Source organism: Psychrobacter sp. AOP31-B2-9 (assembly GCF_052378005.1).
Taxonomy (GTDB): Bacteria; Pseudomonadota; Gammaproteobacteria; order Pseudomonadales; family Moraxellaceae; genus Psychrobacter.
This window is the reverse complement of record NZ_JBQSXG010000006.1, coordinates 1-56523: the sequence shown is the minus strand read 5'-3', so window position 1 is coordinate 56523 and position 56523 is coordinate 1. Positions and strand designations below refer to the sequence as shown.

At 42.1% G+C, this 56523-nt stretch carries 51 protein-coding genes and 1 tRNA gene; 30 read left to right on the top strand and 22 right to left on the bottom strand.

All coding sequences use genetic code 11. The features are described 5' to 3' along the window. Window positions 1-1352 (top strand): PepSY-associated TM helix domain-containing protein (locus tag ACT3SX_RS01705; RefSeq protein ID WP_444753128.1); only part of this gene is annotated, 1352 nt, incomplete at its 5' end. Between the two features lie 386 nt (window positions 1353-1738). On the opposite strand, the gene ACT3SX_RS01700 is transcribed toward ACT3SX_RS01705, so the two are convergent. The 4 genes from ACT3SX_RS01700 to ACT3SX_RS01685 form a co-directional block, all read right to left on the bottom strand. Next, window positions 1739-2509 carry an iron ABC transporter ATP-binding protein gene (locus ACT3SX_RS01700; protein WP_192991722.1) on the bottom strand — a complete coding sequence of 257 codons (771 nt, stop codon included), beginning with the start codon at window positions 2507-2509 and terminating at the stop codon, window positions 1739-1741. A gap of 68 nt (window positions 2510-2577) precedes the next feature. Continuing rightward, on the bottom strand, window positions 2578-3660 hold the full coding sequence (locus ACT3SX_RS01695) for an iron chelate uptake ABC transporter family permease subunit (protein ID WP_413469388.1): 1083 nt from the start codon (window positions 3658-3660) through the stop codon (window positions 2578-2580). A gap of 61 nt (window positions 3661-3721) precedes the next feature. Beyond that, a complete protein-coding gene (locus ACT3SX_RS01690) occupies window positions 3722-4699 on the bottom strand; it encodes an ABC transporter permease (protein ID WP_192518227.1) in 978 nt (325 codons plus the stop codon). Window positions 4700-4890: 191 nt separating this feature from the next. Further along, complete coding sequence (locus ACT3SX_RS01685; RefSeq protein WP_192518218.1) at window positions 4891-5916, bottom strand: siderophore ABC transporter substrate-binding protein; 1026 nt, start codon at window positions 5914-5916, stop codon at window positions 4891-4893. 404 nt (window positions 5917-6320) lie between these two features. Here ACT3SX_RS01685 and ACT3SX_RS01680 point away from each other — a divergent pair, with 404 nt between their 5' ends. The 3 genes from ACT3SX_RS01680 (at window position 6321) to ACT3SX_RS01670 (ending at window position 8586) form a co-directional block, all read left to right on the top strand. Further along, window positions 6321-7271: an energy transducer TonB gene (locus ACT3SX_RS01680; protein ID WP_192518217.1), complete on the top strand. Its 951-nt coding sequence runs from the start codon at window positions 6321-6323 to the stop codon at window positions 7269-7271. A gap of 123 nt (window positions 7272-7394) precedes the next feature. Then, window positions 7395-8081 carry a MotA/TolQ/ExbB proton channel family protein gene (locus tag ACT3SX_RS01675; RefSeq protein WP_192518216.1) on the top strand — a complete coding sequence of 229 codons (687 nt, stop codon included), beginning with the start codon at window positions 7395-7397 and terminating at the stop codon, window positions 8079-8081. 103 nt (window positions 8082-8184) lie between these two features. Then, window positions 8185-8586, top strand: coding sequence for an ExbD/TolR family protein (locus ACT3SX_RS01670; protein ID WP_192518215.1), 402 nt, complete (start codon window positions 8185-8187; stop codon window positions 8584-8586). Between the two features lie 146 nt (window positions 8587-8732). Here the strand turns inward: ACT3SX_RS01670 and ACT3SX_RS01665 are convergent, their stop codons facing one another. Continuing rightward, complete coding sequence (locus ACT3SX_RS01665) at window positions 8733-9266, bottom strand: DUF2799 domain-containing protein (protein ID WP_192518214.1); 534 nt, start codon at window positions 9264-9266, stop codon at window positions 8733-8735. A gap of 285 nt (window positions 9267-9551) precedes the next feature. On the opposite strand from ACT3SX_RS01665, the gene ACT3SX_RS01660 reads away from it, so the two are divergent. Both ACT3SX_RS01660 and topA read left to right on the top strand, forming a co-directional pair. Beyond that, window positions 9552-10154 (top strand): hypothetical protein, encoded by a 603-nt coding sequence (locus ACT3SX_RS01660; protein WP_192518213.1) that lies wholly within the window; start codon window positions 9552-9554, stop codon window positions 10152-10154. Window positions 10155-10505: 351 nt separating this feature from the next. Next, a complete protein-coding gene (gene topA / locus ACT3SX_RS01655; protein ID WP_192518212.1) occupies window positions 10506-13160 on the top strand; it encodes a type I DNA topoisomerase in 2655 nt (884 codons plus the stop codon). 163 nt (window positions 13161-13323) lie between these two features. On the opposite strand, the gene ACT3SX_RS01650 is transcribed toward topA, so the two are convergent. From ACT3SX_RS01650 to lon, 3 genes are all read right to left on the bottom strand, one after another. Beyond that, window positions 13324-13881, bottom strand: a complete 558-nt coding sequence (locus ACT3SX_RS01650; RefSeq protein WP_192518211.1) for a superoxide dismutase family protein — start codon at window positions 13879-13881, stop codon at window positions 13324-13326. 157 nt (window positions 13882-14038) lie between these two features. Beyond that, the gene (locus tag ACT3SX_RS01645) at window positions 14039-14566 is read right to left on the bottom strand and encodes a superoxide dismutase family protein (RefSeq protein WP_192518210.1); all 528 of its coding nucleotides are present in this window, start codon (window positions 14564-14566) and stop codon (window positions 14039-14041) included. Window positions 14567-14843: 277 nt separating this feature from the next. Beyond that, on the bottom strand, window positions 14844-17405 hold the full coding sequence (lon, locus tag ACT3SX_RS01640) for an endopeptidase La (RefSeq protein WP_225739060.1): 2562 nt from the start codon (window positions 17403-17405) through the stop codon (window positions 14844-14846). 405 nt (window positions 17406-17810) lie between these two features. Between lon and ACT3SX_RS01635 the strand changes: the two genes are divergently transcribed. After that, window positions 17811-19172, top strand: coding sequence for a Na+/H+ antiporter family protein (locus ACT3SX_RS01635; RefSeq protein ID WP_192518209.1), 1362 nt, complete (start codon window positions 17811-17813; stop codon window positions 19170-19172). Between the two features lie 101 nt (window positions 19173-19273). Here the strand turns inward: ACT3SX_RS01635 and ACT3SX_RS01630 are convergent, their stop codons facing one another. The 4 genes from ACT3SX_RS01630 to ACT3SX_RS01615 form a co-directional block, all read right to left on the bottom strand. Beyond that, complete coding sequence (locus ACT3SX_RS01630) at window positions 19274-19717, bottom strand: hypothetical protein (protein ID WP_192518208.1); 444 nt, start codon at window positions 19715-19717, stop codon at window positions 19274-19276. Between the two features lie 193 nt (window positions 19718-19910). Continuing rightward, a complete protein-coding gene (locus ACT3SX_RS01625; protein WP_192518207.1) occupies window positions 19911-20360 on the bottom strand; it encodes a hypothetical protein in 450 nt (149 codons plus the stop codon). Between the two features lie 44 nt (window positions 20361-20404). Further along, window positions 20405-20656 carry a hypothetical protein gene (locus ACT3SX_RS01620; protein ID WP_192518206.1) on the bottom strand — a complete coding sequence of 84 codons (252 nt, stop codon included), beginning with the start codon at window positions 20654-20656 and terminating at the stop codon, window positions 20405-20407. After that, window positions 20656-21306: a 5-formyltetrahydrofolate cyclo-ligase gene (locus ACT3SX_RS01615; protein ID WP_225739059.1), complete on the bottom strand. Its 651-nt coding sequence runs from the start codon at window positions 21304-21306 to the stop codon at window positions 20656-20658. Before ACT3SX_RS01615 ends, ACT3SX_RS01620 begins: the two co-directional genes overlap by 1 nt. A 193-nt stretch (window positions 21307-21499) precedes the next feature. On the opposite strand from ACT3SX_RS01615, the gene fumC reads away from it, so the two are divergent. From fumC to ACT3SX_RS01600, 3 genes are all read left to right on the top strand, one after another. Then, window positions 21500-22903 carry a class II fumarate hydratase gene (fumC, locus tag ACT3SX_RS01610; RefSeq protein WP_192518205.1) on the top strand — a complete coding sequence of 468 codons (1404 nt, stop codon included), beginning with the start codon at window positions 21500-21502 and terminating at the stop codon, window positions 22901-22903. A gap of 322 nt (window positions 22904-23225) precedes the next feature. Next, window positions 23226-23753, top strand: a complete 528-nt coding sequence (locus ACT3SX_RS01605) for a peroxiredoxin (protein ID WP_192518204.1) — start codon at window positions 23226-23228, stop codon at window positions 23751-23753. A gap of 212 nt (window positions 23754-23965) precedes the next feature. Further along, window positions 23966-24400 (top strand): hypothetical protein, encoded by a 435-nt coding sequence (locus tag ACT3SX_RS01600; RefSeq protein WP_192518203.1) that lies wholly within the window; start codon window positions 23966-23968, stop codon window positions 24398-24400. Window positions 24401-24500: 100 nt separating this feature from the next. On the opposite strand, the gene ACT3SX_RS01595 is transcribed toward ACT3SX_RS01600, so the two are convergent. The 4 genes from ACT3SX_RS01595 to ACT3SX_RS01580 all read right to left on the bottom strand — a co-directional run bounded on the left by ACT3SX_RS01595 (window position 24501) and on the right by ACT3SX_RS01580 (window position 28023). Further along, window positions 24501-25313, bottom strand: a complete 813-nt coding sequence (locus ACT3SX_RS01595; RefSeq protein WP_192518202.1) for a MipA/OmpV family protein — start codon at window positions 25311-25313, stop codon at window positions 24501-24503. A 102-nt stretch (window positions 25314-25415) separates the two neighbouring features. After that, window positions 25416-26471, bottom strand: coding sequence for a rhomboid family intramembrane serine protease (locus ACT3SX_RS01590; protein ID WP_192518201.1), 1056 nt, complete (start codon window positions 26469-26471; stop codon window positions 25416-25418). Window positions 26472-26483: 12 nt separating this feature from the next. After that, window positions 26484-27671: an alpha-hydroxy acid oxidase gene (locus tag ACT3SX_RS01585; protein WP_192518200.1), complete on the bottom strand. Its 1188-nt coding sequence runs from the start codon at window positions 27669-27671 to the stop codon at window positions 26484-26486. Between the two features lie 40 nt (window positions 27672-27711). Continuing rightward, window positions 27712-28023: a glutaredoxin family protein gene (locus ACT3SX_RS01580; RefSeq protein ID WP_192518199.1), complete on the bottom strand. Its 312-nt coding sequence runs from the start codon at window positions 28021-28023 to the stop codon at window positions 27712-27714. A gap of 208 nt (window positions 28024-28231) precedes the next feature. On the opposite strand from ACT3SX_RS01580, the gene mtgA reads away from it, so the two are divergent. The 6 genes from mtgA to ACT3SX_RS01550 all read left to right on the top strand — a co-directional run bounded on the left by mtgA (window position 28232) and on the right by ACT3SX_RS01550 (window position 32874). Beyond that, window positions 28232-28918: a monofunctional biosynthetic peptidoglycan transglycosylase gene (gene mtgA / locus ACT3SX_RS01575; RefSeq protein ID WP_192518198.1), complete on the top strand. Its 687-nt coding sequence runs from the start codon at window positions 28232-28234 to the stop codon at window positions 28916-28918. A gap of 212 nt (window positions 28919-29130) precedes the next feature. After that, complete coding sequence (ppk1, locus tag ACT3SX_RS01570; protein WP_192518224.1) at window positions 29131-31284, top strand: polyphosphate kinase 1; 2154 nt, start codon at window positions 29131-29133, stop codon at window positions 31282-31284. A 449-nt stretch (window positions 31285-31733) separates the two neighbouring features. Further along, complete coding sequence (locus ACT3SX_RS01565) at window positions 31734-31904, top strand: hypothetical protein (RefSeq protein ID WP_192518197.1); 171 nt, start codon at window positions 31734-31736, stop codon at window positions 31902-31904. A gap of 56 nt (window positions 31905-31960) precedes the next feature. After that, window positions 31961-32206 carry a hypothetical protein gene (locus ACT3SX_RS01560; protein ID WP_192991720.1) on the top strand — a complete coding sequence of 82 codons (246 nt, stop codon included), beginning with the start codon at window positions 31961-31963 and terminating at the stop codon, window positions 32204-32206. A gap of 67 nt (window positions 32207-32273) precedes the next feature. Continuing rightward, on the top strand, window positions 32274-32573 hold the full coding sequence (locus tag ACT3SX_RS01555; RefSeq protein ID WP_192991719.1) for a hypothetical protein: 300 nt from the start codon (window positions 32274-32276) through the stop codon (window positions 32571-32573). A 100-nt stretch (window positions 32574-32673) separates the two neighbouring features. After that, a complete protein-coding gene (locus ACT3SX_RS01550) occupies window positions 32674-32874 on the top strand; it encodes a hypothetical protein (RefSeq protein WP_192518194.1) in 201 nt (66 codons plus the stop codon). A 166-nt stretch (window positions 32875-33040) separates the two neighbouring features. Here ACT3SX_RS01550 and ACT3SX_RS01545 read toward each other — a convergent pair whose 3' ends face one another. Further along, window positions 33041-33655 carry a tRNA-(ms[2]io[6]A)-hydroxylase gene (locus ACT3SX_RS01545; protein WP_226945044.1) on the bottom strand — a complete coding sequence of 205 codons (615 nt, stop codon included), beginning with the start codon at window positions 33653-33655 and terminating at the stop codon, window positions 33041-33043. A gap of 888 nt (window positions 33656-34543) precedes the next feature. Between ACT3SX_RS01545 and ACT3SX_RS01540 the strand changes: the two genes are divergently transcribed. From ACT3SX_RS01540 to ACT3SX_RS01490, 11 genes are all read left to right on the top strand, one after another. After that, complete coding sequence (locus ACT3SX_RS01540; RefSeq protein ID WP_192518192.1) at window positions 34544-36742, top strand: malate synthase G; 2199 nt, start codon at window positions 34544-34546, stop codon at window positions 36740-36742. 816 nt (window positions 36743-37558) lie between these two features. Next, complete coding sequence (locus ACT3SX_RS01535; protein ID WP_192991718.1) at window positions 37559-38569, top strand: porin; 1011 nt, start codon at window positions 37559-37561, stop codon at window positions 38567-38569. A 263-nt stretch (window positions 38570-38832) separates the two neighbouring features. Beyond that, window positions 38833-40467 carry a CTP synthase gene (locus tag ACT3SX_RS01530; RefSeq protein WP_192991717.1) on the top strand — a complete coding sequence of 545 codons (1635 nt, stop codon included), beginning with the start codon at window positions 38833-38835 and terminating at the stop codon, window positions 40465-40467. Window positions 40468-40688: 221 nt separating this feature from the next. Then, entirely contained in the window at window positions 40689-41564 is an 876-nt protein-coding gene (gene kdsA / locus ACT3SX_RS01525; RefSeq protein ID WP_192518189.1) for a 3-deoxy-8-phosphooctulonate synthase, read from the top strand. 39 nt (window positions 41565-41603) lie between these two features. Then, on the top strand, window positions 41604-41864 hold the full coding sequence (locus ACT3SX_RS01520) for a heavy-metal-associated domain-containing protein (RefSeq protein ID WP_192518188.1): 261 nt from the start codon (window positions 41604-41606) through the stop codon (window positions 41862-41864). Window positions 41865-41918: 54 nt separating this feature from the next. Further along, window positions 41919-42143, top strand: a complete 225-nt coding sequence (locus tag ACT3SX_RS01515) for a heavy-metal-associated domain-containing protein (protein WP_192518187.1) — start codon at window positions 41919-41921, stop codon at window positions 42141-42143. A 251-nt stretch (window positions 42144-42394) separates the two neighbouring features. Then, window positions 42395-44737, top strand: coding sequence for a heavy metal translocating P-type ATPase (locus ACT3SX_RS01510; RefSeq protein ID WP_192518186.1), 2343 nt, complete (start codon window positions 42395-42397; stop codon window positions 44735-44737). 321 nt (window positions 44738-45058) lie between these two features. Further along, a complete protein-coding gene (gene eno, locus ACT3SX_RS01505) occupies window positions 45059-46375 on the top strand; it encodes a phosphopyruvate hydratase (RefSeq protein ID WP_192518185.1) in 1317 nt (438 codons plus the stop codon). A gap of 113 nt (window positions 46376-46488) precedes the next feature. After that, the gene (locus tag ACT3SX_RS01500) at window positions 46489-46797 is read left to right on the top strand and encodes an FtsB family cell division protein (protein WP_192518184.1); all 309 of its coding nucleotides are present in this window, start codon (window positions 46489-46491) and stop codon (window positions 46795-46797) included. A 144-nt stretch (window positions 46798-46941) separates the two neighbouring features. After that, window positions 46942-47685, top strand: coding sequence for a 2-C-methyl-D-erythritol 4-phosphate cytidylyltransferase (gene ispD / locus ACT3SX_RS01495; protein WP_192518183.1), 744 nt, complete (start codon window positions 46942-46944; stop codon window positions 47683-47685). A gap of 414 nt (window positions 47686-48099) precedes the next feature. Then, on the top strand, window positions 48100-48720 hold the full coding sequence (locus ACT3SX_RS01490) for a BLUF domain-containing protein (protein ID WP_192991716.1): 621 nt from the start codon (window positions 48100-48102) through the stop codon (window positions 48718-48720). A gap of 190 nt (window positions 48721-48910) precedes the next feature. On the opposite strand, the gene ACT3SX_RS01485 is transcribed toward ACT3SX_RS01490, so the two are convergent. The 4 genes from ACT3SX_RS01485 to pyrC form a co-directional block, all read right to left on the bottom strand. After that, window positions 48911-48986: transfer RNA gene (locus ACT3SX_RS01485), tRNA-Glu, on the bottom strand. 51 nt (window positions 48987-49037) lie between these two features. Continuing rightward, window positions 49038-49235, bottom strand: a complete 198-nt coding sequence (locus ACT3SX_RS01480; RefSeq protein ID WP_192518181.1) for a hypothetical protein — start codon at window positions 49233-49235, stop codon at window positions 49038-49040. 292 nt (window positions 49236-49527) lie between these two features. Beyond that, on the bottom strand, window positions 49528-50229 hold the full coding sequence (rnt, locus tag ACT3SX_RS01475; protein WP_192518180.1) for a ribonuclease T: 702 nt from the start codon (window positions 50227-50229) through the stop codon (window positions 49528-49530). A 246-nt stretch (window positions 50230-50475) separates the two neighbouring features. Next, the gene (gene pyrC / locus ACT3SX_RS01470) at window positions 50476-51546 is read right to left on the bottom strand and encodes a dihydroorotase (protein ID WP_192991715.1); all 1071 of its coding nucleotides are present in this window, start codon (window positions 51544-51546) and stop codon (window positions 50476-50478) included. A gap of 374 nt (window positions 51547-51920) precedes the next feature. Between pyrC and ACT3SX_RS01465 the strand changes: the two genes are divergently transcribed. Beyond that, complete coding sequence (locus tag ACT3SX_RS01465) at window positions 51921-53159, top strand: argininosuccinate synthase (RefSeq protein WP_192518178.1); 1239 nt, start codon at window positions 51921-51923, stop codon at window positions 53157-53159. A 315-nt stretch (window positions 53160-53474) separates the two neighbouring features. Here ACT3SX_RS01465 and ACT3SX_RS01460 read toward each other — a convergent pair whose 3' ends face one another. Then, a complete protein-coding gene (locus ACT3SX_RS01460) occupies window positions 53475-54734 on the bottom strand; it encodes a hypothetical protein (protein ID WP_192518177.1) in 1260 nt (419 codons plus the stop codon). A gap of 198 nt (window positions 54735-54932) precedes the next feature. Between ACT3SX_RS01460 and ACT3SX_RS01455 the strand changes: the two genes are divergently transcribed. Continuing rightward, window positions 54933-55466 (top strand): L,D-transpeptidase, encoded by a 534-nt coding sequence (locus tag ACT3SX_RS01455; protein ID WP_192518176.1) that lies wholly within the window; start codon window positions 54933-54935, stop codon window positions 55464-55466. A 254-nt stretch (window positions 55467-55720) separates the two neighbouring features. Next, window positions 55721-56344, top strand: coding sequence for a nitroreductase family protein (locus ACT3SX_RS01450; protein WP_192991714.1), 624 nt, complete (start codon window positions 55721-55723; stop codon window positions 56342-56344). Window positions 56345-56523: the final 179 nt, after the last annotated feature.

Genomic DNA, 56523 nt, shown 5'->3' with positions numbered 1-56523 from the left:
ACTATCACAATATAACAGCAGATTCATTTATGTCATTTAATATTCGCTATAGCTGTCTTTGGATTCACCGTTATACTGGGCTTGCTATGGCCGCGTTTTTAATTATCGCTGGTATTACTGGCACGCTATTGGCATTTCATGAGGAGTTGGATGATGTCTTCAATCATGAACTGGCTCAGGTTGATGTCCAAGAGACACCACAACTCCCTATTGCCACGCTTCATGATAAGGTGGAGAGTGCATATCCAGAACATACCTTTTCTAGTATGCCAACATCAATAGAGGCTGATCGGTCTGCGGTGTTTTCGGTAGATAGAGTCCGAGGTCCGGCTGCCAATAACCAGCCACAAGCACTGTTTCAAGAAGTGTATGTCCACCCTTATACGGGCGATATCATCGGTACTCGTGATAGAGATGAGTGGGCATGGCGCAATACCATGTGGAAAGTGTTTTGGCTACATCGTGACTTGTTACTTGATGATATTGGCAAGTTGATACTGGGTATTGTCTCGCTCGTTTGGACGATTAATTGCTTTATTGGCTTTTATTTGACTTTTCCTAGAGCTGCTAAAAAGAAAAAGACGCAGAAAAAACAATCCACTAAAAAACGCGCGTCATTTCTCAAGCGTTGGTTGCCAGCATGGAAAATTCGTACCAAGAGTAACCTGTTTAAACTCAATTATGATTTGCATCATGCTTTCGGGTTATGGCTTTGGGGTATTTTATTTGTCATCGCTTGGTCGAGTGTTGGTTTTAATTTACAGCAAGTCTATCGACCCGTGATGCAGGCAGTCGTTGGATTAGAAGGACGAGGCGAAAAACAAGAAAAGTCAAAAAAACCACCTGAGAAAATGAGAAAGTCACCTAGTGTCGAAGCTAGCACTGAAGCCACTGACATCAGTGCTCTGGGTACTGTTGATGTGGTCAATAAGGCCAATAGCATTGCTTATTTAAGTGAGCAGGCTGCCATCGCGGCTCAACGTCAGGGCATGAGCGTACAGCAGTTATTGGGTATACGTTGGATTGAGGATGACAGTCAATGGCAACTGCGCTTTAAGACGAATAAAGATATTGGCAAAAAAGGCGGTGCATCATCTATCACGGTCAATGCAAAAACCGGTAACGTTGAGCGTGTGAATTTTGGTTATCAAAACTCATCATTCGGTGGTAAAACAAACAATTGGTTAATGAGCTTGCACATGGGGCATATTAGCCACGGTATCGGTCATTTGTTGTATCAGATATTTTTAGCAGTATTAGGTTTGGTTGTGACGGTGTTGTCAGTGACGGGTGTTTATCTGTGGTGGAAAGGGCGTCAAAGTCGATTAAAGGCGCTGCAAAAAGGCAGGTGATATTGCCAAATTGGCTAGGGCATTCTATCAACTTAATTGCACAAATATTGTGTATGCTATCCAGACAGTAAAAATAAAGGAAGCAAACTTCTCACCTAGCATAACCCATTTATGCCATGTATTATTTTTATCATAGTTCTTTGTATAATCTACTGAAGCAATATCTTGAGTAAAGTCCATAGGAATAACGACTAATCTTAGCGCATATAAAGTTATTCCTAACCAAAAAAAGGTATTTGCTATGTCTTTATCTACAGCAGAAGACAGGCACAGACAAAAGCTCACGATTAAAAACAGTATCAATAGATTTTTATAGTTTATCCATCGATGATTTAATAGCATTTTATGCATCAAGAATTCCTTTTTTCGTCTGCAAAGTTCTGTATTTAAACCGCATCAACAATTACTGGACGGCCTTGATGGTTCAGTACGGTCACATCAACGTTATACAGCTCTTTCATCGTCTCTTGTGTGATGACATCGACAGGCTGACCAACAGCCATCACTTGGCCTTCTTTCATAGTGACTACGGTGTCAGCGAATTGTGCTGCTTGATTGATATCATGTAATACAATCACCACGGTCTTTTGCTGACTGTGGCTAAGCTCACGCAGCTCACGCATCAGTCGACCAGCATGGTACATATCTAAATTATTCAATGGCTCATCAAGCAATAAATACGGCGTATCTTGGCAAACAATCATCGCAATCAATACGCGCTGGCGTTGACCACCAGATAGCGTCGATAAAAAGCGATCGGCCAATAGTTCTAGCTCAAATCGCTCGATAATTTCTTGTACTTTTTGCTGATCGTTTGCTGTGGGTTGCCCTTGATGATATGGATAGCGTCCAAACATCAGCAGCTCATGTACGCGTAGTCGTCCTTGCACGTGGTTTTCTTGCCCGAGCATCGCGACGGTCTTGGACAAGGTCCGCGCATGACAGCTGACAATATCACGTTCCTCATTATCTACAGCGAAACTCACTTGTCCTGACTGTAACGGCTGCAAGCGTGCCATAACCGAAAATAAGGTGGATTTGCCAGCACCATTTGGACCTATCAACGCAATGACTTGTGCACTTGGCAAGGACAACGTAATGTCATGCAGGATTTGCTGTTTGCCGATATGGTATGAGATATTATCTAATTTAATCATAGTGCTTCTTGTTTTTAGAGAGTGCTAATTTTGATTAAGAGTGCTAAATGCCCGCTATGTATCACGAGTTATCGACGGCGACGTTGTGTCGTAAAAATTAATAATAAGAATACTAAGCCACCCACCAATTCGATCACAACGGATAATACACCTGCCATACCCAGTACTTGCTCAAAGACAGTTTGACCGAGTACCAAGCAAATCATAGCAACCAAGCTGACCAATATCAGCCGTTCAGTGTGATACATGTGACGAGCGATACGATTGGTCAAGGCACACACCAATAAGCCAAAGAAGGTCACAGGGCCAACCAACGCCGTAGCAGTGGCGACCAATATAGCGATAATGGTCAATAGTCCAAATGCTAGGCGCTGATAATGGATACCAAGGTTAATGGCTTGGGATTTACCAAGCATCAGTACATCGCACTGATAGCGCCAGCGCCATACACATATCGCCGTGATAGCACAGATAAATACACTGATACCGAGTAACTGAGGGTTGACTGTATTAAACTGCGCGTAGCTAGCTGATTGTACGACGACAAAATCATCAGGGTTGATTAGCCGTGCAATCAATGTTGATAAGCTGCGAAATAACACACCAAAGATAACACCGACCAATATTAATCGAGTCAAATCTTGACTGCTCTTTGAAAATAGCAGCTTAAATAATAATAATGACGCCCCAAACATCAGGACAATTTCAAGGCTAAATTTGGCAAGGGGATCAATACTGGTAAAGCTGATTGCCCCCAAAAAGAACACCAGTAGACTTTGTAGTAAGATATATAGTGAGTCAAAACCTAATAAAGAAGGCGTGAGAATTGGATTGTGCGTTAAGGTTTGAAATAGTAGTGTTGAGACCCCAATCGCATAGCCAACGACCATTAACGCCAGCAGTTTTTTGCCACGTAAGGGTAGGGCAAAGTCCCAATGTCCGTTGACGTTCAGTGTCAAAAACAGCAGCATTGAAATTGCTAAAACGGCAGTAGCGATTGACTTTGGGTGATTCACAATCCATGTCCAAGATTGGGCGATACGAGCCTGCCACGTTGTTGCATGAGCACCGTTATTTAAGACCTCTTTTTTTCTGATGCTGTTTTTCGCATGATTGGTTTTTTTGGAGTGGGGCGTAGATGGTGAAAACATGCGTGAGTCCTGTAGTATCAAGCATAAGCATCAAGCATAAGCATCAAGCATAAGCATAAGCTTATCGATCAGCGGGAGCGCGTAACAGCAGCCATAAAAACAGTACCGTACCAACCACCCCAAATACTGTAGCGACCGGTACTTCAAATGGATAGCGGATAGAGCGACCAATGATATCGCAGAGTAGGACAGCCGAGGCACCGAGTAGCGCCACTGCTGGCAAGCTACGGCGTAACTTATCTCCCATCAGTCGGCTGACGATATTGGGAACGACCAAACCGATAAAAGGAATCATGCCAACGGTGACCACAACAACAGCACTCATCATTGCAACCATACCAACGCCAAGCCACGTAACTTGTCGTTTACTAATGCCTAGGTTCAGCGCGATATTGTCACCCAAGCCCACGATGGTCAGCTTATCAGCAATGATATAAGCCAACACGCAGAGACCTCCTGTCAGCCAAAGCAGCTCATACCGACCCGCTAGTACACCAGAAAAATCTCCAAACTGCCAAACGCTCAGCATCTGTAACGATTCAGTCTGATAAGCGATAAAGGTCGTTGCCGCCTCGATAATGCCACCAAAGACGATGCCGATCAGAGGAATCATCAAAAAGTCAGTCGGCGGGATCCGGTGAATGAGTAGCATAAACAGCATCATGCCAAAGACCGCTGTGATCGTGGCCACGCCCATTTTAATAATAAGCGCACTGGCTGGGAATAGTAGACTGACCACTAGCAGTCCGAGCGCCGCGCTTTGAGTGGCGCCGACCATTGATGGCTCAACAAAGCGGTTTTTTAGCACCACTTGGATAATCATTCCTGCCACTGCCATCGAGACGCCAGTCAAGATAATTGCAATAGTACGGGGCAGTCGGCTAACTAAAAAAAGCGAGCTATCAGAGTTGGCACTGTGATTGATAAGGCTGTGTAACACACCAGACCATGAAAAATCTGCCACGCCAATAGATAAACTCAATAACACCAAAAGCCCCATAATAATGAGGCTGCCCGTGTTGATTAACCATGGTGGCATGGCGGCACGGCGATTTTTAGAGTTGAGACTGTTGCCAGTACCGCTTTTCCAACTCGCTGATGCGGCTGGCAAAGAAGTACTGGATTTAACGCTGGGCTGTGCACGATGTGAAAATAAAGACATAACGGCTACTGGCATACAAATAAGTTGTAAAGACGGTCATGAAAAACGGTCTAAAACAAAAGTGGCGTTTACTTAGCGTTAGTAAAGGCATCTCTGATGGTTGTCAAATCTTGTATCCACTGATAATAGCCACCAAACGCAAGGTAAGAATCTGGGCTGAGATAAACCACTTGGTCTTTTTTCCATGCGGTGGTTTGTGCTACTAATGGATTGTCTAATACTGCTTTTGCACCAACACTGTCTGCACCGATAGCGGCACTACGGTCTACCACAAACAACCAGTCTGGATTTACTTTTTGTAGGTATTCAAAAGAGATTGGTTGACCATGACGACCATCTTTTATTTGATCATCAGCGATTGGTATGTCTACGACATTATGAATAAAGCCGTAGCGTGATTCAGCACCATATGTCGACATTTTATTGCCGTTGACCATGACCACTAGACCCTTACCACTGTCTTTAGTGACAGCCTTGGTTTCTTCAATCAAACCATCGATGTCTTGTTGTAGCTTAGCAGCCTGTTCGCTTTTGCCAAATAATGCGCCTAAATCAGCCAAGCGTTGCTTGCTTGATTCATAGATATTGGCGGTATCGATAGACATGTCTAGTGTTGGTGCGATGTTAGACAGCTCATCGTATTTTTCGGCCATGCGTGAGCCAACTAAAATGGCTTGTGGTTGCATGGCGTTCAGTGCCTCAAGATCTGGCTCAAATACTGTACCCACAACTGTAGGCTCTGGCTGGTTTTTAGAATGAAGATTGTCTAGAGATTCTGTAGTAGTTGGCGCGCCATCAATAGCCACATCGAGTGCTGCTAAATCTTGCATCAACGTCATGTCATATACCACGACAGGCGATGGATTTACTGCTAAATCAACATCTCCTCTTACTGTATCAAGAGTAATGATGTCAGCAGATGTGTTATCAGCAGTTTGGTTTTCAGTGGTGGTATCCGTTGTCTCAGCATCGCTAGATTCAGGCGAGCTACAGCCTGCCACACTGATACTAGTAACCAGTGCAGTTATCATAGCAGTCAGTAATGGGCGTTTAAAAAACGTAGACGAAGGATTAGAGAATAAGGAAGTAGCCATAAATAACTCGGTATGTTATTGGTTTGGGTATAAGGAAGATGAGTACCCGTATAAAAAATGAAATGAGCTTATCTAATATAAGATATATACCTGACAATGCTCGGCGGTGTTGCTTTGGCAGCTATTATTGCTGATCACTTGGTTTTACATTTACTGTATGGGTGTGTTTACATTTTTTTGTGTAAAATAGGTAATACTACTTTATAAGTAACCAAAGAATGGCAATGATAAGGCAATTGAGATTGATTATCAATACAAATGATAATGGTTTTTATTAACAAACTGAAGTTGGTTTGATATAATTGTTCAAATAAGGAAAATTATTGTAATTTAGTATTGATAATAATTATCGTTTACATTATTATCTACGCCATTCTATCTCCGTTAATTAATATTAGGGTGTTATGAGTTCAACGAATTTAGACGCGCCATCACCTAAATTGACTCTCGCGACTATCGCTATAGTTGTGGGATTGCATGCGCTGACGGCAGTCGCATTAGCGGCGGTCAAAGCGCCTGAGATGAAAGTAGAACCAGAAAAGGTGACACCACCTATTGAGATAGAGCTGGTCACGCCACCGCCTCCACCACCACCTGTGGAGATTGAAGAGGTGAAAATTGAAGAAAAACCGAAACCGGTCAGAGAGGTTAAGCCTAAGCCAAAAGCGAAGCCAGTTGCTGCGCTCAAGCCTAAAGTTGTGAAGAAAAAGCAACCAGTAGAGAAGCCGAAAGCGAAAAAAGCTGAAAAGCCTAAGCCTGCTGAGTTCACACCACCACCTGCGCCACAAAAAACTGCCCCTCAAAAAAGTAATATGACGCAAGTGGCTGATGATCAGCGCAAGCTTTTGGCGGCGAAAGCCGAACAAGCGAGAAGAGATGCATTATTAGCTGAACAACAGCGAGCACAAGCCGATGCCGATGCAAAAGCAGCACAGGTACAAGCTGCAGCAGACGCAAAGAGGGCTCAAGAAATAGCTGATGCTAAAGCGGCTGCTGATGCAGCTGCGGCACAAAAAGCAAAAGAAGCGGAAGCTGCGGCTGCGGCTGCTAACAATACACCGGTGCAATTTACTGCTAATAGTGCCAGCTGGGCATCTAAGCCAAACTTCGAATTTCCTAAACGTGCTGCATCTAGCGCTCGTCCAGGTGCGACTTTTAATGTTGTACTGAAAATGACCGTCAATAAACAAGGTGTTATTAGTAATGTGAGAGTGGCAAGGTCGTCAGAGAATAGAGCAGTTGATAATGCAGCTAAACGACAAGTCACATCTGGTAGATTTAAACCTTTTACTGAAAATGGTGTTCCAAGAGTAGGAAATGTCACATTTACTGTTTCTTATAAAGTGCCAAAGTAATACCAAGTTTTTTATAAATTGTGATATCAATATTAATAATTTTAAATAACATTGTCATAATGAAAGCAACTGTGCTATCTGCAATGATATCAAGTCATAACACAAAAGACGAAGGAGTCTGACATGGACTTTATGCAATACTGGCAATATAGTGACATGGTGACCAAAACCTTGTTCTTTTTACTATTCGCCTTATCCCTTATCTCTTGGGTGACGGGTATCATTCGTGTACTACAGAGCCGCAAGCTGGCTTCTACGGTTGCCGATGATTTGGCTCATCAAATTCAAGCCAAACAGACTGGATTGAGAGAAGTGGATGCGCCGACGCGTCGCGTCATAATCGAGCAGGCGTTACTCAAGCATATTGGTCGCTATCGTTTTTCTAGTGAGCGTGGACTACCTATCCTTGGTACGACGGCAGCGATTGCACCATTTATCGGTCTGTTTGGTACGGTTTGGGGTATTTTTCATGCGCTGCATAGTATTGGTACAAGTGGACAAGCAGGACTAGGACAAGTGGCAGGACCTGTTGGCGAAGCACTTATCATGACAGGCTTGGGTATCGCTGTCGCTATTCCAGCGGTGGTCTTTTATAACCTTGCTATACGTATCAATCGCCGTGTGATGTATCACGCAAATGACAGAGCGCATGACTTACTGGCGGATGCTGCACACATAAATACGTCAACTATTAATAATGTGAGTAAGAAGACAGCCGCTGAGCCAGTCGCCGTATCAGTAACTCCAAGTAGCGCGCAAGCGAGTAAAACTGACAGATCATATCGCAATGCGTCTACCTCACAGCCGTAGAATACATAGTAAAATCGTGGCTGTTATCTCAACCAGATAGCTAGCAGCCAGCTTTATGGCAGTACGACTAAGCACACATAGCAAGTATATATTGAGAGTAATTATGGCATTTCAATTAGGTGATGATGACGTCCAAGGTATGAATGAGATGAACCTCATTCCGCTTATCGATGTCATGCTGGTTTTGATGATTATCTTTTTAGTGACTGCAACTGTACTTAATCCGACTGTACCGCTTAATTTGCCAGAGACAAGTGCACAAGTGAATGATCCACCACCAGAAGCTATTCAGATTAGTATTGATCAGGACGCGGGCATATTTTGGGACAGTGAGCCTCTCACAATAGAGCAGTTGGATGAGCGCCTGCAGCAGCAAGGTGCAGAAGGTAAGAACCCTTCTATTCAGCTACGTGCAGACAAAGAAAGCAAATACGACACCGTTGCACAAGTATTGGCATCGGCTAGTGAAGCAGGACTGACCAAGATAGCTTTTGTGAATGAGTAAAGCGTGTATATAGAAGGGATGACGTGTGTTAGATAGCCAACCATCATCAAGGTAGCTAGTATAATAATAAAATAAAAATAATAAAATCTTCTCCAGCCTCACTGAGTACTTAAACCTCAAATTAAGTACTCATTGGGGTTTTCTTTTTACCAATGATGTCTCAGTGGATGGTATCTGTGACCAAAAGGGCTATGTCCGAAAGGATAAGGTGATCGTAGATAATCCAAGTTCTGCTGGCGGATATAGTAGTAACGCCCTTGTGAATAAGCCTCTTCTAACTTTTCAATACCCTCGATCGGACAGACAGGTTGCCAGTCATAGCCTTCGCGGCCAAGCTTATAGGCAGTGAGTTCGGTACAGTAGTTTTCGAGTCCTTGCTGACGTCCTTGTTCCCACAGCACACGATTGGGTGTTGCTGCGCCTATGCTTGCACAGCTATTCGCATAATGACCAAAATAAGCACCTGAGCGACCAACGCTACCATCTGCACGGCCGATTTCTTCCCAATTACTGGTTTGGCATTGCTGTGGTGTGAGGCTTTGCGTGGTAGCACAGCCGGATAATGCCAGTAATGTGATACCCAGCAGAGATAGGGTGATACCGGGTTGGCTTGTGATTTTCTGAGCCAGTTTATTTGAAAAGTAAGCAGTCGATGAGTTTCGCTTAATAAGATAATTCATAATAAACCTGCGCGTGTTTAAAATTATGGTTTATCATAGCATTTTTTGCGGCTGACAATTTTTTGTATTTGTTTATCATATTTATTTTTGGTTGGTATAAGTGTTTGATATCTATATATATATAGCGGTTTTGGTACAGTGTAGATGCTTCATTATACAGTGATTGTTATTTTATACTGCTTGATTTTTCTAGGTTTGTGCTCATTATAAGCAGCTATATATGATGTTATTCCAATAGCGGCATGTTTTTTAGTATCACTACTTTAGCCAAAAGGTTAGACGATCATGGGCATATTCATTGGTGTTGTCATTGTACTATTTGTATTAGGGAGTATGATGGCGCTCAAACCTAACGGTATTGATCAGCGTTTGGATAAGCTGCGTATGACTGCGCGTCGGCTACAACTTAACCCAAAATTAGTGGCCTGTCCTGACTGGATCAAGGGCAAAGATAATGAATATGGCCGCGGCATGATGGGTCAGTACTGCTTGGTGCTAGAAGATATGCAGTTGCCGCATACACGCTATCAAGTGATTGATGGACAATGGCGCCCGGATAGCAGTTTTGTTGATACGATTAAAAAAGATACTAAGCTTACTATTCCCAGTGCCATTCGTGCTCATCATAGTAATACGGATAGTGTGGTCAAAAAAACCAATTTCAGTTTGGATAAAACGCCACTAGATTTGCCAGTGAGTATTCAACCCTTTGTAAAAGGTTTATGGACTAAGGCAAACAGCATTATTATTTATTGGGAAGACATTGCTTATGTACGTCCGTTAAGTAATCCTGCGTACCATCATACGTTGATTGAAAGAGATCTATTAGCGCTCAAAGAGAATTTGGAAAAGTGGGCGTCAGAAATGCAGAAAAATAAGACAAGGTAGTAAATTATTTTTTGGTCACCATTAATAATCAATAAGCAAGTGCTTTTGATAAACTCATAGTCATTTTTAGTTGACAGTTTAATGGCTAGCAGTGTAACGTCTTTATAACTATATCTTTATTTTATGGTTATTATTTGTTTTATAACTATTTTTATGAGCATTTATTATTGAGGGTATACCTCAGTGTCATGGTTAAAAACTTAGTAAGCGCTAATACAATAATTCGCTGAGCGACTATAACCAATTATTATAAATTGCCATGCGGCTAAATTTATTTATACCTTTTAATTTATTTATACCTTTTAATTTACTTATATTTTTTAATTTACTTATATTATGGTGTCGTCAAATATGGCAAAAACCACAACCAAAAAAAGCCCCACATCTACTGCTGACAAATCAAAGGGCAAGTCTTTGGTGATTGTAGAATCACCAGCCAAAGCAAAAACGATTAATAAATACCTTGGTGATGACTTTGTTGTACGCTCAAGTATCGGTCACGTGCGTGATTTGCCAGTTGGTGCTAGTAAGAGCGCAAAAAAACCAGCAACGACCAAAAAAGATGAGACTTTAACGAAAGAAGAAAAAACTCAGCAAGCATTGGTCAGACGCATGGGCGTCGACCCAGAACATGACTGGGCGGCAGTCTATGAAGTGCTACCAAATAAAACCAAGGTAATCAAAGAGCTCAAAGCCTTAGCCAAAGACGCTGACAAAATCTATCTCGCAACGGATATGGATAGAGAAGGGGAAGCGATTGCTTGGCATCTAAAAGAAGTGATTGGTGGTGCTAATAGTAAATATGAGCGTGTGGTATTCAATGAGATTACCAAATCTGCCATTCAAAATGCCTTTAAACAGCCTTCTAAGCTCGATATAGATCGGGTGAATGCTCAGCAAGCACGACGATTTTTGGATCGAGTGGTCGGTTTTATGGTGTCGCCTCTGCTGTGGCAAAAAGTTGCACGTGGTCTATCAGCAGGTCGCGTACAGTCGGTTGCTATGCGCTTGGTCGTAGAAAGAGAGCATGAGATTCGTGCCTTTATACCAGAAGAGTATTGGCAGATTCATGCAGACACGCATGTTGCGACTAGTAAAAAAGATGCTGAAAAGATCGGTATACGTCTAGAAGCGACCAAACAAGGTGGCAAAACGCTTAAGCTCGTCAATAAAGAGCAGACTGATAAAGTATTAGCAGTGTTAAACGCCAATGATTTTATCGTCAAAGAGCGCGAAGAGAAGCCCACACAGTCGCGTCCAAGTGCGCCATTTATTACCTCGACATTGCAACAAGCAGCCAGTACTCGATTGGGGTTTTCGGTTAAGAAAACCATGATATTGGCACAGCGGTTATATGAAGCAGGTCACATCACGTATATGCGTACCGATTCGACGTTTTTGTCGGGTGATGCGCTGGCTGCCGCTCGAGGTTATATCGAAGACAACTATGGTACAAAGTACGTGCCAGAAAAGCCAAATTTCTATGGTAATAAACAAGGCGCACAAGAAGCGCATGAGGCCGTTCGACCTTCTAACGTCAATATGAAGTCAATTCAGCTCAAAGGGGTTGAGCGTGACGCAATACGCCTGTATGAGCTGATTTGGCGTCAGTTTGTGGCCTGTCAGATGCTGCCAGCAAAATATCTGTCAGTAAATTTATTTGTAAGTGCTGATGATGTTGAGCTAAAAGCCCGTGGTCGTACCATGGTGTTTGATGGTTATACCAAAGTATTGCCACCAGCCAAGACCGACGATACGCTATTACCTGATGTTAAAAAAGGCGATAAATTAACGCTTGATAAGTTGGACCCGAGTCAGCACTTTACCAAGCCACCACCACGCTTCACCGAGGCGAGTTTGGTTAAAGAGCTTGAGAAAAAAGGCATCGGCCGTCCATCGACGTACGCGTCTATCATCTCAACCATTCAAGATCGTGGTTATGTAAAGCTTGAAAACAAACGTTTGTTTGCCGAAAAAATGGGTGATATCGTTACTGATAGGCTAACGGCAAGCTTTCCAGATTTGATGGATTACACGTTTACCGCTGCGTTAGAAGACAAGCTCGATCATGTTGCAGAAGGTGATAAAGACTGGAAAGATGTGCTTGATAACTTCTATGGTGAGTTCAAAACCACGCTTGAGCGTGCCAAAGAAAAAGACGGCATGCGTCCCAATGATCCAACGGATGTACCTGACGTTCATTGCGATCTGTGCGGTCGTCCGATGCAATTGCGTACCGGTTCAACAGGTGTGTTCTTAGGTTGTACAGGTTATAACTTACCACCAAAAGAGCGCTGCAAAGGCACCAAAAACTTAATGCCAGTTGAGGCTTTTGCCAACCTTGATGATGCAGAAGGTGATGACGAAGCAGCAGAAGTTAAAGATTTGATGGAGAAAAAACGCTGTCCGAAATGTGGTACAGCGATGAATGGCTATATCGTCGATGGTGGTCTCAAATTACATATCTGTGGTAACAATCCTGATTGTGATGGTTATGTCTTAGAAGAGGGTAAATTCGAGGTACCGGGTTCAGATGCACCAACCATCGACTGCAATAAATGTGATGGGCAAATGGAGCTCAAGACGGGACGTTTCGGTCCTTATTTTGCCTGTCAAAAATGTGACAATACACGTAAAGTATTAAAAACAGGAGAAGCCGCACCGCCGCGTATGGATCCTATTCATTTGCCAGAGCTAAAGTCAACCAAGCATGATGATTATTTCATCTTGCGTGAAGGGGCTGCTGGGATGTTCTTGGCAGCGTCTAAGTTCCCGAAAGTACGTGAAACACGGGCACCGAAACTGGCTGAGCTAAGAGATATCAAGGATAAGATGGAAGACAAGTTCCAGTATCTGTTTGAAGGACCAGACGAAGATCCTGACGGCAATGCAACGATATTGCGCTGGTCACGTAAGAAAAAAGAGCAATATATCGGCTCTGAGAAAAACGGTAAAGCCACGCGTTGGGGTGTTTACTGGCGCAAAGGCGAGTGGGTAGAAGAGTAAAATCTCTTTTATCTTTGTCATAAATAGTGTTAAGCCATAAAAAACCTCTTAGATTATCTAAGAGGTTTTTTTATGCTATCAATCATACTTAGTTTTAATCGCATTTAGCTTCAATAACATTCGGCCCAAGTAACATTTAGCTTTAAATGTCATTAGTGTGCTATTACATCGTTTCGATGATACCGCAAGCGACGCGGTCACCAGCATCACCTGATGGCTGACTGGTATAATCATCTGTACCACCATGTACGATAAACGCTAAACGGTTTACGCTGTACTTACCCGCTTCTGTTGCAGAGATTTTCTTATTGACATAGTTAATAGTCGCGACACCGTTATCATTGGCAGTTAAGTTAGGCAAGTCACCTGCGTGACCATTCATATCGTTTGGGCTAGAGTGAGGCTTATTGTCTGGATTAAAGTGACCACCAGCCGCTTTACCCATGTCAGCACAGCTACCTGTCTCATGGATGTGTAGCGCCACTGTTTGCCCTGGTTGTAGGTTCATCAGCTTGCCATAAACTTGCACACCTTCATCGACTGGGCGCAAGAATACTTGTCCGACTTCTTTTTTATCACTACCAACGGTATAAATCGTTGATTTTAGGGTAGGTTGGTTTAACGGATTACCTGTTTGCATCTGACCTTCTACGGTTTGACAGCCAGTCATTGCTAGTACTGAACCACATAGTAGGGTACTTGCTAGTAATGTCTTACTCATTATTATCTCCATTTATATTTGATTGTTATGGTAAATTTATTTTTAGGTGTTAGGGGCTGTTTAACATCAGATTTAGTATAGCTAAGCGTTGAAATAGTTATTCACTAGAAGCGCAACAATCAGTTAATAAATGTAAGTAACGTATATCGTTCAGCCTTTAGTATTGACTAATTATGCCGCATGCAATACGAGTGTTAGTCTTTTCTAAAGACAAATCCTTATCGTCAACTGGAATGGGATAAACAACAAAAGCTTGCTGATACACACTGTTTGATCGATATTTTTTATGAGAGATATCCGTTGTTATATAGTCAACTTTGGCGATGCCTTGCCTATTAACCTTGATCACTGACGGAGAGCTGAAAGAGAGTCTTGAATGTGATAGTGGTGCAGATGTAGAGTTTAGATAGCCGCCAGCTACTTTACCACGGTTGATACAAGCACCAGACATATAGATATTAATGTTCAATAATGAGTCGGATGGTAAGTTGGTCAATGTGCCATATACTTGAATGCCACTATCGACGCGGCGCAAATAAATTTGCCCAGCATCTTGATTTTTATACGTGGTTTTAAGGTTAGCCGTCATAAATGGTTTGCTTGATTTGATATAACTGAGAGGGCTTTCACAACCAGCCATAATCAATACAAAAGCGCAAAGAGGTACAGATATCATTTTTCTCATTATCCATCCGGTAATATTGTTTTAACGGTTTTTTGATGTAGCTGTAATTATCTTATATCATTTAGAACTATTGTTTATATTTTTTAATAAGTTAAGGGGTATCATAAATTATATCAATGTGCTAATTGATGACACGCCCTAGGGGGTTACGGATTGAATATTCAATAGACCTTAAAGGATTTGAAATAGAAATAATCGCTTAAATAAAAAAGCCGCCCATCATACGATGAGCGGCTTTTTAGAGCTTGTCAGATTAAGCTAATAATATAACTATTTATTAACTGTGCAATGCTTTACCTTTGGTTTTATCCACTGTTACTTTGGCAGGCTTAAGTGGTTTTGGCATACTAACCAACGCAACTTTTAATATCTCTTCAATCGTGGCGACTGGCTGAATAGTTAGGCCTTCTTTCACGTTATCAGGGATATCAGCCAAGTCACGCTCGTTGGTTGCAGGAATCAATACATGCTTGATACCGCCGCGATGTGCCGCAAGCAACTTCTCTTTTAGACCACCGATACGTAGGATCTTACCACGTAAGGTAATTTCACCTGTCATCGCGATATCTGGGCGAATGGCAATACCAGTCAATGCAGATACTAGCGCTGTCGTCAGTGCGCCACCAGCAGAGGGGCCGTCTTTTGGCGTGGCTCCTTCTGGCATGTGTACGTGGACGTCAGTGGTTTTAAACGTTTCGTAATCGATGCCTAAGCTATCACCACGTGCACGAACCACGCTCATGGCCGCACGAATTGACTCTTTCATCACATCGCCAAGTGAGCCTGTGAAGCTCAGTTCGCCTTTGCCTTTCATGGCGACTGCTTCGATGGTCAATAATTCACCACCAACCTGTGTCCACGCAAGACCAGTGATACGGCCAATCTCCGGCTCTTCTTCTGCCAGACCATAATCGTACTGATGGACTCCTAGATAGTCATTGATGTTTTTATCATCGACCACTACCAGTTCACGATTTGCCTTTTTCGGTGTGCGCGCACCATGTGTTTCGACGGAACCGCGAACCACTTTACGGCAGATCTTGTTGACTTCGCGTTCAAGATTACGAACGCCAGCCTCACGTGTGTAGCTACGCACGATGCTGTGTAATGCTGCTTCTACAATCTCAATCTCGCCGTCTTTGAGACCGTTATTTTTAATCGCTTTTGGGACGAGATACTTCTGCGCGATATTAACTTTTTCTTCTTCGGTATAACCAGGCAGACGAATGACTTCCATACGGTCAAGCAGTGCCGCTGGTATATCCATGCTATTGGCAGTACAGATAAACATCACTTGCGATAAGTCTAAGTCCATATCTAAATAATGGTCGTTAAACGTATCGTTCTGTGAAGGATCCAATACTTCAAGCAATGCTGATGCTGGATCGCCGCGGAAGTCTTGCGCCATCTTATCGATCTCATCCAATAAGAACAGCGGGTTTTTGACTTCCACTTTGGCCAATGATTGGACGATTTTACCCGGCATCGCACCAATATAAGTACGGCGATGACCACGTATCTCAGCTTCGTCACGCACACCGCCCAGCGCCATACGCACGAACTTACGACCAGTCGCTCGGGCAATTGACTCACCCAATGAGGTTTTACCCACACCTGGAGGGCCGACGAGACATAGAATAGGGCCGCGCAGTTTTTTCACCCGTGATTGAACGGCTAAGTACTCTAAGATGCGATCTTTCACATCTTGCAGACCGTAATGGTCTTCGTCTAATACAGTTTTGGCTTTATCTAAATTGATAGAGACTTTGGTCGTCGCATTCCATGGCGTGTCCAAAATCCATTCAATATAGTTGCGAACCACTGATGATTCACTTGATGCAGGTGGCATCATTTTGAGTTTCTTAAACTCTTGCTCTGCTTTTTTGCGCACATCGTCTGGTAGGTCAGCCTTTTCTAAACGTTGTTCCAGCTCTGCCACATCGTCATCACCATCGAACACGCCGTCATTCATATCTGACAGCTCATTCTTAATGGCTTTCATTTTTTCATTTAGGAAGTATTCGCGCTGATTATCTTCCATTTGCTGACGGACCGCTTCTTGGATGTCTTGTTCGATATTTTGTTCAGCGCTTTGTTTGACCAAATATTCAGTCAAGGTATTGATGTGTGTTTTGATGTCGTCTTGTTCTAGGAATGACTGCTTGATGTCAAGATCCATCGACACACGGGTTGAGATAAAGTAGATCAATTCAAGTAAGTCATCGATACGTTTTGCCACACGCGTTAGCTCACGCGCATTACGTAGGCGTGCATCGGCATAACTTTCAAATAGCGTGGTTAGTGCTTGAATAGTGTTCTTTTGCTGACTTTCATCCATACTCATATCGAGATCAGTACGCTCAAAACGAGCCATCAATAAATCATCATGGTTTTCGATGTTATCAACGCGCGCACGATACTGACCTTCGATCAATACTTTAATGCAGTTCTCATCGCTGTCATGCGGCATGGTGCTGACGATGCGGCAAACAGTACCATATTGATATAAGTTGTCGTGATCAATATCTTCAGTTAGCGAGTCTTTTTGCGCGACTACCAGCACTTTATTGCCGTACTCTGCCTGTGCTAGCTCTACCGCTTTCACCGATGGCGCACGTCCTACAAACAATGCAATCTGCATGTGTGGATAAACGACGACGTCGCGTAATGCTAGCAGTGGCAAGTAGCTTTCGTCTTCATTGTCTTTGACAACGTTAGACGTGGTGTCTAACTCATCAGTAGATGAGCTCTCTGACTCATTGCTTGCGTCAGTATCAGTATTAAGGGCAGATGATACATCGATGTCGATGTTGTCTTTATCAATATTATGTTCACTCATATATTTTTCCTCGTTCCCCAGACTTGTAAAGTCAAGTTCGTGGTTCATTGTTAGATAAATGGTGCTCACAGATAAAATTGCAAGGCTTTTTGAGCAAGTCAGATGCTTATCTTGATTAAATAGCCATATCTGTATAGATATTGCGATGGATACGGCTGTTTATTTCGTGAAAATTTTTATAAAAAGCCGTTGAAAAGTAAGGCGTATTAGGTGTTTATATACAGATTTGTCTTATATCTAGCAGGTTCTACACATAGGTTTTATAGGTAAAATAAGGTAAACTATCGCGCGTCTTAAACAGTGGTCATTCAGAATAAAGCCTCTTCAAGACGAAGGCGATATCCATACATCATGAAATATTAATCGGTTTAAATTAGACCAAAGAAAACAGAATACGAGGCACACATGACAATCAATGCAGTATTACTGGCGGTAGTGATCATGCTAGGCCTGTCACTTGCAAGGGTACACGTGGTGCTCAGTTTATTAATCGGTGCACTGGCTGGTGGATTAATAGCCGGTCTCGGTATCACTGAGACTTTAGAGGCTTTTCAAGAAGGTATTCGTAATGGCGCACAAATCGCGCTGTCATACGCGTTACTGGGTGCGTTTGCAGTCGCGATTGCGCATTCAGGCTTGCCACAGTCGTTGGCAGGATCGGTCATCAAGCGTATTGATGCGGGCGGCACCAGTGGCATGATTAAGTACATGCTGTTTGCAGGCTTAATCACCATGAGCTGCTTTAGCCAAAACTTAATTCCTATTCATATCGCCTTTATTCCTCTACTAGTACCGCCATTGCTACTAGCGTTTAATCGTATGAAAATTGATAGACGTCTCATTGCTTGTTTGATTACGTTTGGGCTGGTTACTACTTATATGTTTATTCCGTATGGGTTTGGTGATATTTACCTGAATGAAATCATGCTGAAAAACGTCGGTGAGGCGGGCATTGACGTGAGTAATATCTCGGTCACTCATGCCATGGCGATACCAGCGTTGGGTATGTTTGTTGGCTTATTGACGGCTGTGTTTATTAGCTACCGTAAGCCGCGTGAGTATCAACAAGTTGCGATAGACAAAGAGGCACATGATGCCGCTATAGAAAATGATGCATTGAGCAAAACCGCCGCTAGTGCGCAAACCCAAAGTACAGCAAAAACAATGGTGGCATTGGCTGCTATTGTGACCGCTTTTGTCGTACAGCTATACACAGAATCGTTATTGCTAGGTTCGATGTTTGGTTTTGCTGTGTTTATGGCAACAGGCGTGGTCAAGTGGCGTGATGCTGATACTGTGTTTAATGACGGTATCAAGCTAATGGCGATGATTGGCTTTATCATGATTACTGCGCAGGGCTTCGCTGAGGTAATGAAAGCCACTGATCAGATTCAGCCATTGGTTGATGGTGCGGCGTCACTGTTCGCTGGTAATAAAGCGATGGCTGCATTTATCATGCTATTGGTTGGCTTGATTGTGACCATGGGTATTGGCTCGTCATTTTCGACCATTCCTATTTTGGCCGCGATTTATGTACCACTATGTATCTCTTTAGGATTTTCGCCATTGGCAACTGTGGCGATTATCGGTACGGCTGGCGCGCTAGGTGATGCGGGTTCTCCTGCGTCAGACTCGACTCTTGGGCCGACGTCTGGTTTGAATATCGATGGACAGCATGACCATATCAAAGACAGTGTGGTGCCGACCTTTATTCACTACAATATTCCGTTATTGATATTTGGTTGGATAGCCGCGATGGTGTTGTAGACGTACAGAGTATGGTTTGTAAATAACAGCAGATAAAACAAAACAAGACTTAGAAGTAAGTCTTGTTTTGTTTGAATAAGAGATACCGAAGGTAAGCGTTACTACGAAAGCATAGGCGCTTCTTTATGGACTAAACCATTCTTCATCTCTGTTATGGTTTTAAGTAAAAGGTAGAAGAAAAATAGCTGAAAAACGGGATCATATATATGATCTAACGCTAAATTACCACGCATATAGTCTAGGGCTGATAAAATGAATAAAGCCATGAGTATCCCTGAGAAAATATAAGATACAAGAAGGATAAGGATACGTGAGAATGGTCTGTCGTTGCGCTGTTTTGTCCGTTGGGTTTCTATATAGCTCATGAGTGCGAAAGTATAGAATCCCGCTAGAGTGAAGCCAAAGCTCCTAAGTTCGGCAAGCTCAAAACCATTATAGTCATAGACATAATCAGCAAGCGTTAGCAGAAATAGTATTGCCCAAAGGTAAAAAATAACCTTGAGTGAAGCTGGTGATATAAATCCTTTTTTCGTTTTGCTCTTCATGACGGACGATACCTATTCGGTAATGATAACTATTTTCAATAATTATAGTTCATAGGTCATTTATAAACAATAGTTTGATAAAAAATAAGTATTTATCCGTTAAAGCATTCTGTTATTGATATTTGGTTGGATTGTGATGATATTTTAGGGTGAATGGTGTTTTTAATTAGTATAAAACTTTTTATCCTCATAACTATGGTTGACGGAATACACAACGTAAAAAAAATAAGCAAGCCTGGCAAAAGCAAATAACCAAAAACAGTAGAAATGATAAAAAGCTCCACGCAATCATCCAGCCAAGTGGCGCTGGTGCATGTATAACCATCATACCGAAGAAAAGTAAAAAGAACGTAGTAACAATCAGCATGGTAAAAAACTTCCACTGGCTACGCATATATACATCGATAGTCACTAGAAAGCTTAAATGAAAAAGCATTGCAACCACCAATGTGACAACGAGCCCCATAGCATATGCATGCGGCTCAGGCGCATCAAGCATCTCTAGCGCATAAGGGTGTGGCCCAAAACCTGAAGTAATAATAAGACCGACAAAAAAAGCCCATACACTAGCGAAAACTATTCGTAGCGGTTTTGAGCGAAAGTAGCTAACGACTGTCTTTATAGGTGTGTTTTTTGCGCTCATGTGTCATACCTGATAATTATACTCTTGTTATTTTATTATAAATGCTACTCATCAAAATCTCTCAACTCACTATTCAAACTACTCAAAAACTCATCACTTTGCGCCAGCAGTTTATTTAGACGTTCTTCATTGATTAGCCGTGTCATCTCCTCAGAGCTAAACGGCTGCTCTTGACTGTAGTAACGTCGCTCTCTAGCGTCCTCGTTGCCTAACGTTTGCAGATACTCATCCACACTATCTGCACTGGAATCAGCAGCGCTAGAGTCTTCTTTTTTAAATTGTTTATCATCTTTCATTAAAACCACCTTATGCCGCTTGGCGTGATTAAGCCATCTAATGGCACATCCCACGGTTGACGCGCTAACTGCTCAACCACTTGAAAATCATAACACCAGCCTATTTTTAATGGTTTTTTCGCCCCTGACCGATAGACTTTACTTAATGTCGTATCATAAAAGCCGCCACCCATACCCATACGGTTGCCGTGTGTATCGACTGCCACCAGCGGACAGATAATGACATCCAATTCTCGCGCCCAAAGTAGCCGGCGATGATGGTTTTGCTTCATACCTAACCGATGGATACGTGTTGGTACGTTAAGTAGCTTTGAATGATAGATAGGGACAAAACGCAGCCGTTTATCCTCAAAGCCATTGTTAGCATGACCAAGTGAACCGACCACGGGTAGATAAGAAAAATAGCCTAAGCGTTGACACCACTCTAAAATTGGCTGAGTGGGTAATTCGCCAAACCCATCATAATATAGGCCAATACGTGCGTTTTTTGGCAATCGCTGTTGTAACTTAGTTAGATACAGGCTTGCCGCTTGTCCCATATTCCTGCGTGTACTGTCAGTTAACTGCCGACGCTGGCGAGTAAAGTATCGTCTGGGTGGGTTGCTAATTTCTGATTCCTCTGACATTGAGCTTTTTGGTTCAGGATGCATAGTTATATTATCCAATGAGATATTGATGCTGACTGCTGATGTTAGATATTGGCAATGATTATTTGTGAATATTCAACTGGTCTTAGTCATGCTATTATAATGCCACTTTATATCGTATATTCTTTTAAGTGTAGCAGGTGTTACACTTTTTACGGCTCAGCCATACAACAACAAACCAGAAAAGAGGGTAGTTATGTCGACACAGAATCAGGCAACTCGTACCGAAAAAGATACTATGGGAAATGTGGAAGTCCCAGCTGATGCATATTGGGGTGCGCAAACACAGCGTAGCCGTCAAAACTTCAAAATCGGTGGTGAAACATTACCACGTCCAATGATCGAAGCGATGGCATTGGTCAAAAAAGCCGCTGCCATTACCAATGCAAGCCTAGAGCGTATCGAAGGCGACAAGCGTGATCTAATCGTACAAGCCGCTGACGAAATCATCAATGGTGGTCTAACTGATCAATTCCCATTGGTCGTATGGCAGACAGGTTCTGGCACACAGTCAAACATGAACATGAATGAAGTGCTTGCCAACCGTGCCAACGAAATCGCTGGTTCTGAGCGTGGCAGCTACACGCCAATTCACCCAAATGACCATGTAAACCATGCACAGTCTACCAACGACAGCTTCCCAACGGCGATTCGTGTGGCGGCTGCTCGTCAGATCAATAGCTTGCTGATTCCAGCGGTAACAGCACTACGTGATACGCTCGCTGCTAAAGCAAAAGAGTTCGATAGCATCGTAAAAATCGGTCGTACGCATTTACAAGATGCTACTCCATTAACGTTAGGCCAAGAGTTCAGCGGCTATGTGAGCCAACTTGACCATGCATTGACTCGTATCGATAACGCGCTACAAGGCCTGTATGAATTGCCATTAGGTGGTACTGCGGTCGGTACTGGTCTAAACGCTCATCCTGATTATGCAGTAAAAGCGGCTGAGCAACTATCAACCCTAACTGATTTGCCATTTGTCACCTCACCGAATAAGTTTGAAGCACTAGCCGCTCGTGATGCCGAAGTATTTGCGTCAGGCGCCCTAAAAACGCTAGCAGCGAGCTTAAATAAAATCGCTAATGACGTACGTTGGTTGGCATCTGGCCCTCGTTGTGGTCTGGGCGAATTGACGATTCCTGAAAATGAGCCAGGCTCTTCTATCATGCCAGGCAAAGTGAACCCAACTCAGTCAGAAGCAATGACCATGGTTGTCGCTCAGGTCATGGGTAACGACACGACTATCAGCATGGCTGGCGCATCAGGCAACTTTGAGCTAAACGTGTATAAGCCAGTGATCGCATTTAACTTATTGCAGTCTATTAAATTACTTGGCGATGCTTGCAACAGCTTTAACGATAACTGTGCCGTTGGTATCGAGCCAGTAAAAGACAAAATTGATGATTTCTTGCATAACTCGTTGATGCTAGTGACCTCATTGAACCGTCATGTTGGTTATGAAAATGCAGCGAAAATCGCTAAGACGGCTTATAAAGAAAACAAAACCTTGAAGCAAGTGGCGGTTGAGCTAGAGCTATTAACGGAAGCGCAGTTTGATGAGTGGGTTATTCCTGCTGATATGGTGAACCCTAAATAAGCAGTAGACCAAGCAGTAGATCAAGTAGTGACCTGCTACAGCGTTAGACTTGCTTAATGTACGATAAGTACCATTTGCATGCGTCTTTCTGGTAGTGTCATATTTGTCTCACTGAGAGTTTAGAAATAAAAAGACCTTGTCACTTCTTATATGAGTTATAAGAGAATGTGGCAAGGTCTTTTTTTGGTCTATACTTTTCAAGCTATTGCTATATTTTATCCAGGGGATGTAATCTCAAAGATTGCTTATGGACCAGTATAACTATTATCATATACCTGCAGAATTTTAGAAAAAAAGACAATAACCTAAATCGGAGTAAATAATGATTACCCATGTTCCTGATATGACCTTTAAAACTCGTGTTCGTGATGACTCTATTGGCGGAGACAACCCATTCACATGGTATGATCTAACCACAGATGAGTTATTTGCCAATAAAAAAGTGGTTGTGTTTTCTCTACCAGGCGCCTTTACGCCAACTTGTTCAACCAGCCATCTCCCTCGTTATGAAGAGCTTTATAATGAGTTTAAGGCATTAGGCGTAGATGAAATAGTTTGTATTTCTGTCAATGATGCGTTCGTCATGTACCAATGGGGTCTAAAGCAAAACCGTGAAAACGTTTTCTTACTTCCTGATGGTAATGGTGAGTTCACTCGTAAAATGGGCATGCTGGTTGATAAGAGTAATGTTGGCTTTGGTATGCGCTCATGGCGTTATTCGATGGTAGTCGACAATAAAGAAGTTAAAAAAGTGTTTAAGGAAGCTGACTTTGGCGACAACTGTCCAATAGACCCATTTGAAGTATCAGATGCGGACACTATGTTAGCGTATTTGAAAAGTAATGCTTAGATTCTATTGAGGATTTAGAAATAAAAAAGACCTTGTCACTTCTTATAAGAGAATGTGGCAAGGTCTTTTTTTTGTTTATATTTTATGGAATTTATATGAAGCAGTGATGCTAAATACACAGCTTTTACGCAAAGTGAGGAGTATTGGATAGGTATATTAGGAGCTATTAGATCAAACAACCATTGCTCCAGTAGAATAAGTAAGGATAACTCATGAGCCTTGATCATACTTGTTCCAACCCGCCAACACTGTCTAAAATAGCTCTGTACGTGTGGCTATTATCTCTATGTTTACCTGCGCTACATTACGATGGTGAAACTTATTTTGGCTATGAGACTTTAGTAATGGGTATTCTATTGGGTTGGATTGGTTTAGTATTCCAAGCTTATAGTAATCTCACTTTTTTGCTAGCTATATACCTGACGTTACGCCATAAAAACCCGATTAACCTTGCCGCTTTTACTTTAATGCTTGGGTTATCTACTTTTTTTCTCACAACTATAATAGCAACAGGCGATAAAGGCGTTCATGATTCAGAAATCGAACTGAAAATTTGGGGAGTTGGGTGTTGGATTGGCTCATACGTATTATTATTCATAAGTACGGTTTGGCGTTTCTATTTAGAGCGAAACTTAAATAAAGTATGATAAAAAAGCCAGCAGAGCGTTTGAATTTATAACAGCTCGACTTAAACCAAAAAAAGCCAAGCAAAATGCTCGGCTTTTTCTACCAAACATTCAATTTTAGCTAGAACTTATAAAGCAAACCAAGCGTCGTCGCTGCTTCAACACGCGAGTCTACCATTGGACTATCGTACTGCTCAGTCGGTAGATAGCTCACGCTTTGATTAAAAAACCCTGCCCATTTTTCATTGAAGTCATAGTTGGCACTGACGCTTACGTAAGGGTTCAAGCTTGCATCAGCTTGATAAGCGTCAACACCAGTTTCAGCTGACTCTTTATCACTGACACCATAATAGTATTCGTTATAATCATCATCATGGTATTCAAAACCAATGCTAGGATAGACGGTTAAATTGCCCTTAGTAACTCTGGCAAGATAGGTCAAGCGAGCTGTATTACCACCGCTGCGATCTAGCACATCGGCGCCTATCTGAGCACGGATGGCACCCAGTGAGGTATTACGCTGATAGCTCAAACCAGCTTCTGCTGACAATTTGCGTTCATCTAGCCCAGCCAAATCATCAGTAGCATCGTCAGGGTCAAACTCAGTACCCGCAAGCTTGACATAAGCAGACAGCTGGTTAGCTCTATTGTTAATGACGTAAGCACCTGCTTGTGCGCCGCGTATATAAAACAGATTATTGTCATAAAATACGCCTGGTAACACATTTATCTCGGTATCGTCTTCCAGGTCATAAGCTGACTTAACAGACATGGCGTTGACGCCGACGCTTAATACTGCATCTGGGTCAGTGGGTAAGTTGTCCTCAAACAGTGCAGCGTTAGACATGCTGGTCACACTGAATAATGCGGTAGCTGTGGACGTGATAAGCATGGTACGCGTAGAGATACTAGGTAGCGCTGCAAGTCTAAACATAATCGAATCTCGTAAATTAGGAATAATAAGGTAAAGCAACTGTGTAGCAATAAGTGGGTAAAACTCATCGGCTGTTTAGTCATGATAAATAACTATGCGCATTTACTCAATGGTTTTTAATATCTGTATGATCTGAGCATGAATATCTTGCCACCACCAGACAAAGCCAATACTGATCAATAACATCGCTAGCCATGGCAATAACTGCCAGATAAACGAGGGTTTAATAGGTGTTTTTGGTGTGGTGCTGTTGGCATGAGCCGTGTCGATATTTGACCTTGAATCCATACCAGCGCTACGTTGCGCATAAGTATCATCGTTATAGGAGTCGGTCATATCTGAACGATAACGAGCAAGGTCATTGCTATTAAAGTTAGAGCTATTTAAGTCAGAGCTATTTAAGTCACTATTATCTAAATCAGTAGCGTGAGGAGCTGAGTAACTATCGACGCTAGGTGGTTGATTGATATAGGTCGTTTGATGACGGTGTAGGTTTTGGTTCTGATAAATAGCGGCATTTTGTAGAGTGACTGTCATACGTTGACGGTAGGCAATCGCAAAAGGTAATGCAATGACGAGTCCGGTAATAGCACCGCCGATATGTCCTGCATTATCAATCCCCGGCACCGCAAAACCATACACAAGGTTGATGCCCATAATCATTATCAAGCTTTTTAGATTGAGTACCATGCCATTGACCGATATCTTAAACAGCGCCACTATTAATAATGCTGCACCGATGCCCATGATGCCACCAGATGCGCCCGCCGATAGTCCAGGCTGCCCCGTTCCCTCTAATAACGCCTGCCATGTTATATAGTTATTGAGTAAGCCGCCACCGACGGCTGCCAGTAAAAACAATACCAAAAACTTAGCTGAGCCAAATATCGGCTCGGCAACTTGACCGAAGAAGTACATCGCAAAGGCATTAAACAATAAATGCATTAGGCCAATGTGCAAAAATGCACTGCTTACCAGCCGCCATGGGTCTTCATTCATGGTGTAGGGTAAGGCATTGGCGCCCCAGTTTAATAGGTTTTCTGTCGATGGATTATTGGCATCGACGCCCGTCAGCACTTGTATAACAAATAGGCCAATAAAGCTGACCAATAACAAAGTAGTGACAGGTGCCGTTTTAAATAATTGTTGAATGGTCATAAATAGCTAGCTTTAAAGATAGGTAGTTTTGAGGTTTTCATAGGTACCTTTTACCAAGATATTGTCAGTGACGGTATTGATATCGGTATGACCACAGAACGCCATGCTAATATCACACTCTTTATAGATTAGCTCAAGCGCACGGCGGACACCGTCTTCGCCATAAGCGCCTAGACCATACAAAAACGCTCGGCCGATCATGGTGCCTTTTGCACCCAGCGAGATAGCCTTTAATACATCTTGACCAGAGCGAATACCGCTATCTAGCCAGACCTCGATATCGCTGTTTTCAGCATGGACCGCTTGCACAATATCAGAAAGCGCAGAGATAGAGGACAGTGCACCATCTAATTGGCGACCACCATGGTTTGAGACAACCAGCGCATCGGCACCGCTACGGGCGGCTAGTATGGCATCTTCTGGTTCCATAATGCCTTTTATGATGAGTTTTCCGCCCCATTCGTCCTTGATACGGGCGACATCATCCCAGCTCAAGCGCGGATCGAACTGTTCGGCAGTCCATGCTGACAATGATGAGAGATCCTCGACGTTTTTGGCATGTCCAACGATGTTGCCAAACGTATGACGTTTGGTGCCGAGCATATTCATGCACCATTCTGGCTTGGTCACTAGATTCAGCATATTAGCGAGTGTGGGTTTCGGCGGCGCAGACAAACCGTTTTTGATGTCTTTATGGCGTTGACCTAGTACTTGCAAATCAGCGGTGAGAATAAGCGCAGAACAGTTTGCTGCTTTCGCACGGCGAATCAGATTGGTCATAAAATCTTTATCACGCATGACGTATAGTTGAAACCAAAATGGCGCATTGGTGTTTTCAGCGACGTCCTCGATTGAGCAGATGCTCATGGTTGAGAGTGAGAAGGGCACACCGAACTTTTCAGCGGCCTGTGCGGCTTTGATTTCTCCATCCGCCCACATCATTCCTGTAAAACCAGTTGGTGCAATCGCCACTGGCATTTTGACAGATTCACCGAGCATCTGTGTTGCTAGACTGCGGTTGTCCATATCTACCAGCACTCGCTGACGCAGTTTGATACGATCAAAATCCGTTTCGTTATTGCGATACGTGGTCTCCGTCCATGAGCCTGAATCGACGTAATCGTAAAACATACGTGGTACTTTGCGCTCAGCGATGCGGCGCAGGTCTTCAATTTCTGTTATTTTTTTTAAATCTTTCATAGTTTTCTCACTATAGGGTTTTATGACCATTTAAATATTATCAAACGATGAGTTGCTGTAAGTCCAGTACTGAAAATGGGTAGTTTAGTTGTTTTGAGGGTGTCAAAATAATAGGAATGGTGGTGGCAAACTCTAACATTAATGTTTCATCAAAATCAGCGATATCGATATAGTGATAATCGATGGGCTGTACCGCTTGAAATTGAATTAGCTGCTGCTCTGCGATGTCACATAAATGACAGCCAGCGGTGCCAAGCAACCACCATTTATCTCTATTTTCAACTGTATCAAGGTTTGGATTGGTGCCTATGATACGTGCTCGTAAATTTTTTATATGACTATCATCGTACATATTTGTTCTCTTGTCTTAATAATTATCAAAAAAGTCCTGATTTTATAATTTTATTCCAAAGCATACAGACGGTTTAACCATTATGACATGATAAAGAAGTAGGGTAAATAATGACAGCGATTGTGAGATTAGGTAAGATGACCTGCTGCTTCTCGTTATTGATTTATCATTTCATCTTATTAGCTTTTTAATCACTTGGATATCGCGCATGGCAAGTTTTGGCAAATTTATCAAACGACTATTATTGGCATTAATGCTCATAGTCGTGGTGTTCCATGTGTTGGTCGCTGGACTACTATTGATCTGGAAAACGCAGCCGATTAATAACAGCATGTTTATGCTGACGCATCGCATAACCGAGGGTTCAGTCACTCAGACTTGGGTAGAGTATGATGACATTGCAAAATCTGCCAAACAAGCAGCGATAGTAAGCGAGGACTCGACATTTAGCCAGCATAATGGTTTTGATATGAAAGGCATTGAAGCAGCAATGAAAAGAAATGAAGAAACAGGTAAAACGTCTGCGGGTGGTTCAACGATTACTCAGCAATTGGCAAAAAACTTGTTTTTGACTTCGCATCGCTCGTATGCTCGCAAGGGAGAAGAAGCGGTTATTACCGTGATGATTGAAGCCCTATGGGATAAACAGCGTATTTTGACTGCTTATCTCAATGTGGCAGAGTTTGGTAATGGTATTTATGGTGTCGAAGCGGCTGCGCAGCATTATTTTAATAAACCTGCTGCTAACCTCAATCGTGATGAATCATCTTTGCTTATTTCTATGTTGACCAATCCAAAGTATTACCAAGACAACCAAGGTGATAGGCGATTGCGCAACAAACAAAGTATTATCAAAAAACGTATGAACAATGCCGTCTTACCGCAAGCAGAGTAATTCGCTGCTTTGTCCTAGGGCGTGTCCTCATTTTTAGCCCATTTAAAGTGCAATGTTCAGATTGAGGACAATGCCCTAATAGAAGTATAAAAAAAATGATGGTGTATCGATAACGCAACAGGAGTAATGACGTGGTAGATGTAAACGATAAAAAAAGCAGTGACGCGAAAGACAATGTTACTGTGAACAATGTTGCTGTAAACAATGCTGGTGTGAACGATAAAGCTCAAACTGCTGATAATAAACATTTAACCCAAGTAGCATGGCAGCGTTCAGAGGATGGCAGCTATTCACCCAGTAGCTATATCAACCGTGACTTATCTTTATTACAGTTTCATCTGCGTGTTTTAGCACAGGCAGCCAGTACTCGTCATCCGCTACTAGAACGTTTGTTTTTCTTGATTATCTTCTCATCCAATATCGATGAGTTTTTTGAAATTCGTGTCGCAGGCTTGATGCAAAAGCTCAACATCGGTGATGTTTCGACCAGTGTGCAAGGTATGCGTCCTAGTGAAGTGCTGAATGAAATAGCCATGGTCATGCACGATGCAATCGATGAGCAATATCGTATTCTTAACGAAGATATCTTGCCAGCACTTGCTAAGGAAGACATCCGTTATCTCAAACGCGATGAGCTCAATGCTGAGCAATCAGCATGGATGAAGCGTTATTTCACCGAGCAAGTATCACCAGTACTCACACCGATTAGTATTGACCCAGCACATCCGTTTCCGCGTTTGGTCAATAAGAGCTTAAACTTCATTGCCAGCTTAGAAGGTAAAGATGCTTTCGGCCGTGATATCAACCTTGCGATTGTGCCAGCACCGCGCAGTCTGCCACGTGTGATTCGTTTGCCAGATGAGTTGACTGGCGGCAAAGAGCATCACGTCATGTTATCTGCTATTATTCATGAGCATATCGGTGAGCTGTTCCCTGGTATGAATGTGACGGGCTGTCATCAGTTCAGATTGACCCGTAATGCTGATCTAGATGTGGCTGATGATGTCGAAGATATTGCCAAAGCGTTAGAAGGTGAGCTCGAAAACCGCCGCTTTGGTGATAAAGTTCGTCTAGAAGTCACTACCAACTGTCCAACAGACATCAGTGACTATTTGCTCAATGAGTTTGAGCTACATGACAATCAGTTGTATCGCGTTAATGGTCCTGTCAACCTTACAAGGTTGTTATTTGATTTCAATATTCCAGCGCTGCGTTATCAGCCGTTTAACCATGTAATTCCCAAAGAGTTTCGCCGTGAGATGGATAAGCTAGACAAAGCGACCAGTATGTTTGCTGCGATACGAAAAAAAGATGTGCTCGTGCATCATCCTTTTCACGCTTTTTCGCCAATTATTAACTTATTGTGGCAAGCGGCTAGTGATCCAAAAGTGCTAGCGATTAAGCAAACCCTATATCGCTCAGGCACCAATTCAGAAATAGTCAAAGCACTCGCAGCGGCCGCCCGTAATGGTAAAGAAGTAACCGCCGTTATTGAGCTGAGGGCACGTTTCGATGAAGCCTCTAATATTGCTGTGGCCAATTATTTACAAGAAGCGGGCGCGGTCGTTGTGTATGGTATTGTTGGTTATAAAACCCATGCCAAGCTCATGTTGATTATCCGTCGTGAAGAAAACCGAATCCGTCGTTATGTGCACTTAGGTACGGGCAACTATCACGCAGCTAATGCGAAAGTCTATACTGATTATGGTTTATTCACCGCCGATCCTGATATCTCAGAAGACGTGCACAAAATATTCCAAGAGCTGACAGGAATGGGTAAACCGGCCAATCTAAAAAAACTATTGCATGCACCGTTTACCTTGCATGATAAATTGATGAGCTTTATCGATGATGAAATTGCTCATGCAAAAAAAGGTAAGCGCGCCCATATTATCGTAAAGGTCAATGCTTTGACGGAACGAAAACTGATTGCCAAGCTATATGATGCCTCGCAAGCAGGGGTCAAAATTGAGCTGATTTTACGTTCTATTTGTTGCCTGCGTCCACAGGTAAAAGATTTGTCTGAGAATATTACGGTGCGTTCAGTGATAGGTCGGTTTTTAGAACATACGCGCATCTATTATTTTTATAATAATGGTGATGAGCGTTTATATTGTGGTAGTGCTGATTGGATGGATCGTAATTTATTTCACCGCGTTGAAGTAGCGTTTCCAATTGAAGACAAAAAATTGTTTAAGCAAGTCTACCAAGATGGCTTACTGAATTATCTCAAAGACAATACGCAAGCTTGGACGCTTGATGGCAATGGTGTTTGGACACACCTGCAGCCGGCAACTGGTGAAACACCACATATCGCCCAAGAGTACTTGTTAAAAAACATCAATGGTGTAGGAGATTCAGTGTAGCTACTCTCTGAATGACTGTTTAAACATTATTGAATGTTGTGAATGAATTGAAAAAGCCAAGCGCCAGTAAATACTAGCGCTTGGTTTTTTTTGGCAAATTATTTGTATAGTCAGAGACACACATAGACACAGACATCGTCACTCATACTGTTTGAGATTGGTATTTATAAAAAAATTCTAGAATAGGTAACAGGTAGACCACTGCAGATTGTACATTCAGCACGGCTAATGAAGGTAATACCGTAGTGGTTTTAGTCGTTCACTGACTATATAAGTTACAAACTGTCTTGTAACCTCACATTTATATACATATTGATACGGCAGCACACTGGTTAGGTACGTAATGTCCTCTTTATACTTAAGGTCAGTCATAATATTATCAGTCAGCTAACTGACAGAAAACTGATGTTTCACTAACTGATATTTAATTATAAGAAAAGGAAATCACCATGAGTCATATTGATAACGATCGCTCAGATATTAAGCAGGCCGCAGAGCAAGCAGATAGCCAAAAAATTGCAAAAAACCTTGAAGATGAGCAAAAGAGCGCCACGCCTAAAACATTGAGCGAAGATGAGCAGACTTCTTTTATTAAAGAAGAACTACGCACCGATAAATAGTCAGCGTTTCAGCGGTTTTGATCCAATGTCTAATTTATCAAATCAAGAGGTACACGATGACAAACGAAAAAAAACTAAGAGATGAAGCAAAGGTAGTGGTTGATAATCAAGCCACAACACAGCTCGACCATACGCAAGACAGCTATGAAGGTCGAAAGCATGAACCAGATATTGATGGTCCACAACAAGACTCACAAGAGACTGATGAAATATATGCCGACCCTCGCAAAGAAGAAGGCTTACCAGCAGGTGGCAAAAACGTGGCAGATTTGAATGTTCATAATCTAAATCAGCAAAACTAAGTACGTTTGGCAGTAATTAAAGTAACTTCTAAGAAAGTATGTAGATAAAAATAATAAGGACATAACCATGGAACACAAAGCGCCAGTATCAACCGACAATCAGATAGAAAAGAATACTACTGAGAATAAAGGGACGGATACATTCGAAGAAAGTGTGTTTCACTCAAAACACGTCAATGATAATGACAACCCTGCACGCCAGCCTGATCGTCGTGATCAAGAAGGTAATGCGTTTGATGATGGTATCAATGAGCATACGGTTGCAGGAGAACACTGTAAGAGTGAAGAGATAAACAATCTGAACCGTTATGCAAATGCTGACAATGCGCAATCACGGGTATTAAAATCTGATGAAAAAGACAGCTAATGCTTAGCTGATATAAAGTTGTTGTTTGAACTGGGAGCACGCCCTAGTAACTTATATTTAGATAAGACGATTATAATAGTGACGATAGTGAGGAGCCGTTATGAGCATATCAAATGATAAAGCAGTTAATCAGAGTCATGAATTGAAAGATGCAGATGACAGCCATGGCATTGTCGCTGATGATGCTTTACAGAGAGCGAATCCTGCTGCTGCAGAAAGAGCAACGGACGAACATGACCCACATCAAATTGCCAAAAACAATAAACAATATGACAGCCCGTTAATGATAGATGATGAATAATAACCTGCCATGCTAGCTGTGGTTTTCACCGAAAATATTATAATAAGAGGTACCAACAGCTAGATTCAATCAGAAAAGGTGCCATTAATGCTCAAGTTGGTTTGAGCGGTAACGGCATCTTTTTTCTTGGTCTAAATTTCTTGATCCAAAATATAGCTATCAATACCTAAGCAGGTGTGCCGCTGTGAAAGCGTAAGTCAGTATCAGGGCTAGATATCAATTCTGATTCTACTTCTTTAAAGAATGCGACTCTGTCATCAATATTCTCTTCAGCCAATGACTGTGCTAGTGCTAGATAGTCTTCAAAATGCCGACTTTCAGACTTCAATAAATAGCGGTAATACTTTGCCAAGCGCTCATCGTTAATAACTTCAGCCAATGCTGCAAAACGTTCGCAAGAGCGTGCCTCGATAAACGCTCCGATAATAAGCACATCAACCATTGCTGCTGGCTCGTAAGTACGTTTGTGCTTCAACATACCTTTAGCGTAGCGTCCAGCACTCAAGTATTCCCACTCCTGACCACGATCGTTCATGATGCCCAATACCTGCTCATAATGCAGCATTTCTTCACGTATCAACTGCGCTAGCTTGCGCTGTAAGTCATAAGAGAACTCATAGCGAAAGATGAGATTCATGGCAGTGCCAGCGGCTTTTTTTTCGCAGTTGGCATGATCTTGAATGATTAATGGCAAGTTTTCAATGGCAGCATATACCCAGTCCTGAGTCGTTCGAGCACCCAAAAAGTTATAAATAGGGGATAGATCTACCTTTAGAGGCATGCGTAGTTGTGTGACATCAACGCTGTCTTGCTCTGTAGCGTTTTCAGTAATGAGATTGTCGTTAATGTAATGGGATGTCATATTTTCTTGGTTCATAGTCTCTGTCATGGTCAAGTATTTTATACGTGTTGAGTGAATATAAAAATGAGGTAGATAACCAATAAGTAAAAATTGCTCAAGCAATGATTATTCACTGTTTATATATGTTTTATTACTTATGTTTTATTACCAAGCCATCTCTTCATTTTAAAAATGATGCATGAGCTGCCTTAGCTCTGATGGTGTATAGGTTATCATTATTAGACAACCCCAGTATTTACTTGGTGAATGCTATTCTCTTGTTTATTTCTTTATTTGATAGTACGATGAGATTTCATTGAAGCATATTTTTTATCTTGTTATTGATATATGTATCATCGCTTAGTCATGAGTGATAAGTATTATAGCAACTGGCAGTACGGTATAAAGTAGCAGTTATCCAGTTGCAGTCATTGCAGAATAAACAAATACATTTGCGCCTGTTACCGGTTTTTGGCATATTATTAATAAGCATCTTTTGATGCTATGGCTGAAATATCATGCCAAAGTGTGTTCTCATTTTGAAAATGGATATAAAAATAAGACAAATGGTAGCCAAACAAGGAAAGTGGCTTGGTAAAGGTTCAGCTATTTTTAGTCCATTTAGTCGTAAGTATTCAGATTGAAAATTCACTTCAGTAGCATAGCATAAATGCTTGAGTCGCTATTCATGACAAGCTTATAAGATAGAACAATAAGTTTGCTTCGTACTTCATCTAAACTTGGAATAGATGTCTAAGACCGACAATGTCCAACCATTGCGGTAGTAACTTCGTTTTTACACCCTCACGAACAGATAAGGATAACAACATGAGCCAATCTTCTAACGCCAATCGTATTCAAAAAGGTATTCTTGCCATCGATCAGCAATTGTATGATTTTATTGAAAACGAAGTGCTGCCGAAAGTCGGTGTTGATTCAGACAGTTATTGGTTAGGTTTTGAAAAAGTCATTAAAGAGTTCACCCCGCGTAATAAGGCGCTACTAGAAACTCGTGACAAGATTCAAGCACAGATTGATGAGTGGCATCTACAACACCCTGCCAAAGATGGTGAAATTGATTACCCAACATATAAGGCTTTCCTACAAGAGATTGGCTATTTATTACCAGAGGGTGATGATTTCAAAGTCAGTACCCAAAATGTCGATGACGAGATTGCGCATATTGCAGGGCCACAGCTGGTGGTACCCGTACGCAATGCTCGTTATGCACTGAACGCGACCAACGCACGTTGGGGTAGTTTATATGATGCGTTATATGGTACCGATGTTATTAGTGATGAAAATGGTCAAGAAGCGACAGGCGGCTATAATCCGACTCGCGGTGCTGCAGTTGTTGCTTACGCTAAAGCATTCTTAGATGAGCATTTTGCGCTAGCATCAGGTTCATACAATGATGCTACAGGCTTTAAAGTCGTTGATGGTCAGCTTGAGATTGTTCAGGGTGATAGTAGTACTTCGTTAAAATCCGCTGAAAAATTTGCAGGTTTTGTGGGTGATGCAGCAGCGCCTACAGGTATTTTATTAAAAAATAATAATTTGCATGCCGAAATTCAAATCGACGCCAATAATCCAGTAGGCAAAGATGATCCAGCAAACATCAAAGACGTATTGCTTGAGTCCGCGATTACTGCGATTCAAGATTGTGAAGATTCAATCGCTGCCGTTGATGCCGAAGAAAAAGTTGAAGTCTATCGTAACTGGCTTGGATTGATGAATGCAGACCTACAAGAAACTTTTGAAAAAGGTGGTAAGACACGCACTCGTAAGCAAAATCCAGACCGTGAATACACCACGCCAGACGGTGGCAAGCTTATCCTACCGGGTCGTTCATTATTGCTTATCCGTAATGTCGGTCACTTGATGCAAAATCCAGCAATCCTAGTGGATTTAGGGAATGGTCAAGAGCAAATATTTGAAGGCCTGATGGATGGTCTGATTACACCGCTATTATCTTTAAATGATCTCAAAGGTACAAACGCGCTATCGAATTCACGTAAAGGCTCTATGTATATTGTTAAGCCAAAAATGCATGGCCCTGAAGAAGTGAAAATGGCCAATGACTTGTTTAACGCGACAGAAGATCTATTAGGCCTAGAGCGCAATACTATTAAAATCGGTATCATGGACGAAGAGCGTCGTATGACGGTCAACTTAAAAGAAGCCATTCGTCAAGCAAAAGAACGTGTCATCTTTATTAACACAGGCTTCTTAGACCGTACGGGTGACGAGATGCACACCAGTATGAATGCTGGAGCATTTGTACCAAAAGGCGAGATGAAGTCACAAACATGGCAACCAGCTTATGAGCAGTGGAATGTAGATATCGGTCTAGAGACAGGTTTACAGGGTGTTGCTCAGATTGGTAAAGGCATGTGGGCGAAGCCTGATGAGATGAAGGAAATGATGGATACTAAAGCGGCACATCCTCAGTCTGGTGCCAGTACCGCATGGGTGCCATCACCAACAGGCGCAACCTTACACAGTATGCACTATCATCAAGTAAATGTCGCTGATGTCCAAGATGGCCTGAAATCACGTGAGCGTGCTAGCTTAGATGATATTTTGACCATTCCATTGGCGAAAGATACCAGCTGGACAAAAGAAGAAAAGCAGCAAGAGCTAGACAATAACGCTCAAGGCATCTTAGGTTATGTTGTACGTTGGGTCAATCAAGGTGTAGGTTGCTCTAAAGTACCTGATATCAATGATGTCGGTCTCATGGAGGATAGGGCCACATTGCGTATCTCAAGCCAGCATATAGCCAACTGGTTGCATCATAATGTCGTCAGTGAAGAGCAAGTGTTAGAGACCATGAAACGCATGGCAAAAGTTGTTGATGAGCAGAATGCCGGTGACAGCAGTTATCAAGCGATGGCCAGTGATTTTGAAAACTCTTATGCATTCAAAGCGGCTTGTGACTTGGTGTTTAAAGGTCGTGAGCAGCCTAGTGGCTATACTGAGCCATTACTGCATCAAGCACGCCTTGACTTAAAAGCGAATACTTAGAGTTAGATATACACTGATGCTAGGCTGTGACCTAGCACTGAGCTCATTTAAGCCGTAAATGGCTTGAAGCGGCCCAAATTCTGGCTAAACTGCATTAAATCGCTTGATATTATCCTGACTATTTTTTGAGTTTGGCTGTCGTTTTGGTCACTGTGTTTAAAGTGATGACATGCTTTGATAACATTAGTTTATTTTATCGGTGTTGATATCGGTGTTGATAATAATGTGGCTCGATAGTTGAATCATGGCGCTTGGTCTGGTAATAAGCTCATGTAGCTGAGATCTGTAACAGGATTTTGTTACAGGACTACAAACATATTATGAGCGATACTTGTTTCGACAGGTATCGCTTTATTTTTGTCTTTTATATGATATTTATGACCACGATGTTATGTTTTTAGTATTTATACCAATCAATCCTGCCTTTATCTCTTTGAGAAAACAGAGGAATTTTTGTAAAGGCTTACATTCTATAAGGGATATAGTGTTTGCGGATTTCTATATTCAAAAACCAAAAAAATGTGTTGCAAATTATGTCAAAGTTGATATGCTTGTACTCGAAGTATGAGTTTGGTAACGGATGTTACGCAATAGAGTGATAAAGACCAATATTTACATGAATGTTACTTTTTTAATCCCAATCGTGTAAGCCATGGCTTTTTCATCTTACTGTAATAAAACTTCGCCACACTTGTTTCTGACTAATCTCGGTAGCCAGTTACACATTATTTCTTTGAGGATTTGTGACGATACCATTATGAGCACCAGCTAATAATAGCTCGCTTATTACTAAAAATTGTAAAGTGGAGATACCCAATGAAAAAACTACTTTTAGCTACAGCAGTTGCTGCCCTATCTGTTTCTGCAGCCAACGCCGCGCCAACAGTTTATGGTAAAGCATTTTTAACTCTTGACGTTATTGAAGCTGACACTGATGGCATCGATCAAGATGAGCGTACTAAACTAAACTCTGCCTCTTCACGCGTTGGCTTCAAAGGTTCTGAAGCTTTGACTGCAAATACTGACGTTGTATATCAACTTGAGTATGGTGTTGACGCAGACGCTGATGACGGTGATCAGTTCTATGCTCGTGATACTTACCTTGGTCTAGCCAATGACCAGTACGGTACGATGCTTGCTGGTCGTTTGACTGCTGTCGATGACTACGTAAACTTTGCAAACGTAACAGCTGGTGGTGTAATAGGTGGCGATGCAGTACTAACAGCTGCTGATGCTCCACGTATCGATAATGCTTTGGCTTATTTCTCGCCTGACTATAATGGTGTGCAAGTCATGGCTATGTACGGCTTAGATGAAGCAGAAGATGGTAACGAAGAGAACCTAGCTGGTATCGCAGCCACATACGGCACAGGTCCAATGAACGTTGGTGCTAGTTATCTTCAGTCTTCAGGTAGCCTAACTGCTGGTTTAACTCCTGAAGAACGTGAATACGAAGCTGAGCTGAATGGTTGGGTAAAAAGCGCCCTTCGTGTAAGTGGTAACTACGCTGTTAGCCCAGTATTGACTGTCGGTGCTCTATATCAAAACACTGACTTTGATACTGACAACAACGAAAACTTATTCACTATCAGTGGTGAAATGGCGACTGCTACGCCTTGGACTGCTTATGCACAAGGTGACTTCGTAACTAACGACGACGGTCAGAACGACGACGAAGCATTCCGTGCGACAGTTGGTGGTAAATATGCGTTCAACGCAGCAACCACTGGCCATCTATACGGTGCTTATCTTCACGAAGAAGACGATTCAGCGAACTCAGAGTATGATGGTGTAGGCATTGGCGCTGGTCTAGAATACAACTTCTAAACCAACCCGTAGAGCCTGACTCTATACTTAAAAAAGCTCACCCTTCGGGGTGGGTTTTTTTTGTATGGATTTATCCGACGCACTGAACTTCAAAGCAATCACTGCGAAAGCATTTAAAATGCATATTGCAAGCATGGCACAGACAGTAGAACTCAGTGAGAATACATTAGTTTTCATTAGATTCCGACAGTTTGCATTTTTGCCCTATATTTTATGGCGTATTTTTAGTAAAATTCTTCTTTACCAATTACCGAAAGAGTACTATGACCAAGTTTATATTTGTGACCGGTGGGGTAGTGTCCTCACTAGGAAAAGGTATCACCGCAGCCTCTCTTGCCGCGATACTTGAAGCACGTGGCGTGACTGTCACGATGACTAAGATGGATCCGTACATCAATGTCGATCCAGGTACGATGAGCCCATTCCAGCATGGTGAAGTGTTCGTTACCGAAGATGGTGCCGAGACAGATTTAGATTTGGGCTATTATGAGCGCTTTTTACGTCATTCAAAGATGAGTAAGAGCAATAACTTCACCAGTGGTCGTATCTATCAAAACGTCTTGAATAAAGAGCGCCGCGGTGAGTATCTCGGCGGTACGGTACAGGTTATCCCGCATATCACTGACGAAATCAAGAGTAAAATCTTGGCCAGTGGTGAAGGTTATGACATCGCTATCATCGAGATTGGTGGTACCGTTGGTGACATCGAATCACTGCCATTCATGGAAGCGGTACGCCAAATGCAAGTAGAGCTTGGCCGTAATAGAGCCATGCTGATGCATTTGACATTAGTGCCTTATATCGCAAGTGCCGGTGAAACCAAAACCAAGCCAACTCAGCATTCAGTGAAAGAGTTGCGCTCTATCGGTCTACAGCCTGATGTACTGATTTGCCGTTCTGAACATCACATTTCACAAGACAATCGCCATAAGATTGCACTATTTACCAATGTAGAAGAGCGTGCGGTTATTATGTGTGAAGATGCTCAAAGCATCTATCAAATACCGCGTACGTTGCATGAGCAAGATCTTGATGATTTGATTTGTGAGCGTTTTGGTCTTGACGTACCAGAAGCAGATTTGAGCGATTGGGATAAAGTGGTTGAAGCGCAGTTGAATCCTGAGACGACGGTTACTGTCGCGATGGTCGGTAAATATGTCGAGCTACCTGATGCTTATAAGTCTATTAACGAAGCATTGCTCCATGCTGGTATCATGCACAAAGCAGACGTCAAGATTGATTATGTCGATGCTGAACGTTTAGAAGATGATGACAGCTTATTGGCGCAGCTCAATGATGCTGATGCTATCCTAGTGCCAGGTGGTTTTGGTGAGCGCGGTACCATTGGTAAAATGAAAGCCACCACTTATGCACGCGAAAACAACGTTCCTTATTTGGGTATCTGTCTGGGTATGCAGTTGGCAGTGATTGAGTATGCGCGCAATGTGCTCAACATTAATGCTAATTCCTCTGAGTTTGATCGTAAGACAGCAGAGCCAATCATCGGTCTTATCACCGAGTGGTTAGATGAGCGCGGTGAGCTACAGATTCGTAATGATGACTCAGATCTTGGTGGTACCATGCGTTTAGGCGCACAGCAAGCCGAATTGGTCGCTGGTAGCAAGTTGAGCCAAATTTATGGTACTAAAAACATCACTGAGCGTCATCGCCACCGTTATGAGATGAACAATCGCTATATCGAGCCACTAGAACAAGCAGGTATGAGCATATCGGGCTATTCTGCCAAGCAGCATTTGGTTGAATCAGTTGAGCTTGCTGACCATCCATGGTTTGTGGCTGTACAATTTCATCCTGAGTTCACCAGCTCGCCACGCGGTGGTCATCCACTGTTTAATAGCTTTGTAAAAGCAGCGAAGAACTATAGCGAAGCGAAATAGCTCAAATCAAGTAGCACTCAACGCTTTTATATTTGCCTAAAAAAAGACTGATTTTCGAATCGGTCTTTTTTTAATCTGCATTTTTAGAGGCAGAAGTATGACTTATATTTCTGATATCTTGCTTGATTGCAGGTGATTACGCTTGAATACTTTTATTAATTGGGCTATCGGTTACAATAGGCGATAGAAATTCAGATAACAATAAATAGGAAGATTGCTTAATGGATAATTTATCAGCAGCACAATCACATATTCAGCTTACGACACCCAGTAATAACACCATTAATATTGGTAATGATCAACCATTTGTGTTGTTCGGTGGTATGAACGTTTTAGAGTCTAGAGAATTGGCGTTTGAGATTGCAGAGCAGTATATTGAGATATGTCAACGTTTGGGGATTGATTATGTCTTTAAGGCCAGCTTCGATAAGGCCAATCGTTCAAGTCTACACTCGTATAGAGGCCCAGGATTGGCGAAAGGCATTGACTGGCTAGGTCAAATAAAAGAAAAGTATCAAGTACCTATTATTACTGACGTTCATGAGCCACATCAAGCAGCACCTGTCGCTGAAGTGGCAGATATTATTCAACTACCTGCTTTTTTATCACGTCAGACGGATTTGGTTCATGCAATGGCAAAGACAGACGCCATTATCAATATCAAAAAAGCCCAGTTTTTAGCACCACATGAGATGCGCCATATCGTCAACAAATGTCTCGAAGGTGGTAATGACCAATTGATACTGTGCGAGCGTGGCAGTGCTTTTGGTTATAACAATCTAGTTGTCGATATGCTTGGTTTTGACACCATGAAGCAGATGGATATCCCTGTATTTTTTGATGTAACGCACAGTTTACAACAGCCTGGTGCGCGTAGTGATAGTGCTGGTGGTCGTCGAGAGCAAATCACCACACTTGCACGTGCAGGTATGGCAACAGGGTTGGCAGGGTTGTTTTTAGAAGCGCACCCAAGTCCTGAAACGGCAAAATGTGATGGCCCTTGTGCATTGCGTATGAGTCAGCTGGAGCCATTTTTGCGTCAGCTTAAGCAGATTGATGACTTGGTCAAAGGTTTTGAAACCCTAGACACTCATTAGCAGTACTTGCTAATAGCATCAGAACAGGAGGGTACTATAATGTCCATGCAAACAGCACAAGTCAGTATTGCAAACATCGATGACGCTGAAGGATTAGATAGCGTGATGACTGCGCTAAAAAATATCACAGGTGTCACCGCTATCGATTTGGATACCGCTCATCATATCGCTATGGTACGTTATGATGATACTCAGACGAGTATTCATGCGCTAACAGCAGCAATTAGTATGGTCGATTATGTGACCCAACCATTTCCTATTGATGCACCACAAAATCCACATTACGATGATGAGTCGTAAAAACTTATTTATTAATACACTTATCTATTCATACATAAAAATAAGGAGCCTAACATGGCAGACCAAACCCATATTATTAAAATTGATGGCATGACTTGCGGTGGTTGCGTAGCCAGTGTCTACAATGCAACTGCTGATATCGATGGCCTAAATGACATTAGTATTGAGCTCATAGACAATCAAGCAACCGTTACTTTTGATGATAGCAAAACCGACGCCGAAGCCATTGTGTCAGCTATCGACGATGCTGGTTTTGACGCGACTGTCGTTCGCTCATAAGTATGGTTTTTTCTTTGAAAAAACCAGCTATCATGGCTGGTTTTTTAATGCTCAAAGGTTGCTGCTATTGGCTTGTCTCTTAGGTTTATATAGATTGCACTAGGTTGCCTGGTATCAAAACCGTTTGAATTCAACGACAGAAAACCTGAGTATTGCGTATTTAGATTTTATTTTTCCACCCACTGATATTTTTATGGCTCATAAGATTTTATAAATGCTATAACGAATAAATGCCATACCGAGTTTTATTTATGAATAATTTTACCTCGCCTGACAATGGTGCTGTCTATGATACTAAAGCTGACAGTCATTCCAGTACACCACTCACACCAAATCGATCACATCTACAACTAGCGATTGATGGTATGACATGTCAGGCCTGCGCTTCACGTATCGAAAAAGTTTTGAACAAAAAACCTGCAGTTTACGAGGTAAGTGTGAATTTTGCAGGTGAGACTGCCAATGTCGATTTTGACTCTACACAAGCCACACCTGAGCAAGTCATGGAATGGGTAAACAAGACAGGTTTTGTGGCCAATATTCAGGCAGGTGATAGCTTGTTTGAGCAAACTACTAAAGATACGGCCACAGAGTATCCTTGGCGATTGATTGGGTTATGGATTTGCTTGGTGCCGTTTTTGGTCGGTATGGTAGGCATGCTGACAGGTTCTGGTATGGCGTGGATGCCACCAATTTGGTTGCAGTTTATCATTGCGACGATTGTACAGTTTGGATTGGCATTGCCATTTTATAAGAGTGCGTGGGCCTCAATTAAAGGCGGTCTTGCCAATATGGACGTACTGGTAGTCATCGGTACAGTAACAATCTGGGCTTATTCAACGTATTTATGGCTGACACATGGTGATGGCAGTTTGAACAGTCTATTGCAAAGTGGTCATGTGGATGCACCTGCGGTATATTTTGAAGCTGGGGTAATGGTCATTGCGTTTGTACGGACAGGTAAGTATCTGGAAGAGCGTACCAAAAAGCAGAGCCTAAACAGTATTGATTTACTATTGTCATTGACCCCTGACGAAGTCGAGCAGCAGCAGCCAAATGGTGATTTTCATAACGTCGCATTAAGAGACGTTCAAGTTGGTGATATTTTGCGTGCAAAGCAAGGTAGCCGAGTAGCGACAGATGGTATTGTTATTGATGGTAGTGGCTGGTGTGTGGAAAGCCATTTAACAGGTGAGTCAGTCCCACTTAAAAAACAAGAGGGCAGTAAACTATTAGCAGGGGCCTTGGTCGAAAACGGTAGCTTACTATATCGCGTCAGTGCTAGAGGCAGTGATACCAAGTTAGGCGATATGGTACAAGCGCTCAGCGATGCACAAGGATCAAAAGCTGATTTAGCGCGTCTTGCCGATAGAGTCACTGCGATTTTTGTCCCTGTTGTCGTAACGATTGCCTTAGTTACCTTTGGTGTCACATGGTGGCTGACAGGTATGGTGGATACGGCATTGATGCATGCGGTGTCAGTATTAGTTATTGCTTGTCCCTGTGCGCTTGGTTTGGCCACGCCAGCCGCTATCATGGCTGGTATGGGTGTCGCCGCCCGTCATGGTGTGTGGTTCAAAGATGCCCAAAGCCTAGAAGCCGCCGGTAACATTGATACTGTTGTTATGGATAAAACAGGTACGCTAACTATTGGTAAGCCGACTATCGTTGATCATGTGATGGTAGATAAATCGCTTGTTGTTGATGATGTTTTGCAACTTGCAGCTAGTGTGGAAGCGCATGCCAGTCACCCGCTAGCGACAGCGTTAGTTGATACGGCAAATAATCGTCATTTGCCATTGATGAGTGTGACCGATATTAGTGTTATCAAAGGTGCTGGTATACAAGCGCATATTGATGGACTTGGACTTATCAAGGTTGGTACGGCAGCGTTTGCTAATTTGACGCTGCCCAAGCTGATGCCCAAAGCATGGCAAGTTGCCAGCACCGTTGCAGTTAGCATCAACGATGAAGCACTAGGTGCTTTTGCTTTGGCGGATGATCTAAAAGTTGATACGCCACAAGCAGTCGCAGCATTACAGTCTGCTGGTATCAACGTGATTTTGATGAGTGGTGATAAGCAGTCCGTCGTCGATCATGTGGCAGGGCAGCTGGGTATCAAGCAAGCGTACGGTAAGATGAGTCCACGTGATAAAGCGAGTCAAATTGCCTTGTTACAAACTGCTGGTCATAAAGTGGCGATGGCAGGAGATGGTGTTAACGATGCGCCAGCAATGGCAACAGCCGATGCCAGCTTTGCAATGTTTGAGGGTACTGATGTGGCGCAGCACAGTGCCTCTGCACGATTGATGGGCGAGTCGCTCATGCATATTGATGCTGCTCAAAAAATTGCTCAAGCGACATTGCACAATATTAAACAAAATTTATTTTTTGCCTTTATTTATAATTGTATTGGTATCCCGCTTGCCGCTTTTGGTTTTTTAAATCCTATGATTGCCGCTGCTGCTATGGCGCTCAGTTCTATCTCAGTATTGATAAATGCACTGCGATTGACAAAATTTAAGACAGAGGTGGAGCTGGAGAATACCGTCTCTAACGCTCACACTGATATCGCGGCTTCGACGAAAACATAAGTAATATCTCATTATTAATATCATTGCCAATTGACCAGTCCATTTACGTCTACTATCGTTACTCATCTGTAATTTTATGGGCGTAAGTTGGTGTAAGGTAAAGGAAGTTTAGTAAAATTTATGCTATGATGCCACGCACTATAGCCAGCTTTTGATATGCTAAACAAACCTTTAATCGTACTCAGACTTGGCCGATTTTACAAATATGTAAAGCTGTTTTAAGTACATGTGCTATATGATATTTTGCTTTATCTTTTTTGTATTCTAGTTGCCGTTATTTATCCCATAAACTTGGCATGACCAAAGGAATTAACAGACATTATGTACGCTGAAGAAACCACCAACGTTACTGCAATTAAAGACATTCGTGCACGTGAGATTTTAGACTCGCGCGGTAACCCGACGATTGAAGCCGATGTTATTTTGGCTGATGGCACTATTGGCCGTGCTGCTGCACCAAGTGGTGCTTCTACTGGCTCACGTGAAGCGCTTGAACTGCGTGATGGCGACAAAGATCGCTACATGGGTAAAGGCGTCAAAAAAGCTGTTGCCAACGTCAATAGCCAAATTCGTAGCGCTCTACTGGACAAAGACGTGACAGAACAGCAAAGCATTGACGATGCAATGATCGCGCTAGATGGCACAGAGAACAAAGACAATCTTGGTGCCAATGCGATGCTAGCTGTATCGCTGGCTACTGCTAAAGCTGCTGCTAAATCACAAAACTTGCCATTACATCAGTACATTGCCAATATGCGCAATCAGACATCACTGACGATGCCTGTACCGATGATGAATATCTTAAACGGTGGCGAGCATGCGGACAATACCGTCGATATCCAAGAGTTTATGATTGAGCCAGTTGGGTTTACGAGCTTCTCAGAAGCGCTACGTGCGGGTACAGAGATTTTTCACAGTTTAAAATCAGTGTTAAAGTCACAAGGCTTGAATACCGCTGTTGGTGATGAAGGCGGCTTTGCACCAAACTTGCGTAGCAATGAAGAAGCCATCACCGTCATCATGCAAGCGATTGAGCAAGTTGGCTATAAAGCAGGTGAAGATATTCATCTAGCGTTAGATTGTGCGGCCAGCGAATTTTATAAAAACGGTCAGTATGTTTTGGCAGGTGAAGGCAATAAAGCCTTTGATAGCCAAGGTTTTTCAGACTACCTGGTTGGGCTAGCGCGTCAATACCCTATTATCTCTATCGAAGATGGTCTTGATGAGTCTGACTGGGATGGTTGGAAGTATTTGACTGAGCAGATTGGTGATAAAGTCCAACTGGTTGGTGATGATTTGTTTGTGACCAACCCTGCTATTTTGCAAGAAGGTATTGATAAGAAAATCGCTAACGCAATTTTGATTAAGTTTAACCAAATTGGCACTTTGTCAGAAACACTAGATGCGATTTATCTTGCGAAGAACAACGGCTATGCAACGATTATCTCACACCGATCAGGTGAGACTGAAGACAGCACCATTGCAGACCTAGCCGTTGGTACAGCAGCAGGTCAGATCAAAACGGGATCACTATGCCGTTCAGATCGCGTTGCAAAATACAATCAGCTGCTACGTATCGAGCAGCAAGTGCGTGCAAGCTATCGTGGCCGTGAAGAGTTTATCGGCCTACGTGGTTAATAAGTTGGGTGGGAAAATGAGCGATATATCATCACTGCTATGAGGATATATCGCTCAACCAGCATACCTTAACTTTAATTTACTGTCTCTCTATCGTTTGGCGTTACCAATTTATGAAATACTTTAGCCAATTTATCCTACTTGCTTTAGCCGTTGCCGTACTTTTAGGATTGCAATATCAGTATTGGCTGGGTGAAAACGGTCGTTTCGAGCATAATAAACTAACGGCGCAAATCGAAGAGCAGCAAAATTTAAATGACAATCAAGTGGCTGCAAATAATTTACTACGTACTGACGTATATGATCTAAAAACTGGTCTTGAGGCAGTAGAAGAACACGCTCGCTTAGACTTAGGCTTGATTAAACCAAATGAGACGTTTGTACAAGTATCAACCGCACCAACGACTCATAGCCGTTACTGAGCACTCTTACTTTTCTAAAAGATTTTATCTCTCGTTATCTATAATAAAGTCACTATTCATCTAAAAGTCTTTACTTGCCTTATTTCTCCTTAGTCATTCTATCATGGGTTTCAGCCATGATGGCTGTTTTTTGAGTATCATCTTATGAACACCACACCTCATGTACATGCCATGATCGTTGCAGCTGGTCGCGGTAATCGTTTTGGATCGTCTATAGCCAAACAATATACTATGTTGCAAGAGCAAACATTGTTACAGCATAGTGTGGCAAGGCTTGCTTGTAGTATTTATATTGATAAGTGTTTATTGGTAATAGCAGCAGATGACACTACAGCTGGCACACTCGATTTTGGGCTACCAATACATTATGCTATTGGTGGAGCTGAGCGTTGGCAGTCAGTACAGGCAGGCGTAGAGGCAATTAGTAAAGCAGGTGCTGCTGATTCAGACTTGGTGCTGATTCATGATGCGGCACGTCCTGCTGTACCCATTCATGATATTGATAACGTTATTGAAGCGGCGATGATAGAGCCTTATGGTGCTATCTTAGCGACTCCTGTAGCAGATACCCTAAAAGAGGCTTATCTTCAGTCTAACGCTCAAAATAAGCTTATAAATAGCACTCACTCTTATGCTAAATGCACGATAGATCGTCGTCATATGTGGCAAGCACAAACGCCGCAAGTATTTCGCTTAGGTCAATTACAGCAAGTCCTTGCACATGTCGCTGAGTATCAACTAGATATTACCGATGAAGCCAGTGCTTTTGAGCACTTAGCGCTACCTATTCGACTAGTGACAGGCAGTCGTCAAAACATCAAACTCACTTATCCTGATGATGCCACATTGTTGGCTGCTATTCTGGCTACTCAAACACAGTCATCTTGACGTATTGCTAATAGGATCTAACTGAATCATGCTTTTGGCCAAGTTATATGACTATCGCTTGAGTTGAGGACATCCCCTAATATAAATGAGAAATCACTTACTCTTTCACAGTACTTTTCTATTATTAAATCCAAAAAGTCTTCTCTAAAAATACGTTTGTGGTTGCTCAACCCCCCTTTAGAATAGATATTTTTTATAGATTAATGTTTGTTATTGGTGTAATGTAAACAGATATTGCTTTGATGACGAAACTAGCCTATGATGTAACCAACTTAATACAATTAATATAAACATTTATAAAATCAATAATATACCAGACTGGTTTGATGCTTCTTAAAGTCTTGTCTCTATGTTTTTTTCTAAAGTTAGTATGGTTGTCTTAGCTGCATTTATCTAAAAATAGGGAGAAGGGAGTTGTCAACAATCAATGATTCGACAAATCCAGTAACGACAGGTCTTTGCCAGTTTGTATACATAAGTAAAATTACATCGACTGGCCTTTCAAGCCCTAGTACGCTTAATGACATCTCGGAGGGTTCTATTGCACGTAATAGGGCTGACAACATCACGGGCATTCTCTGTTATGGTAATGGCTACTTCTTGCAGTATATAGAAGGCTCAGAGCAGGATCTAACCAACCTAAAAAATCGTCTATTAGTAGACGGTAGACATAAAGAGCTGCAGATTTTAGACTTTTCAAAAATTAGCCAGCGCCGTTTTACAGATTGGTCGCTACGTTCAATCACGCTTGAGCGTTGGATGATAAAAGAGCCAGAACTGAAAAAGTTTATGCCATTTCAGCCGTATGAATGGGGCCCAAATGAATGGCCAGCGTTTTTAGATATCCTACAAGGGTATTATGAAGAACAAGTGAAAATTGGCAATACTGATACACCGCCTATCAAGTACAGCACACTAGGTGTGACATTGAGCAAGGTGATTGGTCAACATCAAGCGTTCTTTTTGATTCAAACTGTACTTGGGTTAATGATCATTCTAACAGTGTTATGGTTGGTATTATCAGATAAAGTTTGATAGATATTGTTATGATAGACACTACAAGGTTAGTTATTAATCATTCTGACCTTAAAAAGGATAGCGTTGTTAAAATTTAAGCATAAAAAAACCCCACTCATAATATTTTATGAGTGGGGTTTTTGGTGGTTTACTTATTAGTCTTATCAAATACTTTAATATATCTTTGCTAACAAGTGACGCCAAATAGTGGCGTCCCCAGGGGGATTCGAACCCCCGTTACCGCCGTGAAAGGGCGGTGTCCTAGGCCTCTAGACGATGGGGACTAGTACAACACCTCAGCTGCTTTCACCATTTATGCCGAAGTGGTGCGTATTCTAATGGCGTCTGCGTTTTCTGTCAAGCCTTTTTTTTCGTCTTTTTAAAATTAAATATCTTTTTTTGATTGCGCGGCGAGGATGTAGGTCTTTACGCTTTAAATGGTAGCGAATCCATAAAGAAGTACAAGCGCTAATGGTCAACGCGAGTAGCATATAACCGATGATAGTTCCCCATAATTTTAATTGTGGATCCATGATAAAGTCCCTTCTATTGAGCCTTGTAGCATTTACAACATTTGCTATCAAGGTAGCGTGGGCAACTTAAACCATCTATAGGATACAACGACACCATCTTAGAGTGCTTTTATAGGTTGACGGCTCGTTTATGGGTTGTGAATAGTTTTAAGTCATATTCAATCGTTAAACGAGGGGGCTTTTCAGTCATGATACCAATCATATCCCTATTGATTGTAAAATCAAGATGTTAAAGTCATCAAGTATTACAAATAGCACTATTATGAGCGGTTGGCAATATAGGATATGTGACTTACTGACTGTCACTGTCGGATAATTCATCCGTACTGTCTTCGTTATGCATCGCATTCGCTAGCATTGGATAGTGGTTCAGAATATGACAAAACAGCTCAGCAGTCTTTTGCGTATCATATAGTGCAGAGTGAGCGTCTTTACCATCAAAATCTAGTCCTGCTGCTTTACAAGCACGTGCTAATACGGTTTGACCAAATGCCAGTGCAGATAATGTCACGGTGTCAAATACTGAGAAATTATGGAATGGATTGTGGTTTTTGCTATTGGTACGTAGCACGGCAGCATTTAAAAAGGCTAGGTCAAAATGGGCATTGTGTCCGATCAGTACGCACTGACGGCATTCTTCGCTACGACGCACTTCCTTTAAACCCTTAAAAATACGGCGTAACGCAGTTTTTTCATCTTCAGCAATGGCTTTACGCAGTGGGTTGTTTGGATCGATACCTGTAAAAGAGAGAGCACTTGGCTCTAAATTTGCGCCTTCAAAAGGTTCAACATGGGCATTGAATGCTTCGCCTGGATAAAACACACCTTGCTCATTCAGTAGCACTGGAATACAGGCAATTTCTAATAAAGCATCTGTTTGTGCATTAAAACCTGCTGTTTCAACATCGACGACGACAGGCAAAAATTTACGAAAACGTTCTTTTAAACGCATTGGGGTTTGTTCGTCTGTTGCAGCATCATTTTGAGTGGTCATATAAAGTTAAATCACTTTTATCAGTCATAAAGTCAATTTAATATAAAAGAATGACAGCGCTAACCTCGCTTGAGGTGTCATATCTACCTACTGAGGTTAGTCGCTTTGATCTTATTTTAAATTGAATCAACAATACGGTTATATTTAGTTAAACAACAAGCATCTGATGATGGATGTCACACTGCCTATTACAAAGACAGGGTGTCCATCATAGAGTTAAAAATAGAGAGTTCTGCGGTATTTTCTTTATGCTTTAATAGACCAAGGCAGCATCTCACCTGCCATGAGTGGGGTCACAGTGCCACCGTCAAAGTAGGGATAAGCGGTTGGGACTTGCATAGGCGTATTAACAAGGGTGATAGTGCTCTCATTTAATGGCATACCGTAAAATTGGGCGCCAAAGCGACTGGCAAAACCCTCTAGCTTATCTATTTTACCAACACTATCAAAAGCAGTGGCATACAGTGACAAAGCGTGAGCAGCGCTATAGCAGCCAGCACAACCACAAGCAGCTTCTTTCTTATCTGTCGCATGTGGCGCAGAGTCAGTGCCTAAAAAGAATTTTGGACTACCACTGGTTGCAACATCTAATAGTACTTTTTGGTGACTTTCACGCTTTAAGATAGGCAAGCAATAAAAATGTGGTTTGATACCACCAACCAATAAGTGATTACGGTTAAACATCAAATGCTGCGGGGTGATAGTAGCAGCAATGTTATTACCTTGAGCCAATACAAAGTCGGCTGCATCACTGGTGGTAATGTGTTCGACGACAATTTTTAATGCAGGAAGTTTGGCGATTATTTGAGCAAGTACTTCGTCTAAAAACCGTTTTTCACGGTCAAAAATATCCACATGGTTTTGAGTGACTTCACCATGTATGAGTAAGGGCATGTTGTATTTTTCTAGCGCATCAAACACATCGACGCAGGCATTTATATCTGTCACGCCATCAGTAGAGTTGGTAGTGGCACCCGCAGGATAAAGTTTAACGGCTTGTACGATACCCGATTTGGCTGCCATCTCGATATCGTGTGCGGTAGTTTTATCTGTTAGGTATAAAGTCATACGTGGATCAAACGCCGTTTTGCGCTCAGTGCTCAAATCGCTAGCTTCAAGATGAGCCATGATACGTGCGCGGTAGGCTAAGGCGTCATCGATATTCTTGACGGGCGGTACTAGGTTTGGCATGCAAATGACGCGATTAAAGCTATTTGCTGCATGCGGTACTGTTGTACTTAGGGCATTACCGTCGCGTAAGTGAATATGCCAGTCATCTGGTTGAAGGATGGTCAACTCTCTAATTGAATCAGTCATAATGTTATAGCGCTCTATGTCGTCATATACAGGAAGTAAAAGGGAGTAGTACTATGTTGCTATCATAACAGATTTGCCCACTTGACTAAATATGTGGCTAACTATCTATCTATGCATAATTTATTATTCGCTCTGTGAGATGATTAGAATATTTGCTTATATACTATTAGAGTGTGACCATATCGTCATCACGAGGTTCTTTGGTAAGAATAAGGAAAACCTTATATATCCAATATTTAAGTCGAAACCTTGCCGCCTTAGGGCAGTTGTACTTTTGCCCATAGCAAATATGATGTACACTGAGCAGGTAATTTATCTTTTGATTTTATCTTAACGTTGCTACTAAAACTAAATGCTCATAATAGGAGTTATTCATGGCTCAACTTGATCCAAAAAATATTAATAAAATCGTTTTGGCCTATTCTGGAGGCCTTGATACCTCTATCATCGCTAAATGGCTACAAGAAACCTATGATGCAGAAGTCATTACTTTTACCGCTGATATCGGTCAAGGTGAAGAAGTTGAGCCGGCACGTGCTAAAGCGAAAGCCATGGGTATAAAGCATATTCACATCGAAGATTTGCGTGAAGAGTTTGCCCGTGATTATGTGTTTCCAATGTTCCGTGCCAATGCTATCTACGAAGGTGAGTACTTGCTTGGCACGTCTATCGCACGTCCGTTGATTGCCAAGCGTTTGGTAGAAATCGCCAAAGAACACAACGCTGATGCTATTAGTCATGGCGCAACTGGTAAAGGAAACGATCAAGTGCGTTTTGAGCTTGGTGCTGTTGCCTTATCACCAGATGTGGTTACCATTGCTCCTTGGCGCGAATGGGACTTGTCTAGCCGCGAAAGCTTGATGAATTATGCCGAAGAGCATGACATTGCAATTGATTATGCGGGCAATAAGAAAAAATCTCCGTACTCAATGGATGCCAATCTTTTGCATATCTCTTATGAAGGCGGCATTTTAGAAGATCCGTATGCTGAAGCAGAAGAAGATATGTGGCGTTGGTCAGTCAGTCCAGAACAAGCACCTGACGAAGCACAGTATTTAGAGTTGGAATACAAAAAAGGTGATATCGTTGCTATCGATGGTGAAGCGCTCAAGCCTTTTGAAGTGATGATTAAGCTAAATGAGCTTGGTGGTAAGCACGGTATTGGTCGTTTGGATATCGTAGAAAACCGTTACGTTGGTATGAAGTCACGCGGTTGCTATGAGACACCAGCTGGTACGATTATGCTAAAAGCGCACCGCGGTATTGAGTCGTTGACTCTTGATCGTGAAGCGGCGCATCTAAAAGACGAGTTGATGCCACGCTACGCTAAAACTATCTACAATGGCTATTGGTTCAGTCCTGAACGTGTCATGTTGCAAGAGCTAATCGACAAGTCTCAAGAGTACGTCAACGGCACCGTGCGTGTGAAGTTATATAAAGGTAGTGTTAGTGTTGTAGGTCGTAAGTCTGCAGACTCATTGTTTGATGAAAAAATCGCAACGTTCGAGGATGATGCTGGTGCTTATGATCAAAAAGATGCGGAAGGATTTATCCGTCTAAATGGCCTACGTCTAGCTATCGAAGCCAGCCGTGGTCGCGATTTATCAAAATAACACCAAACCTGAAAGATGGGATAGTGTAATCTTATTTGATTGTTTGTAGTTAAATAAGAAATTAAATCGTAAACAAAAAAGCAGAGGCCTATATGTATAGTGCCTCTGTTTTTTATTGTTGATGAGAGCTTATTAAGGTGTGTTTGATATGCACAATTTGATATTCACAAATAGGCACTGCTGATTCTTAATGATTAGTAAAACGGCTTCAGACAAGGCATAAAATGATGCCTTAACGAAGTTTCTAGTAACCATTTTATCTTTCATTAACGTCTTATAGATAGCCATTACTAGATAGCGACTATTTGGTCTTAGCTACTCGGTTTTTTCTACCTCTGCACTATCAGTATCATCATCGTCTACTCTTACGATGGCTACATCTTGTGATTGGCGTTCTTCAATAGCTTCTTGCTCTAATACTTCTTCTACTGCAAGCTTAGTACCATCAGCTTTTTTTATCTGGTATTTAAAGGTTGCAAGTGCCCCCAATACACTGATAACTAGAATGATAATGATAATAACAGGGTTTTTCCAAAGTGGCGTTGTTGGCTCATACTCAATCGGTTTTTCACTAATCGTGGTTGGAGTGTTGTCGCTATTACCGCCGATTAGTCCGAGGCTAACCAAAGGTGGTTTTGGCGGATTGATAGGTTCGGATGTAATCCGTAACCGGTTTCGACTAAGATAGATGTCAGAGATTTTTGCGAGTTGTAATAACCAACGTTGATGTGGCAAGGCAATATCGTGCATGTCTGCAAATACCAGCATGTCATTATGGCGCCCTTGCTGCAGGTTGTCTGGTGAGCGACCAATGGCTTTTAAATAGTTACCTGTTGCCAGCTGCATGTCTTGTACGGGTTCATGATTTTCAGGTTTGAAAGCTGTTAGCTCGTACCAGTAATGGTCGAAAGGCGGGGGAGTGCTTGATAGCTGCTCTATACTTGAAAGGTCAGTATCTGCAGAGTCTTTTGTTTTTATAGAGTTTTCAGCAGTTGCTATAGCCTCTTGGCTTTCATTATTTGCCAGTTCGGTTGACAAATTTTCGGGTTTACTGACGGTAAACCGAGCTGATGATAAAAACTGTGGCTGTAATGCAAACCACTTGTTGATTTCATCATTATCAAGTTGACTATATTCTGCCAAAATAGCCAACTCACGGAGTACAATCACGCATAAAGATGTCAGTAAAATTTGGATTTGTTGTGTCGTTGTACCCACTTGTTTGGCGATATAATCGCTCGCTTTAATGACTCGAGCATTATCATAAAATATGGCATCTGCAGCATCGTGGCGATGATACAGCGCCGCACTAATGGTTGCAAAATTCATAGAATTATACTGTCGCAGTTCTTTGACAGCACCACGTCCAAACAGCTTTTTGCTTACTGTTTGACCATCTTGGTGTTGCTGATACGCAAGTAGCGCGCTAATAATTGCCTGTAAACTGGCATCCATGGCTAAACGCGCTTGTGGTAAAGAAAGCTTTGCGGTATCTGCCAATAATGACACCATAGGTATGGTATCTTGATATAGAAAATCATACATCGACACACGTGTCGGTGAAATAGTCGTCATAATCTGCTAGCATCAAAAAGTGTGCCTCTATATTACGGTGCCAAAAGCCTTGATACAATCCCTTAATACTAGAAATTTTCAATCATTTTGTTTGAGGTGTATCATCTTATGATCTATGTACAAATGGTAAATTTCACAATCTAAAGCATGACATGCCAAAGAGTATGATAAATATATAAATGGCCTCAGGAATACCCCATGACAAATAACAGAAATATTGCCACGCGGTTAATCATTAGCATTGCCCAGCAAACCCTCACCGTCTATCAACAAAATAAAGAACTCGCTCAATATCAGATATCTACTGCAAAAAACGGTATTGGTGCTCAACAAGATAGCGGTTGTACACCACTTGGACAGCATGTCATTGCAGAAAAAATAGGTGGCAGTGAACCTATTAAGGCTGTGTTTGTCGGGAGAGTACCGACGGGCGAGATATATAGTGCTGATCTTGGTAAGTTACACCCTGAGCGAGACTGGATATTAAGCCGTATTTTATGGTTGAGCGGTTTGGAAGCAGGTGTTAATAAGGGTAGTAATAGTAACGGTGGTTGTGATACTTACCAGCGTTATATTTATATTCACGGTACACCAGATACTGAACCGATGGGTACGCCTCTCTCTCATGGCTGTATACGTATGCGCAATGAAGACATCGTAAAGCTGTTCGAACAAGTCGAAGAAGAGACGTCAGTGAATATTGTAGACAGCTTAAATGACACTTTAAAATAAAATGGTACTTTAAAATAAAATGGCACCTTGAAATAATAGGAAGTCAGATAGCATAAGGCTGGCTCTTTATATGCAAATATCCAAACGCTCATAAATCGACAGCAAACCTTTAATGAATTAGGGATTGTTATCTTAAAAACTCCTGTTGATTTTTAAATTTTATGATGTGGTTTCTGTGTAATGATTACTAAAGATATTTATGCCAAACATTACTTATCTAAAGCACATTCAACTATAAATTGAGGACAGTTATTATGTCTAAAGAAACATTAAGCATCTTACAGCAAGCTTTTGATGAACGCCGCTCTATCTACGCATTAGGTAATGAGTTGCCAGTGCAGCCACAAGCGATTGTAAACATAGCAGAACGCGTTTTGCTACATACGCCTTCTGCTTTTAATTCACAGTCTTCGCGATTGGTTGTGCTGTTTGGTGAACGGCATCATAAGTTTTGGGATATCACTGAAGAAAAACTACGCGAGGCGGTAGGTGATGGTGATTTTTCTAGCAGTAAACAAAAACTAGATGGTTTCCGTGCGGCAGCAGGTACCGTATTATTTTATGAAGATAAAAATGTCGTCAAATCACTACAGGAGAAATTTGCACTTTATGCCGATAGGTTCCCTGTATGGTCAGAGCAGACCTCAGCCATGCATCAGTATGCAGTGTGGACAGAGCTTAGCAGCTTGAATATTGGCGCAAATCTCCAGCATTATAATCCGCTAGTTGATGAAGACGCGGCAGCCGCGTTTGATATTCCAGACAGCTGGGCGCTGATTGCGCAAATGCCCTTTGGTAATATCGTCGAGCCTGCTGGCGAAAAGACTTATCAACCAGTCAGTGAGCGCATGAAAGTTTTAGGGTTGAAAAACATATAATAGTCTCACCGAATGAAATACTATTAAACAAAAAAGACAGCCCTGATAAAGTGAGCTGTCTTTTTTGTATCGTTTATCTATAATCAAAGAAGTCTAAAATGAGCACAGGACAGCCAACTGCAGATTGTACATCTAAGGAGGGCTGCACCGTAGGGGTTTAGTAGTTCACTGATTATATT

What these genes read in the sequence shown, in the direction of transcription:
- ACT3SX_RS01665 (WP_192518214.1), bottom strand. Translation starts at nt 9,266, where the DNA reads ATGAATTATCTTATTAAGCGAAACTCATCGACTGCTTACTTTTCAAAT.
- ispD (WP_192518183.1), top strand. Translation starts at nt 46,942, where the DNA reads ATGAACACCACACCTCATGTACATGCCATGATCGTTGCAGCTGGTCGC.
- ACT3SX_RS01695 (WP_413469388.1), bottom strand. Translation starts at nt 3,660, where the DNA reads ATGTTTTCACCATCTACGCCCCACTCCAAAAAAACCAATCATGCGAAA.
- ACT3SX_RS01510 (WP_192518186.1), top strand. Translation starts at nt 42,395, where the DNA reads ATGAATAATTTTACCTCGCCTGACAATGGTGCTGTCTATGATACTAAA.
- ACT3SX_RS01615 (WP_225739059.1), bottom strand. Translation starts at nt 21,306, where the DNA reads ATGCATCCTGAACCAAAAAGCTCAATGTCAGAGGAATCAGAAATTAGC.
- ACT3SX_RS01550 (WP_192518194.1), top strand. Translation starts at nt 32,674, where the DNA reads ATGAGCATATCAAATGATAAAGCAGTTAATCAGAGTCATGAATTGAAA.
- ACT3SX_RS01500 (WP_192518184.1), top strand. Translation starts at nt 46,489, where the DNA reads ATGAAATACTTTAGCCAATTTATCCTACTTGCTTTAGCCGTTGCCGTA.
- ACT3SX_RS01465 (WP_192518178.1), top strand. Translation starts at nt 51,921, where the DNA reads ATGGCTCAACTTGATCCAAAAAATATTAATAAAATCGTTTTGGCCTAT.
- ACT3SX_RS01540 (WP_192518192.1), top strand. Translation starts at nt 34,544, where the DNA reads ATGAGCCAATCTTCTAACGCCAATCGTATTCAAAAAGGTATTCTTGCC.
- ACT3SX_RS01600 (WP_192518203.1), top strand. Translation starts at nt 23,966, where the DNA reads ATGAGCCTTGATCATACTTGTTCCAACCCGCCAACACTGTCTAAAATA.
- ACT3SX_RS01560 (WP_192991720.1), top strand. Translation starts at nt 31,961, where the DNA reads ATGACAAACGAAAAAAAACTAAGAGATGAAGCAAAGGTAGTGGTTGAT.
- ACT3SX_RS01630 (WP_192518208.1), bottom strand. Translation starts at nt 19,717, where the DNA reads ATGAAGAGCAAAACGAAAAAAGGATTTATATCACCAGCTTCACTCAAG.
- ACT3SX_RS01685 (WP_192518218.1), bottom strand. Translation starts at nt 5,916, where the DNA reads ATGGCTACTTCCTTATTCTCTAATCCTTCGTCTACGTTTTTTAAACGC.
- topA (WP_192518212.1), top strand. Translation starts at nt 10,506, where the DNA reads ATGGCAAAAACCACAACCAAAAAAAGCCCCACATCTACTGCTGACAAA.
- ACT3SX_RS01635 (WP_192518209.1), top strand. Translation starts at nt 17,811, where the DNA reads ATGACAATCAATGCAGTATTACTGGCGGTAGTGATCATGCTAGGCCTG.
- ACT3SX_RS01555 (WP_192991719.1), top strand. Translation starts at nt 32,274, where the DNA reads ATGGAACACAAAGCGCCAGTATCAACCGACAATCAGATAGAAAAGAAT.
- ACT3SX_RS01690 (WP_192518227.1), bottom strand. Translation starts at nt 4,699, where the DNA reads ATGCCACCATGGTTAATCAACACGGGCAGCCTCATTATTATGGGGCTT.
- pyrC (WP_192991715.1), bottom strand. Translation starts at nt 51,546, where the DNA reads ATGACTGATTCAATTAGAGAGTTGACCATCCTTCAACCAGATGACTGG.
- ACT3SX_RS01515 (WP_192518187.1), top strand. Translation starts at nt 41,919, where the DNA reads ATGGCAGACCAAACCCATATTATTAAAATTGATGGCATGACTTGCGGT.
- ACT3SX_RS01595 (WP_192518202.1), bottom strand. Translation starts at nt 25,313, where the DNA reads ATGTTTAGACTTGCAGCGCTACCTAGTATCTCTACGCGTACCATGCTT.
- ACT3SX_RS01680 (WP_192518217.1), top strand. Translation starts at nt 6,321, where the DNA reads ATGAGTTCAACGAATTTAGACGCGCCATCACCTAAATTGACTCTCGCG.
- kdsA (WP_192518189.1), top strand. Translation starts at nt 40,689, where the DNA reads ATGGATAATTTATCAGCAGCACAATCACATATTCAGCTTACGACACCC.
- ACT3SX_RS01460 (WP_192518177.1), bottom strand. Translation starts at nt 54,734, where the DNA reads ATGACGACTATTTCACCGACACGTGTGTCGATGTATGATTTTCTATAT.
- rnt (WP_192518180.1), bottom strand. Translation starts at nt 50,229, where the DNA reads ATGACCACTCAAAATGATGCTGCAACAGACGAACAAACCCCAATGCGT.
- ACT3SX_RS01565 (WP_192518197.1), top strand. Translation starts at nt 31,734, where the DNA reads ATGAGTCATATTGATAACGATCGCTCAGATATTAAGCAGGCCGCAGAG.
- ACT3SX_RS01580 (WP_192518199.1), bottom strand. Translation starts at nt 28,023, where the DNA reads ATGTACGATGATAGTCATATAAAAAATTTACGAGCACGTATCATAGGC.
- ACT3SX_RS01605 (WP_192518204.1), top strand. Translation starts at nt 23,226, where the DNA reads ATGATTACCCATGTTCCTGATATGACCTTTAAAACTCGTGTTCGTGAT.
- ACT3SX_RS01675 (WP_192518216.1), top strand. Translation starts at nt 7,395, where the DNA reads ATGGACTTTATGCAATACTGGCAATATAGTGACATGGTGACCAAAACC.
- ACT3SX_RS01660 (WP_192518213.1), top strand. Translation starts at nt 9,552, where the DNA reads ATGGGCATATTCATTGGTGTTGTCATTGTACTATTTGTATTAGGGAGT.
- ACT3SX_RS01545 (WP_226945044.1), bottom strand. Translation starts at nt 33,655, where the DNA reads ATGCCTCTAAAGGTAGATCTATCCCCTATTTATAACTTTTTGGGTGCT.
- ACT3SX_RS01535 (WP_192991718.1), top strand. Translation starts at nt 37,559, where the DNA reads ATGAAAAAACTACTTTTAGCTACAGCAGTTGCTGCCCTATCTGTTTCT.
- ACT3SX_RS01480 (WP_192518181.1), bottom strand. Translation starts at nt 49,235, where the DNA reads ATGGATCCACAATTAAAATTATGGGGAACTATCATCGGTTATATGCTA.
- lon (WP_225739060.1), bottom strand. Translation starts at nt 17,405, where the DNA reads ATGAGTGAACATAATATTGATAAAGACAACATCGACATCGATGTATCA.
- eno (WP_192518185.1), top strand. Translation starts at nt 45,059, where the DNA reads ATGTACGCTGAAGAAACCACCAACGTTACTGCAATTAAAGACATTCGT.
- ACT3SX_RS01455 (WP_192518176.1), top strand. Translation starts at nt 54,933, where the DNA reads ATGACAAATAACAGAAATATTGCCACGCGGTTAATCATTAGCATTGCC.
- ACT3SX_RS01530 (WP_192991717.1), top strand. Translation starts at nt 38,833, where the DNA reads ATGACCAAGTTTATATTTGTGACCGGTGGGGTAGTGTCCTCACTAGGA.
- fumC (WP_192518205.1), top strand. Translation starts at nt 21,500, where the DNA reads ATGTCGACACAGAATCAGGCAACTCGTACCGAAAAAGATACTATGGGA.
- ACT3SX_RS01650 (WP_192518211.1), bottom strand. Translation starts at nt 13,881, where the DNA reads ATGAGTAAGACATTACTAGCAAGTACCCTACTATGTGGTTCAGTACTA.
- ACT3SX_RS01620 (WP_192518206.1), bottom strand. Translation starts at nt 20,656, where the DNA reads ATGAAAGATGATAAACAATTTAAAAAAGAAGACTCTAGCGCTGCTGAT.
- ACT3SX_RS01700 (WP_192991722.1), bottom strand. Translation starts at nt 2,509, where the DNA reads ATGATTAAATTAGATAATATCTCATACCATATCGGCAAACAGCAAATC.
- ACT3SX_RS01520 (WP_192518188.1), top strand. Translation starts at nt 41,604, where the DNA reads ATGTCCATGCAAACAGCACAAGTCAGTATTGCAAACATCGATGACGCT.
- ACT3SX_RS01645 (WP_192518210.1), bottom strand. Translation starts at nt 14,566, where the DNA reads ATGAGAAAAATGATATCTGTACCTCTTTGCGCTTTTGTATTGATTATG.
- ACT3SX_RS01450 (WP_192991714.1), top strand. Translation starts at nt 55,721, where the DNA reads ATGTCTAAAGAAACATTAAGCATCTTACAGCAAGCTTTTGATGAACGC.
- ACT3SX_RS01625 (WP_192518207.1), bottom strand. Translation starts at nt 20,360, where the DNA reads ATGAGCGCAAAAAACACACCTATAAAGACAGTCGTTAGCTACTTTCGC.
- mtgA (WP_192518198.1), top strand. Translation starts at nt 28,232, where the DNA reads ATGGCAAGTTTTGGCAAATTTATCAAACGACTATTATTGGCATTAATG.
- ACT3SX_RS01590 (WP_192518201.1), bottom strand. Translation starts at nt 26,471, where the DNA reads ATGACCATTCAACAATTATTTAAAACGGCACCTGTCACTACTTTGTTA.
- ACT3SX_RS01670 (WP_192518215.1), top strand. Translation starts at nt 8,185, where the DNA reads ATGGCATTTCAATTAGGTGATGATGACGTCCAAGGTATGAATGAGATG.
- ACT3SX_RS01585 (WP_192518200.1), bottom strand. Translation starts at nt 27,671, where the DNA reads ATGAAAGATTTAAAAAAAATAACAGAAATTGAAGACCTGCGCCGCATC.